This window comes from Stieleria bergensis, assembly GCA_007745635.1.
In the GTDB taxonomy this organism is placed as follows: domain Bacteria; phylum Planctomycetota; class Planctomycetia; order Pirellulales; family Pirellulaceae; genus Stieleria; species Stieleria bergensis.
The window spans coordinates 5,166,512-5,224,182 of record CP036272.1 but is presented as its reverse complement, the minus strand read 5'-3'; the positions used below and the strand labels follow the sequence as shown (position 1 = coordinate 5,224,182).

50 protein-coding genes and 1 pseudogene (2 of these 51 running past the window's edge) are annotated in these 57,671 nt (G+C 56.0%); 22 read left to right on the top strand and 29 right to left on the bottom strand.

Going from position 1 to position 57,671, the window contains the following annotated elements:
* Both SV7mr_RS18270 and SV7mr_RS18265 read left to right on the top strand, forming a co-directional pair.
* On the top strand, positions 1 to 759 hold the 3' portion of the coding sequence (locus SV7mr_RS18270) for a dihydroorotate dehydrogenase-like protein (protein WP_145275436.1). 300 nt of this gene lie to the left of the window's left edge; the window shows 759 of its 1,059 coding nt (coding positions 301-1,059); the start codon falls outside the window, past its left edge; the stop codon is at positions 757 to 759.
* A gap of 15 nt (positions 760 to 774) precedes the next feature.
* Positions 775 to 1,767: a helix-hairpin-helix domain-containing protein gene (locus SV7mr_RS18265; RefSeq protein ID WP_145275434.1), complete on the top strand. Its 993-nt coding sequence runs from the start codon at positions 775 to 777 to the stop codon at positions 1,765 to 1,767.
* Positions 1,768 to 1,782: 15 nt separating this feature from the next.
* On the opposite strand, the gene SV7mr_RS18260 is transcribed toward SV7mr_RS18265, so the two are convergent.
* Positions 1,783 to 2,361 (bottom strand): hypothetical protein, encoded by a 579-nt coding sequence (locus SV7mr_RS18260; RefSeq protein WP_145275432.1) that lies wholly within the window; start codon positions 2,359 to 2,361, stop codon positions 1,783 to 1,785.
* A gap of 214 nt (positions 2,362 to 2,575) precedes the next feature.
* Between SV7mr_RS18260 and SV7mr_RS18255 the strand changes: the two genes are divergently transcribed.
* The 7 genes from SV7mr_RS18255 (at position 2,576) to SV7mr_RS25565 (ending at position 8,358) form a co-directional block, all read left to right on the top strand.
* A complete protein-coding gene (locus SV7mr_RS18255) occupies positions 2,576 to 3,475 on the top strand; it encodes a universal stress protein (protein WP_145275430.1) in 900 nt (299 codons plus the stop codon).
* 14 nt (positions 3,476 to 3,489) lie between these two features.
* A complete protein-coding gene (locus SV7mr_RS18250) occupies positions 3,490 to 4,464 on the top strand; it encodes a universal stress protein (RefSeq protein ID WP_145275428.1) in 975 nt (324 codons plus the stop codon).
* A gap of 8 nt (positions 4,465 to 4,472) precedes the next feature.
* A complete protein-coding gene (locus SV7mr_RS18245; protein WP_145275426.1) occupies positions 4,473 to 4,907 on the top strand; it encodes a hypothetical protein in 435 nt (144 codons plus the stop codon).
* Between the two features lie 104 nt (positions 4,908 to 5,011).
* Positions 5,012 to 6,535: a bifunctional aminoglycoside phosphotransferase/ATP-binding protein gene (locus tag SV7mr_RS18240; protein ID WP_145275424.1), complete on the top strand. Its 1,524-nt coding sequence runs from the start codon at positions 5,012 to 5,014 to the stop codon at positions 6,533 to 6,535.
* A gap of 32 nt (positions 6,536 to 6,567) precedes the next feature.
* The gene (locus SV7mr_RS18235; protein WP_145275422.1) at positions 6,568 to 7,617 is read left to right on the top strand and encodes a dihydroorotate dehydrogenase-like protein; all 1,050 of its coding nucleotides are present in this window, start codon (positions 6,568 to 6,570) and stop codon (positions 7,615 to 7,617) included.
* Between the two features lie 16 nt (positions 7,618 to 7,633).
* The gene (locus tag SV7mr_RS25570) at positions 7,634 to 8,002 is read left to right on the top strand and encodes a DUF7670 domain-containing protein (protein WP_419187579.1); all 369 of its coding nucleotides are present in this window, start codon (positions 7,634 to 7,636) and stop codon (positions 8,000 to 8,002) included.
* Entirely contained in the window at positions 7,999 to 8,358 is a 360-nt protein-coding gene (locus SV7mr_RS25565) for a hypothetical protein (RefSeq protein ID WP_419187578.1), read from the top strand. Before SV7mr_RS25570 ends, SV7mr_RS25565 begins: the two co-directional genes overlap by 4 nt.
* Positions 8,359 to 8,525: 167 nt before the next feature.
* Here SV7mr_RS25565 and SV7mr_RS18225 read toward each other — a convergent pair whose 3' ends face one another.
* The 9 genes from SV7mr_RS18225 to SV7mr_RS18185 form a co-directional block, all read right to left on the bottom strand.
* Positions 8,526 to 9,302 carry a sulfite exporter TauE/SafE family protein gene (locus tag SV7mr_RS18225; protein ID WP_145275420.1) on the bottom strand — a complete coding sequence of 259 codons (777 nt, stop codon included), beginning with the start codon at positions 9,300 to 9,302 and terminating at the stop codon, positions 8,526 to 8,528.
* A gap of 15 nt (positions 9,303 to 9,317) precedes the next feature.
* The gene (locus SV7mr_RS18220; protein ID WP_145275418.1) at positions 9,318 to 10,715 is read right to left on the bottom strand and encodes an MBL fold metallo-hydrolase; all 1,398 of its coding nucleotides are present in this window, start codon (positions 10,713 to 10,715) and stop codon (positions 9,318 to 9,320) included.
* A 22-nt stretch (positions 10,716 to 10,737) separates the two neighbouring features.
* Positions 10,738 to 11,289, bottom strand: coding sequence for a rhodanese-like domain-containing protein (locus SV7mr_RS18215; protein WP_145275416.1), 552 nt, complete (start codon positions 11,287 to 11,289; stop codon positions 10,738 to 10,740).
* Positions 11,290 to 11,337: 48 nt separating this feature from the next.
* On the bottom strand, positions 11,338 to 13,431 hold the full coding sequence (locus tag SV7mr_RS18210; RefSeq protein ID WP_419187577.1) for a glycogen debranching protein: 2,094 nt from the start codon (positions 13,429 to 13,431) through the stop codon (positions 11,338 to 11,340).
* The gene (locus tag SV7mr_RS18205) at positions 13,424 to 13,714 is read right to left on the bottom strand and encodes a hypothetical protein (protein ID WP_419187576.1); all 291 of its coding nucleotides are present in this window, start codon (positions 13,712 to 13,714) and stop codon (positions 13,424 to 13,426) included. The genes SV7mr_RS18210 and SV7mr_RS18205 overlap by 8 nt, the downstream gene beginning before the upstream one ends.
* Positions 13,711 to 14,763 (bottom strand): class I fructose-bisphosphate aldolase, encoded by a 1,053-nt coding sequence (locus tag SV7mr_RS18200; RefSeq protein ID WP_145275414.1) that lies wholly within the window; start codon positions 14,761 to 14,763, stop codon positions 13,711 to 13,713. Before SV7mr_RS18200 ends, SV7mr_RS18205 begins: the two co-directional genes overlap by 4 nt.
* A gap of 124 nt (positions 14,764 to 14,887) precedes the next feature.
* Complete coding sequence (locus SV7mr_RS18195; RefSeq protein ID WP_145275412.1) at positions 14,888 to 17,620, bottom strand: calcium-translocating P-type ATPase, SERCA-type; 2,733 nt, start codon at positions 17,618 to 17,620, stop codon at positions 14,888 to 14,890.
* Complete coding sequence (locus SV7mr_RS18190) at positions 17,617 to 18,720, bottom strand: 4Fe-4S dicluster domain-containing protein (RefSeq protein WP_145275409.1); 1,104 nt, start codon at positions 18,718 to 18,720, stop codon at positions 17,617 to 17,619. Before SV7mr_RS18190 ends, SV7mr_RS18195 begins: the two co-directional genes overlap by 4 nt.
* Positions 18,717 to 19,184, bottom strand: coding sequence for a Crp/Fnr family transcriptional regulator (locus SV7mr_RS18185; RefSeq protein WP_419187575.1), 468 nt, complete (start codon positions 19,182 to 19,184; stop codon positions 18,717 to 18,719). The genes SV7mr_RS18190 and SV7mr_RS18185 overlap by 4 nt, the downstream gene beginning before the upstream one ends.
* 206 nt (positions 19,185 to 19,390) lie before the next feature.
* Here SV7mr_RS18185 and SV7mr_RS18180 point away from each other — a divergent pair, with 206 nt between their 5' ends.
* Positions 19,391 to 19,825, top strand: a complete 435-nt coding sequence (locus SV7mr_RS18180; protein WP_419187574.1) for a hypothetical protein — start codon at positions 19,391 to 19,393, stop codon at positions 19,823 to 19,825.
* 46 nt (positions 19,826 to 19,871) lie between these two features.
* On the opposite strand, the gene SV7mr_RS18175 is transcribed toward SV7mr_RS18180, so the two are convergent.
* Positions 19,872 to 20,630 carry a VIT1/CCC1 transporter family protein gene (locus tag SV7mr_RS18175; RefSeq protein ID WP_145275403.1) on the bottom strand — a complete coding sequence of 253 codons (759 nt, stop codon included), beginning with the start codon at positions 20,628 to 20,630 and terminating at the stop codon, positions 19,872 to 19,874.
* A 368-nt stretch (positions 20,631 to 20,998) separates the two neighbouring features.
* Between SV7mr_RS18175 and ppsA the strand changes: the two genes are divergently transcribed.
* The 3 genes from ppsA to SV7mr_RS18160 are packed head-to-tail and all read left to right on the top strand — an operon-like array spanning position 20,999 to position 25,165.
* Positions 20,999 to 23,413 (top strand): phosphoenolpyruvate synthase, encoded by a 2,415-nt coding sequence (gene ppsA / locus SV7mr_RS18170; RefSeq protein WP_145275400.1) that lies wholly within the window; start codon positions 20,999 to 21,001, stop codon positions 23,411 to 23,413.
* Positions 23,410 to 24,696 (top strand): glycosyltransferase, encoded by a 1,287-nt coding sequence (locus SV7mr_RS18165; RefSeq protein ID WP_145275397.1) that lies wholly within the window; start codon positions 23,410 to 23,412, stop codon positions 24,694 to 24,696. Before ppsA ends, SV7mr_RS18165 begins: the two co-directional genes overlap by 4 nt.
* A gap of 1 nt (position 24,697) precedes the next feature.
* Entirely contained in the window at positions 24,698 to 25,165 is a 468-nt protein-coding gene (locus SV7mr_RS18160; RefSeq protein ID WP_145275394.1) for a flavodoxin family protein, read from the top strand.
* A gap of 3 nt (positions 25,166 to 25,168) precedes the next feature.
* Here SV7mr_RS18160 and SV7mr_RS18155 read toward each other — a convergent pair whose 3' ends face one another.
* From SV7mr_RS18155 to SV7mr_RS18140, 4 genes are all read right to left on the bottom strand, one after another.
* Positions 25,169 to 25,987, bottom strand: coding sequence for a ZIP family metal transporter (locus tag SV7mr_RS18155; RefSeq protein ID WP_145278611.1), 819 nt, complete (start codon positions 25,985 to 25,987; stop codon positions 25,169 to 25,171).
* A 34-nt stretch (positions 25,988 to 26,021) separates the two neighbouring features.
* The gene (locus SV7mr_RS18150) at positions 26,022 to 26,597 is read right to left on the bottom strand and encodes a TerB family tellurite resistance protein (RefSeq protein ID WP_145275391.1); all 576 of its coding nucleotides are present in this window, start codon (positions 26,595 to 26,597) and stop codon (positions 26,022 to 26,024) included.
* A 129-nt stretch (positions 26,598 to 26,726) separates the two neighbouring features.
* Positions 26,727 to 27,701 (bottom strand): universal stress protein, encoded by a 975-nt coding sequence (locus tag SV7mr_RS18145; RefSeq protein ID WP_145275388.1) that lies wholly within the window; start codon positions 27,699 to 27,701, stop codon positions 26,727 to 26,729.
* Positions 27,702 to 27,839: 138 nt separating this feature from the next.
* Complete coding sequence (locus SV7mr_RS18140; protein WP_419187573.1) at positions 27,840 to 29,180, bottom strand: MFS transporter; 1,341 nt, start codon at positions 29,178 to 29,180, stop codon at positions 27,840 to 27,842.
* 223 nt (positions 29,181 to 29,403) lie between these two features.
* Here SV7mr_RS18140 and SV7mr_RS18135 point away from each other — a divergent pair, with 223 nt between their 5' ends.
* Entirely contained in the window at positions 29,404 to 30,372 is a 969-nt protein-coding gene (locus SV7mr_RS18135) for a CNNM domain-containing protein (protein ID WP_145275381.1), read from the top strand.
* Between the two features lie 147 nt (positions 30,373 to 30,519).
* Here SV7mr_RS18135 and SV7mr_RS18130 read toward each other — a convergent pair whose 3' ends face one another.
* From SV7mr_RS18130 to SV7mr_RS25555, 6 genes are all read right to left on the bottom strand, one after another.
* Positions 30,520 to 31,521 carry an Acg family FMN-binding oxidoreductase gene (locus tag SV7mr_RS18130; RefSeq protein ID WP_145275378.1) on the bottom strand — a complete coding sequence of 334 codons (1,002 nt, stop codon included), beginning with the start codon at positions 31,519 to 31,521 and terminating at the stop codon, positions 30,520 to 30,522.
* 197 nt (positions 31,522 to 31,718) lie between these two features.
* Positions 31,719 to 33,251, bottom strand: coding sequence for an SLC13 family permease (locus SV7mr_RS18125; RefSeq protein ID WP_419187572.1), 1,533 nt, complete (start codon positions 33,249 to 33,251; stop codon positions 31,719 to 31,721).
* Positions 33,252 to 33,264: 13 nt separating this feature from the next.
* The gene (locus SV7mr_RS18120) at positions 33,265 to 34,743 is read right to left on the bottom strand and encodes a permease (protein WP_145275372.1); all 1,479 of its coding nucleotides are present in this window, start codon (positions 34,741 to 34,743) and stop codon (positions 33,265 to 33,267) included.
* Between the two features lie 44 nt (positions 34,744 to 34,787).
* Complete coding sequence (locus SV7mr_RS18115) at positions 34,788 to 35,072, bottom strand: thioredoxin family protein (protein ID WP_419187571.1); 285 nt, start codon at positions 35,070 to 35,072, stop codon at positions 34,788 to 34,790.
* Positions 35,073 to 35,376: 304 nt separating this feature from the next.
* The gene (locus SV7mr_RS25560) at positions 35,377 to 36,396 is read right to left on the bottom strand and encodes an NrdH-redoxin (RefSeq protein WP_419187570.1); all 1,020 of its coding nucleotides are present in this window, start codon (positions 36,394 to 36,396) and stop codon (positions 35,377 to 35,379) included.
* 4 nt (positions 36,397 to 36,400) lie between these two features.
* Positions 36,401 to 37,021, bottom strand: a complete 621-nt coding sequence (locus tag SV7mr_RS25555) for a glutaredoxin family protein (protein WP_419187569.1) — start codon at positions 37,019 to 37,021, stop codon at positions 36,401 to 36,403.
* A 203-nt stretch (positions 37,022 to 37,224) separates the two neighbouring features.
* On the opposite strand from SV7mr_RS25555, the gene SV7mr_RS18105 reads away from it, so the two are divergent.
* Positions 37,225 to 38,319 carry a hypothetical protein gene (locus tag SV7mr_RS18105; protein ID WP_419187568.1) on the top strand — a complete coding sequence of 365 codons (1,095 nt, stop codon included), beginning with the start codon at positions 37,225 to 37,227 and terminating at the stop codon, positions 38,317 to 38,319.
* A gap of 483 nt (positions 38,320 to 38,802) precedes the next feature.
* Here the strand turns inward: SV7mr_RS18105 and SV7mr_RS25550 are convergent, their stop codons facing one another.
* The 4 genes and pseudogenes from SV7mr_RS25550 to SV7mr_RS25545 form a co-directional block, all read right to left on the bottom strand.
* A complete protein-coding gene (locus tag SV7mr_RS25550; RefSeq protein WP_419187567.1) occupies positions 38,803 to 38,976 on the bottom strand; it encodes a hypothetical protein in 174 nt (57 codons plus the stop codon).
* A 416-nt stretch (positions 38,977 to 39,392) separates the two neighbouring features.
* Positions 39,393 to 40,304: a virulence RhuM family protein gene (locus SV7mr_RS18100; RefSeq protein ID WP_419187566.1), complete on the bottom strand. Its 912-nt coding sequence runs from the start codon at positions 40,302 to 40,304 to the stop codon at positions 39,393 to 39,395.
* A 1,223-nt stretch (positions 40,305 to 41,527) separates the two neighbouring features.
* A complete protein-coding gene (locus SV7mr_RS18095; RefSeq protein WP_145275369.1) occupies positions 41,528 to 41,797 on the bottom strand; it encodes a hypothetical protein in 270 nt (89 codons plus the stop codon).
* A 701-nt stretch (positions 41,798 to 42,498) separates the two neighbouring features.
* Positions 42,499 to 42,727, bottom strand: a pseudogene (locus SV7mr_RS25545) (IS256 family transposase); the annotation flags it as partial.
* A 405-nt stretch (positions 42,728 to 43,132) separates the two neighbouring features.
* On the opposite strand from SV7mr_RS25545, the gene SV7mr_RS18090 reads away from it, so the two are divergent.
* The 4 genes from SV7mr_RS18090 to SV7mr_RS18075 all read left to right on the top strand — a co-directional run bounded on the left by SV7mr_RS18090 (position 43,133) and on the right by SV7mr_RS18075 (position 51,143).
* On the top strand, positions 43,133 to 46,291 hold the full coding sequence (locus SV7mr_RS18090) for a PSD1 and planctomycete cytochrome C domain-containing protein (RefSeq protein WP_145275366.1): 3,159 nt from the start codon (positions 43,133 to 43,135) through the stop codon (positions 46,289 to 46,291).
* A 7-nt stretch (positions 46,292 to 46,298) separates the two neighbouring features.
* The gene (locus tag SV7mr_RS18085) at positions 46,299 to 47,711 is read left to right on the top strand and encodes a DUF1501 domain-containing protein (protein ID WP_145278604.1); all 1,413 of its coding nucleotides are present in this window, start codon (positions 46,299 to 46,301) and stop codon (positions 47,709 to 47,711) included.
* Between the two features lie 434 nt (positions 47,712 to 48,145).
* On the top strand, positions 48,146 to 49,591 hold the full coding sequence (locus SV7mr_RS18080; RefSeq protein ID WP_145275363.1) for a sulfatase: 1,446 nt from the start codon (positions 48,146 to 48,148) through the stop codon (positions 49,589 to 49,591).
* 46 nt (positions 49,592 to 49,637) lie between these two features.
* The gene (locus SV7mr_RS18075) at positions 49,638 to 51,143 is read left to right on the top strand and encodes a sulfatase family protein (RefSeq protein WP_419187565.1); all 1,506 of its coding nucleotides are present in this window, start codon (positions 49,638 to 49,640) and stop codon (positions 51,141 to 51,143) included.
* Between the two features lie 292 nt (positions 51,144 to 51,435).
* Here the strand turns inward: SV7mr_RS18075 and SV7mr_RS18070 are convergent, their stop codons facing one another.
* On the bottom strand, positions 51,436 to 51,831 hold the full coding sequence (locus SV7mr_RS18070) for a CoA-binding protein (protein ID WP_145275357.1): 396 nt from the start codon (positions 51,829 to 51,831) through the stop codon (positions 51,436 to 51,438).
* Positions 51,832 to 52,228: 397 nt separating this feature from the next.
* Entirely contained in the window at positions 52,229 to 53,842 is a 1,614-nt protein-coding gene (locus SV7mr_RS18065) for an amidophosphoribosyltransferase (RefSeq protein WP_145275354.1), read from the bottom strand.
* A gap of 439 nt (positions 53,843 to 54,281) precedes the next feature.
* Here SV7mr_RS18065 and proB point away from each other — a divergent pair, with 439 nt between their 5' ends.
* The 3 genes from proB to SV7mr_RS18050 all read left to right on the top strand — a co-directional run bounded on the left by proB (position 54,282) and on the right by SV7mr_RS18050 (position 57,222).
* Complete coding sequence (proB, locus tag SV7mr_RS18060) at positions 54,282 to 55,433, top strand: glutamate 5-kinase (RefSeq protein WP_419187564.1); 1,152 nt, start codon at positions 54,282 to 54,284, stop codon at positions 55,431 to 55,433.
* Between the two features lie 119 nt (positions 55,434 to 55,552).
* Positions 55,553 to 56,317: a glucosamine-6-phosphate deaminase gene (locus tag SV7mr_RS18055; protein WP_419187563.1), complete on the top strand. Its 765-nt coding sequence runs from the start codon at positions 55,553 to 55,555 to the stop codon at positions 56,315 to 56,317.
* A complete protein-coding gene (locus tag SV7mr_RS18050; RefSeq protein WP_145275351.1) occupies positions 56,314 to 57,222 on the top strand; it encodes an N-acetylglucosamine-6-phosphate deacetylase in 909 nt (302 codons plus the stop codon). The genes SV7mr_RS18055 and SV7mr_RS18050 overlap by 4 nt, the downstream gene beginning before the upstream one ends.
* Before the next feature lie 65 nt (positions 57,223 to 57,287).
* On the opposite strand, the gene SV7mr_RS18045 is transcribed toward SV7mr_RS18050, so the two are convergent.
* A complete protein-coding gene (locus SV7mr_RS18045; protein WP_145275348.1) occupies positions 57,288 to 57,656 on the bottom strand; it encodes a nucleotide pyrophosphohydrolase in 369 nt (122 codons plus the stop codon).
* Positions 57,653 to 57,671: the end of an FG-GAP repeat domain-containing protein gene (locus tag SV7mr_RS18040; protein ID WP_419188484.1), read on the bottom strand. Its footprint extends 1,127 nt past the window's final position; 19 of the gene's 1,146 nt are visible here — the last part of the coding sequence; its start codon lies off the right edge, out of view; it ends in the stop codon at positions 57,653 to 57,655. Before SV7mr_RS18040 ends, SV7mr_RS18045 begins: the two co-directional genes overlap by 4 nt.

The following is a 57,671-nucleotide window of genomic DNA, read 5'->3' as shown; positions in this document are numbered from 1 at the left end:
GTCATTGCCAGTTTGAACGGATCATCCGGGGGCGCGTGGCTTGGATTTGCGAAGGAGATCGAATCGGCGGGCGCGCACGCGATCGAATTCAATCTGCAACAGGTCGTCTATGACGAACTAGAAACATCCAACGATGCCGAGGCCCGCATGTGCAATATGGTGCGGCAAGTCCGCGACGAGGTGCAGATTCCTCTCGCTGCGAAGATTTCGCAGCGATACACGAATCTCGCGTCGATGGCGCGACAACTAACGCTTGATGATGGCGATGGAGCGGTCTGCGACGGGTTGGTGTTGTTCACGCACACACCGCACTGGGACGTGAGTGTCGACCGGATGCACTGGACGATTCATTGGGAACTGTCGCCGCTTCATTCTTTGGGGGCCATCTTGGAAGGCGTCGTTCGATCGCGATCCACCACGCCGGATGCTTCGATCGCCGCCAGTGGCGGCGTGGCAACCGGCGAAGACGCCATCAAGGCGATGATCGCCGGTGCGGATGTCGTGATGGTGACCTCGGTCGTCTATCGCCACGGCCCCGACGCGATTCGCGAAATCGTCGACGGGATTCGCCGTCATGTCGAGTGGAGCCACCATCAAACGTTGCGAGAGTTCCTGGCTGCCCGTCCGGTCGAACCGGTCAACGAAGAACGATTCATGCGAATGGAATACATCGATCCGCTCACTCGCAGCGAGACCTATTTTGATCCCACGCCCGAGGTGTCGCCGCAATCCGGCGACGCGTACGGACACCAAACTTGATTCCTGGAGAGCGTCATGGTTGTCATTCAATCGTCGGATCCCATTCATGCGGCCGAGCAAATTGAAGGCTTGCACGAGAACGAGGCGATCGCGAACCAGTTGCGGCAAATCGCCGATCTGTTGGCCGAACAAAAAGCAAACGAATTTCGCGTGCGAGCGTATCGGGCCGCTGCCGAAACGACCGCTCAGCTTCCCACGCCGGTACGCGAGATAATTGAGCACGAAGGGTTGGAAGGACTCATTGCTCTTCCGACGATCGGTCATTCAATCGCCAGTCTGATCGAATCGTCGCTCCGCATCGGTTGGATACCGTTGCTGGACCGATTGCAGGGACAACCACAAGCGGAACACTTCTTCGCGACATTACCGGGCATCGGGCCTCAGCTATCGCATCGTATTCATGAGCACCTGCACGTTGAAACGCTCGCGGAATTGAGGTCGGCTGCGAACGATGGTCGGCTGTTGAAGGTCCCTGGTCTCGGCAAGAAACGAGTCGAAGCGATCCGCGCGTGCCTGGCCCATCGCAGTGCCGACGACGCCATGACCGAGCGATCGGTCGATCAATTCGATGCGATTCCCGTCGACGAAATTATGGACATCGACCGCGAGTATCGCGAGCGGGTCGAAGCCGGCAGTCTGGCCAAGATCACACCGTCGCAACACAACCCGGACCGCGAATCATGGTTGCCGATCATGCACACCGAGCGTGACGGCCGGCATTACACCGCGATGTTTTCTAATACCGCCAAGGCTCATCAGCAGAACGCGACTCACGATTGGGTCGTTGTCTTTCGCGACGACGCGAACGCCCATGGTTGCTGGACAGTCATCACTTCCCAATTCGGCAAGTTGAAAGGGTTCCGTATCGTCCGTGGTCGCGAAGAGGACTGCCAAGGCTACTATCGCAAGCATAACGCGTTTCACCACCGTGAAGCCGGCCACCCGCCACATCCCGAACTGCCGACACAATGGGAAGAAGACGAAGGCCGACGTGGCGTTCACGGCTAGAAAGACGCGGTGACTCTATCGTTGCCGTTTCATCGACTCGATGATCTGATGGATGATCGCTTTCTCCTTGGCGGAGACCTTGCCGAATCCGAGATGACCACCGGATGCTTTGGCGACGCTGGTCATTTGCTTCTCGGTCAATTCGATCAAGCGATTCTGCGCGACGTTGGACATCTCTGTGAACATCTCGTGTGTGTATCGCTTCCAGGCATCGACACCGATACCGGGTGGACGTTTTTGCAGCCATTGATCCAACAGAACCCACGCCGTTGAGTCTTCGCGAACGCCCTGTCGTACGGCCTGCGTCATCACGGCGTCACGCTCGCTCGCGTCGGCGTTCTGTTCCGCCCAAGCGACCAGCACCAGCGGGAACAACCTCAACGCCATCAGCCCGTCGGCCGTCACACCCAATTTGCCCAGCTCGTCAATCAATTCGGTATCGTGAATGCCGGTGCTGCGAATCAGCTCCTCGCGACCTTCGGGGCTGCTGGCATCCTCGCGAAGTTGCTTGACGATCTGCTGTTCCAATTCGGCAAAGAAGTGATCGGATTCGATTTGACGTTGCTCGGGAGATTTGTTCTTGAGGCGGGTCATGGGCGAAATCCTTGTTGATGGTAGACGATCGTCTCCATGAACAAGCAAACGGAAGGCCACAAGGTTCGTAACACTTTTCCGTGGCTTGATTGGTCATTCCCGCGAGCCAACCCGCCCACCTGTGCGTCGGAGCACGGTTCATTGGCTCGATTTGTTGAGAAAGCGTTTTGGCATCCCGAGTGCGTTGTCATTCTTGCAACCACGGGAGTTTGCCATGAAAAAGATAATGCTCGCCACCGACGGCTCGGAACCCTCTCTGCAAGCCGCTCGATTCCTGGCCCACCTGCCACATGATGAAACGATTGAACTGACGATCGTCAGCGCGTTGTTCGTTCCCGGCACGCACAAGACCTACTTGGTCGGCGACTGGATCGAAACCTGCTTGGCTCGCGAACGTGAATCGGCCGACCAAGCGTATGCTGAAATCGCTGCCCTGTTTGAAGGAGCCGATGTCAATCTTCGGCACGTCGTCCGCGAAGGCAGTCCGGCCGAGACCATCGTGGCGATCGCCAAGGGAGAACAACCGGAACTGATCGTCCTTGGTGCAACGGGTCACTCATCGGTCGCTCGCATGTTGCTGGGCAGCACCAGTGACTACGTCGCCACGCATGCCCCGTGCAGCGTGTTGGTGGCGCGTCCCACCGATGCGCTGACTCAGCGAAAACAACTTCGCGTCGCGATCGGCTATGAAGAAAGTGGGCCGGCCGAGGCCGCCATGGAAGAGTTTGCGGAGTTTGATTGGACCGGCCAGACCGACGTGCGAGTGGTCTCGGTGACCTACGAACCCGGCTTTTATGACGTGCCCTACGAAGGCCCCTCCAAAGACTTCGTAGAAGAGGCGGCCGGGCGACTTCACCAAGTCGCACCCAACGCGACCGGTCATTTAGTTCACTTCGATCACATCGGTGAAGGCTTGGTGCATTACCTCGAAGGCAACGATGTCGATTTGGTCGTCGTCGGAGAAACGCCTCGCAGCAGGTTGAGCCGCGTGCTAATGGGCAGCATGACGCGTTACGTGCTCCGCCACGCCCCATGCAGCGTCTGGATCACTCGCAACCGAATGATTCAGGGTGTGAAAAAGTCAACGCAGAAAACCGAGACCGCCACCACTTAGCCCGAGAACATCCGATGCAAAACTTTAAGCACATCTTGGTCTATGCCGGCACCGAACAGCCCGAAACGGCGGTTACGCGGGCGACGACGCTGGCACTGGAAAACAAAGCCCGACTGACGTTGATGGACGTTGTCAAACCGCTTCCCAAAGCACTAGGGATGATGACCGACATTGCCAAACCCGACGAGCTTGAAAAGCTGGTCGCCGCCGACCGCCGGCGAAAGCTGCTTGACATCGCCGCCGACTTTTCGGACACAGCAGTACCGCTGGATGTCGTGGTTGCGATCGGTGATCCGGCGACGGAGATCACTCGGCAGGTCGTCAACGATGACCACGATTTGGTGGTCAAGACGGCGGATGGATTCTCGGCGGCGGGTCGATTATTCGGCAGCGTCGCAAAGTCACTGCTGCGTCTTTGCCCGTGCCCTGTTTGGTTGTTGAAGCCGGAGATTCATGGCGAATTCGATCAAGTGCTTGCGGCCATTGATGTTGAATCCGAAGACAAGACTCACACCGATCTGAATCGCCAGATCCTGGAACTCGCGTATTCGATTGCCCAGCGAGACAACGCCCAACTACACGTCGTCGCAGCTTGGCAAATTTGGATGGAGGATTCGATGCGACGTCACGCCGGTGACGACGCCGTCGATTCCATTCGCAAGGATCACGAAGCCAAGGTCCACAAAGCGCTGGATGAACTGTTGCAAGCACCCTTCGCGGATGCACACGACATTCGCGTTCATCTGCGGCATGGTTCCCCCGCGTCGGTGATCCGCAACATCGCTGATGAAGTCGAGGCGGATTTGTTGGTTATGGGCACCGTTTGCCGAACCGGAGTCGCCGGATTCCTGATCGGCAACACCGCCGAAACCGTCATACCCAATGCAACGTGTTCGCTGCTTGCGTTGAAGCCGAACGGTTTTGTTTCGCCGGTCGAAATGAGTGAAGCGCTTTTGACCGAAGAAGACCAACCATTGCCTCTACTGTAAGTCCCCCCATGAAACGCATGTTGATATTGTCCGTTTTGATCACTTCTCTTGCGATGGTTTGTGTCCTTCGGGCCGACCCGCCCGGCCAGGATTCGACGGCCGCACCGCCATCCAACCTGACGCCTTTGATGCGGATGAAGTTGGATCGCTCGAAGGCCATTCTGGAAGGTCTGACGCTGGAGGAGTTTGACAAGATCGCCAGTAACGCGAGGGCTTTGCGTTTACTGAGCACCGAGTCTGGTTGGAACGTGATTCAAACCAAAGAGTACGCTTCGCAAAGCCGTGACTTTCAACGTGCCGCGGATTTAGTCGCCGAAGCCGCCGCGGAAAAAGACATCCACCGCGCGGCGATGGGTTATGTCGCGTTGACGGTCCGCTGCGTCGAGTGCCATTCCTACATGCGGAAACACCGCGTTGAGCTTGTGAAGTTGGAGGTCAAGTAGCGACCTTCCTAACCGTGCCCCAACGTCAGCGGGCCGATCCAACGATTGGTTGTGCCCCACCCATCGCGGTCGTGTCCGCTGGCGTCACTTTTCAGGATGGTTCGATGACCATGTCAACTCAAGCACTGATCTCGGTCGAAGCATTTGTCGACAAATTGCGTCGAGTTGACGCCTATCCGCACGAGGTACCTAAACCAGTAGTTGTTCATCAAACGCACATTTCGGTCGTTTTCCTGGCCGGCGAGTTTGCCTACAAGGTCAAGAAACCGATCAAGACGGATTTCCTGGACTACAGCACACTGGGACTTCGTCAGCACTACTGCCAGGAAGAACTACGACTGGATTCTCGATACGCGGACGACCTTTATCTTGGCGTCGTGCCAATCACGTCTGACGGCGAGCGTCTCGAAGTCGACGGCGAAGGCGAAGCGATCGAATATGCCGTCAAGATGCGGCGTTTCCCCGAAGGAGCGCTGTTGAGCGAACGTATCGAATCGCACCGCATGACGACCTCCGAGGTGTTTCGCTTGGCCGAGACGGTGGCGACCTTTCACCAGTCGGCCAACGTCGGTCACGACCGCATCGCGGCACAGTGGCCGGACTTCCTGGTTCGCAACGTTCACGAGATCATCGAAACACTACAGCGTGATGCGACGCCCGGCGAAGCGGCGATATTGAAGGTGCTGCATGACTGGTCGAACGAGTTCTTTCGCGATCATCTGGACCTTCTGTCCCAGCGGATCGAAGGCGGTTTCATTCGTTCCTGTCATGGTGATTTGCACTTGGCCAATGTGGTGCAGTGGAATGGAGAATTGATTCCCTTCGATGGCATCGAGTTCAACGAACGCTTGCAATGGATCGACGTCCTCAGCGATGCCGCGTTCCTGGCGATGGACTTTGCCGCGCGTGGTCACCTCGATCTTTCTCGTTCGTTCATGAACGCCTACCTGGAACGCACCGGCGACTATGGTTCGCTCGACCTGCTACGTCTGTTTCTGTTTTATCGTGCGTTGGTCCGCGGATTGGCGGCGTCGATGCGTGGCGACGAACAAGACCGCCAAGAACACTTTGAATTGGCGTACCGATTCACGCTGCGAGAGTCTCCACGACTTTGGATCACGCACGGTTTTAGCGGCAGCGGGAAGACCACACTCAGCGAAGCCGTCGTGCAGCGCCACGAGGCTTTTCGACTTCGCAGCGACATCGAACGCAAACGCTTGTTCGGTTTGTCGCCGACGGACCGACCGTCAGCGGACGTTCGATCGAAGATGTACGACCCCCAAACGAACGAGCGAACCTACGCACGACTGACCGAACTTGCAAGCAATATTCTTCACGCTGGCTACAGCGTCATCCTCGACGCGACGTTTTTGAAACGTGCCGATCGTCAGCGATTTCATGACATTGCCCAGCGACAAGGTGTCCCGTTTGCGATCCTTGATTGCCACAGCGATCCACAAACGCTGCGTCAACGCATCGCCGACCGGATCGAACGGGACGACGACGCGTCCGACGCTGACCTCGATGTGCTCGATCACCAAATCACTCATCACGAACCACTATCGGACATCGAGCGGACGTTCGTTGTCGACATGCCGGACGTTGTGCAAATCGCCGATCGGTTGTAACTCCACCTTTTCTACTTTCGAGGTCGTTCGCCATGTCATTTCAATTGCACACCAACTTCGGCGGGCTTCCGTTGACGTCGCCGGTCATCGTGGGCGCGTGTCCGATGTCGATGAACGAGCACACGCGGCGGGCTATGCAGGACGCGGGAGCCGGTGCGATCGTGCTGCCGTCGCTGTTTGAAGAACAGGTGATCGAGTGGAGCATCAAGATCGGTCGTCCAATCACCGATCGCGAGAGGGCGATTCTGGCTCAATCCAAACGCACCGCGTACAACTGGGCATGCCCGGACGCGGAGTCCTACCTCGCGTTGGTCAACCGCTCCAGCACACTGGGGAATCTTCCGATCATCGCCAGCTTGAACGGATTCACCGCCGGCGGCTGGATGGATTTCGCGGGCGAGCTACAGGAAGCCGGTGCCGCCGCGATCGAACTGAACGTGCATCATGGCCGAGCGGCAAACTACGAAAGCTCTGCTGAAATCGAGACCACCATCCTGGACGCGGTTCGCGATCTTAAGGCGGCGGTACAGATTCCCCTCTTCGTCAAACTCGGTCGCAATTTCACTAGCATTCCACACATCGCCCGCCAACTATTGTCGGGTGCGTCTGGAATGGTCCTGCACGGCCGCGCCCCGACCGTCGATCTGTGTCTGGACACATTGAGACTGGCAAGCCGATGGCGATTGACCAAGTCAGACGAAGAACCCGAATCACTCGACGCGTTGATGCAGGTTCACAGCTATTGTCCTGCCATGCCTTTGGCAGCCAGCGGTGGCTTCGGCCACGCCGATCATCTGATCAAGGCGTTGCTATCCGGAGCCGACGTCGCCATGGTCACTTCGGCAATCTACCGCGAAGGTCCCGACGCGATCCGCAGCATGCTCGACGGCCTGACTCGGTTCATGGAATCGCATCACATGAAATCCATGATCGACCTACAAACCAAACGCCCGCTCGAATTCACCAGCGACGAAGACCGAGCCGCCTACATTACCGCCCTGGCCGCCCACTTGGACGCCGCCGAAACGGCGGTTACCAGCCACGCGATTCACGGCGACCAGTGGGGTCATCCAACCGCTTAGGAAACGCTCACGCACCATGACCGTAAACTTGAGCCGTCGAGCCGCGAAATTGCTCGCCCGTTGTGGGAGCGTCGTCAGCATCGCGTTGCTCGCGTTGTTCGTTGCCGGTAGTTTCGGCAACAAGAACCTGCCAAACTTAACTGAGGCCGTGGGACTTCTGCTGTTTCCTGGCGGCATCGTGGCTGGAATGGTGATTGGTTGGCGGAAAGAGTTCGTTGGTGGCTGCATCACACTTGTCAGCCTGCTGGCGTTCTATGTCTGGTGCACTTTCTTCGGCGGTGGGTTTCCAACTGGCCCCTACTTTTTCCTATTCTCTCTTCCAGGGTTGTTTTTTCTCGCTGCGGGTACCTCGTTTGGAGCTTCCACTCTCGACGGAGCGGAATGATTCTGCCTCGCCTCTGCGAAACCCTTCGCAACGAATCCGCTGACGACTTTGGCGTGGGCTTGGATCAGTTTTGCGACGTAGGGATCGTTGGATGTTTCGGTGACGTGAACTCCTTTGTCCGTGCTCTTGACGACCATCTTGATCTTGTCCGTGTGCTGAAAGAGTTCGCGGAACAAGAGGTCACGCATTCGTATTGGTTTGGACTTTTCGACGCGGACTTTCATCCAGCGAACGTGTTCCTGAATTTTCGCCGCGACCTGGGCGTCATCCGACTCCGTGGTGGTCTCCACACCGTTGGGAATTTCTTTGACGGTTCGCTTGATCTTGTCGTGATTGTTCAACAGGAAGTGAACTAGGTTTTGGTCGGCCACACGACGATTGTCATCTTGCGGCGTCGATCGTCCGCCGCGAAAGCCTCGTCCCTGACCATGCACGCTTTGCGAGATTGCAAAGGGAAAGAGCAGGAAAGCAGTGATAAGCACGAAATAGCGGTAACGCATGAGGACAGGCTCCTGATTTTGAGTTAGCTGAGAAACTTGGCACCTTCGCTGAAGATCACAAAACCGCCCAGGACGATCAGGAAGATGCCGAAGGCTTGTTTGAGTGTTTGCTGATTCAGTCGCTGGTTGGCCCAACGTCCGAGGACGCTGCCGACGATTCCGATCACGACAAATAGCACGATGGTTCGCATGTCGACGCTCAGGCTGTGGGCAGCGAGATCGGACTGATACTTGGCAAAGCCCACCGCTGATTTCGCGGCGATGATGACCAAGCTGGTGCCAATCGCCAGACGCATCGGCAGATGGCCAAGCATCACCAACGCCGGAACGATCAGGAAGCCACCACCGACGCCAACAAATCCGGTCAGCACGCCGACGCCCGTGCCCTCTAACGCGATCCATTTCACCGGGGCCGACGGTGTCTCCGTTTTGTTCGCTTCGTCCACCAGGCGTGGTTTGCGAAGCATCGAATAGGCCGCCGCGATCAGAACGAACCCGAACACGATCAGTTGCACGACTTCGCTTGACATGCCTCCCAGCCAAGCCCCCGCGTAGGTTCCCATCATGCCGGGCACTCCGAAGTAGAGGACGCTTCGCCAGTCGATCTGGTGAGCACGACCGTAAGGGATGGCCGCGACGATCGAAATCAATCCGACGATTGCCATCGACTCGGCGATCGACTCTTTCCCGCCATGACCGATCAAGTAAATCAATACTGGGACCGTGATCGCCGAGCCACCCGAACCCAGCAATCCCAAGGTCAAACCGATGATGGTGGCACCGACCAGGACGATCCACATCTCACGGGCTCCGCACTAGCTTTCAACCGGTTCAACAACGGGCAACTTCGATTGCACCCATGCCTTGTAGCCGCCGACCAGATCGCGAACGTCCTCGCGGCCAGCACGCTGAAGCAAACTGCAGGCGATCGACGACCGATATCCGCCCTGGCAATGAACCACCAACCGACCGTCCGGTGGAACTTCGTCCATGCGATCGGCCAACTGATTGAGCGGAACGTTGATGCTGCCCGCGATGTGACCGCCGCTGTATTCCTTTTCGCTGCGGACATCTAAAATGTTCGGTGCGGCATACAAAGAATCAACCGCGGGTGCGGTGATGCGATGGACTGCGGAAACCAGATCCGGACGATCCGACAATGCATCCATGCCTTCGTTCAAATAGCCGGCGACATGATCAAATCCGATCCGTCCCAACCGCATGATGGACTCGGCCACGCGTTCTGCGTCCGCAATCACGACGATTGGCGATTCCTTCGTCAGGACCGTGCCGGCCCATGTCGCGTACTTGCCATCAACTCCGACATTGATGGCTCCTTGCAAATGGGCTCCGGCAAAGTCGATTGCTTCACGGGTGTCGATCACCTGAGCGCCCCCCGACTGCAATTCAATGACCTGTTCCAGTGACAACGCCGTCATGGTTTCCGACATGCTCTTGTCCAGGCTTTCGCGTTCCTGTCGATTCAGTATCGCGTCGTGAACGAAGTAACCGGGCGCCTCGGGCTGATCCGCTTCGACCAGCTTGATGAATTCCGCTTGCGACATTGGTTGCAGTGCGTAGTTGTATTTCTTCTGCTCACCGATGGTCGAAACGGCTTCGTCGCTGAGGGCTTTGCCGCACATGCTCCCCGCACCGTGAGCTGGATAGACCAACGTGTCGTCCGGCAATTGCATCAGCTTGTTGTGCGTCGAGTCGTACAGCATCACAGCAAGCTCATCGGCGGTGACGCCAATGGATGCCAGCAAGTCCGGCCGGCCCACATCGCCGATGAACAGGGTGTCGCCGGTGAACGCTGCTTTGGGATCCGTGTCGCTTTCGTCCAGGTCAAACGCCAACACGGTGATTCCTTCCGGCGTGTGGCCTGGTGTCTCCATGATTTGCAATCGAACTCGTCCCATCTCAAGTCGGTCGCCATCGCTCATCGCACGATGCTCGAATTCCGGTTCGGCCCGGCGTCCCATTACGATCTGTGCACCGACGCGATCGCGGAGTTCGATGTGGCCGGCGATGAAGTCGGCGTGGAAGTGCGTCAGGATGACGTACTTGATCTCAAACCCTTTGTCGTTGGCGTCTTCCACGTAGTGATCAATGTCACGCTGTGGATCAATGATGGCAGCTTGTTTGGTCGATTCGTCCGCCACCATGTAGGAAGCGTGTGACAGGCACTCAAGGTAGTAGCGTTGGATGAACATGGCTTTTTACTCTTTCTGAACGTCAAACTGAACAATTTGCTGATTCTTCGTCACACCTGTTCCATGGCATCTTGGCCAGCATCATTCCCATGCCGCAGGTGTCAGTGATGCCAGCGAACATCAGTCCGGCACCGATGAAAGCGGACAATCCGATGAACCAGGGATGAACAAAGAGGCCCAGCACCGCACCGACCAGAACCAAGAAGCCCGCGAGGATACGAACCTGCCTCTCCAGCGAGACGGCTTTCTTGCCGCGAACGACGGGCAATCCGGCCGCTTCCCAAGCCGCCGTTCCACCTTCGACGTTGACGATGTCGACGTAGCCAGCAGCGGCGAATTTTTCACAGGCCATTTGCGATCGGTTTCCGCTGCGGCACATCACATACAAAGGTGTGCCCGATGAGCCATTTCGCTGTGACATCAACGCACGCGGATCGAGTGAATCGAGCGGCACGGAGCGCGCCCCTTCGGCGTGGACTTCGCGGAACTCCACTGGCATCCGGACGTCGATCAGGTCGATCGATTCGCCGGCCTCTAATTTGGCGGCGATTTCGTTGGGTGTGGTTGTTTTCATCGTGTTCTCATGCAGGACAGATTGGCGGCTTACCGCTTGGACTGTCTTTCAATGCACGTTCAGTGCCGTCGGGTCTCGAACGAGGATAACAACGCTGTGCGGGCTCGCTTCATAGAACGAATCGCGGACGGTGATGGCTTCCGTTTTTGTCGCAATGTCGCCCGTGGACGGTTGGGACGTATCCACGATGCGTTTCCACTGACCCGCGATGCCTTCCTGGATTCCGAAAGTGGCGGGAGCGTCGCCATTGTTAAGTAAGACGTAAAGATCATTGTCGCGGTGTGATCCACCGTGAAGGCAGTACGCCAAGCAAGTCGCGTCGCCGGATAGATCGACCAAGTGATCCGTTCCGTACCACGTGATGTCATCACGCCAAAATCGTGATCGTCCGATCGACGGATGCGATTTGCGAAACGCGATCATCATACATGCGAACCGCAACACTTCGTCGTTAGTTTCTGTTTGTGTCCAATCGAGCCAGCTCGTTTCGTTGTCTTGGTTGTATGGATTGCTGTTGCCACGCTGCGTGTTCATGAACTCGTCGCCCATCCGAAACATGGGCGTGCCCGCGGATAGCATCAAGATTGCGAAAAAGTTTTTGACGCGTTGGCGGCGTCGACCGGCGATATCCTCAGGAACATCTTCGACGCCATCGTGGCCCAGATTGCTGCTGTAGTCGGTCGGCCCGTCGGTGTTGTCGTGCCCGTTGGCCCAATTGTTTTTCGCCGAAAACGACACCAGATCCGCCATCGTCATGCCGTCATGCGAAGCGACGTAATTGACGCTTTGGTGCGGCCGGTACGCATAGAAACGGTCGTCGGGGAACAGGTCACAACTGCCATACATCCTCGTCATCAATTCGCCGATCAGCCCGCGGTCGCCACGAACGAAACGCTGCACGCACTCGCGAAAGCTGGAATTCCACTGCATCCAATTCATGCCGGGAAAGTTGCGACCGAGTTGATAGGCTCCCGATGCGTCCCATGGCTCGGCGATCAACCGGATTCCGGCAAGGTCATCTTCGGCACCAATTTGACCGATGATCGGCGGGTCGTCGGCGTTGATCGAGCCGTCGGTGGTTCGTGTAAAGATCGACGCCAGATCAAATCGGAATCCATCGACGTGCATCTCCTGCACCCAGTACCGCATGCTATCGATGACCAGTCGCCGGACCGTGCGATTGGCCGTGTGCAACGTGTTGCCCGTGCCGCTGAAGTTGGCGTAGGGTCGATCGTCGTCTCGCGAGACGACATAGTACGTGCTGTTGTCGATGCCCTTGAAACTGTAGACCGGGCCGGTGTGATCGCCTTCGCAGGTGTGGTTGTAAACCACATCCAACAGCACTTCGATGTCGGCATCGTGTAGTTGCCGAACCATCTCGCGAAACTCGTCGCGTTGTCGGAATCCGGTCGGGTCGCTGGCGTAGGCATGGTGCGGTGCGAACAACGCCAGCGGCATGTATCCCCAATAGTTGCGGCCGTCTGGATCGAATTGAAAGACCGGCATCAATTCGACGGCCGTGACGCCCAGTTCCTTTAAGTAGGGGATTTTGTCACAAATGCCGAGGAATGACCCTTGCCGGTCGTGCTTGACACCCGAACTGTCATGTCGCGTGAATCCGCGGACGTGCAGTTCGTAGATCACAAGATCTGAATCGTGCCGTGGGGTCACGTCGTCTTTCCAGTCGAAATGACATCCCGTGCGAGGCAGGACACCCAACACCGCTCGGCCGACGTTCGATCCAGGCGTCCGAGCGGCATCGCGTGAAAAGCCGTCGGGGAAATGAACCGCGTGTGCGTAAGGATCGAGCAGCAACTTTTCGTGATCGAAACGATGGAACTTAAAACTTTCGCCGGGAGCGGGACCGTCGATCTGATAGCCGTAGTAGGCTGCGTCCCGAAGTGTCTCGGCGTCGATGCGACAATGCCACACCGAACCGGACTTGTTGGTTAGATAGTCGAATTCAAACTGCGACAGAGGCGTGGTGACGTCGGATTCAGCGAACCAAAGCAACGTCACCCGCTCGGCGTGTTTGGAATAGATCGCGAAATTGAAAGCGTCTTCACGTTCGATGAATGTCACACCGAGAGGAAACGGAGAGCCTTCTTGCGCTGCCCAACCTCTTTTGATTGCGCTAGGCATGCGAGTGGCTGAACGTCGGCGGATCGCTGGCAGGAAAACTCTCTTGTCCCGCTTCGTCGATCAAGTCATCGTCATGACGGTGACTCGTTTGGGTCTCTCGCCATTTGTTCGCTAGCGTTGTTGCTTCTCGCACACGATCAAGCAGATGCGAAAACCGGTCGGGTGGATCTTGAAGACGGAAGGCGTCGGCCTCGCGTAGCGGACCACCCAGATGTTCGGCCACTCGGGACAAATGGTCACAAAGCTCTCGCCATTGCGAATCTATGAATGGATCTTTCATCATGCCACCTTAATGTTGGAGTCCAAGTAAACGTCCTGAATTCGATTTAGCAATTCGACGCCGTCGGCCATGGGTCTTTGAAACGCTTTGCGACCTGAGATCAGCCCCGTACCGCCGGCGCGTTTGTTGATGACCGCCGTCTTGACCGCTTCGGCAAGGTCCGACGCCCCCGACGATGCGCCCCCGGAATTGATCAGGCCGGCTCGGCCCATGTAGCAGTTGGCGACTTGATAACGACACAAATCAATCGGATGGTCGGTCGTCAGGTCTTCGTAGACCAACGGCGAAGTCTTGCCGAACTTGATCGCGTTGTAGCCACCGTTGTTGGTCGGCAACTTCTGCTTGATGATGTCGGCTTGGAGTGTCACACCGAGGTGGTTGGCTTGGCCGGTTAGATCAGCCGAAGTGTGATAGTCCTTGTCTTTCTTGAACTCACTGTTGCGAAGATAGCACCACAGCACCGTCGCCATGCCCAGTTCGTGAGCATGCTCAAACGCCTCAGCGACTTCGATGATCTGGCGACGCGATTCATCGGACCCGAAATAAATGGTTGCACCGACGGCGGTCGCCCCAAGGTCATACGCTCGATCGACGCTGGCGAACATCACCTGGTCGTAGCTGTTCGGATAGCTTAGCAATTCGTTGTGGTTGATCTTCACCAGGAACGGAATTCGATGAGCGTACTTACGTGAGACCGCTCCCAAGACGCCGATCGTCGAAGCAACCGCGTTGCACCCACCTTCCATTGCCAAACGAACGATGTTCTCGGGATCGAAATAATCAGGGTTAGGTGCAAAGGAAGCTCCCGCGGAATGCTCGATTCCCTGATCCACCGGCAGGATCGAGACATAGCCCGTGCCCGACAAGCGTCCGTGTCCGAACAGTCGAGCTAGCTGATTGATAACACGTTGGTTTCGATCGCTGTTGGCGACGACTCGCTCCAAGAAGTCAGGCCCCGGAACATGCAACCGCCCGCGGTCAATGGTTTGGCATTCGTGACCGAGGAGGGATTCGGCGGCGTCACCGAGAAGTTCTGTGATGGATTGGGGCATGATTGGGTTCCGAAAAGGAAGAGCTTGCGTTGGTCCGTTTCAATGCAACTTCCGAACCACCTCGAATCGTTGCGAGAATCGTTGACGAACGTGCGGTGATGCACGATTTGGTGCGAGCTCTGGTTCATCCGGGCTCACCGCCTTTGGGTCGTACTATCCAGCCAATCGCTTTGATGCACTCGACCAAGACAAAAACCGGCAAGGAAACCACAACAATCAAGCCCCAATCGGCAAGCGACAGCGGAACGGTGTGCAAAATGGACTGCATCGCCGGGACGTACACTGCGGCAACCTGCAACGAGATGGTCGATGCGATTGCCACCAGCACCCAAGGATTCGACCAAAACCCGATCGTCCATATCGGCGCACTCAACGATCGGAAGTTCAGCACGTTGATTTTTTCCACCACGATGATTCCCGTGAATGCGACGGTCTGAGCGATTGCGATTGACTTTGGATCCGCATCATCGAGGTAGTGATGAAACAGCCACAGCGATGCGAGGCCGACATAGGTTCCCAGCGCCGCGATCATCGCCATGCCGGACTTGGTCAGCACCGATTCATCGGGCCGCCTCGGAGGTCGGTGCATGGTGTCTTTTTCGGCGGGTTCCAAGCCCAAGGCCACAGCGGTCAGTCCATCGGTGACAAGATTCATCCACAGAATTTGCACCGGCAGAAACAGCAGGGGACCGCCGATCAGAATGTTCAGAAAGATTGCGACGACCTCGCCGGTATTAGACGACAGCAGATAACGCACGAACTTTTGAATGTTGTCGTATTGTCGGCGACCTTCCTCGACCGCGCCGATGATCGAACTGAAGTTGTCGTCGGTCAGCACGATGTCAGCGGCACCCTTGGCCACGTCAGTTCCGCGTTTGCCCATCGCGATGCCGATGTCGGCTTTCTTGAGTGCCGGCGCATCGTTCACGCCATCGCCCGTCATCCCGACGATGTGACCTTGAGCCTGCAACAGCTTGACGATTCGCAATTTGTGTTCGGGCGTGGTTCGAGCGAACACGACGTTGCCGGCTAATGCGGTCGTGAGAGCTTCATCGTCCATCGCTTCAAGCTGGCTCCCGACGATCGCTTCATCTATATCGAGTCCGATCTGCCGGGCAATGGCCGACGCCGTCACGGGCGAGTCCCCCGTGATCATGAACACGCGAATGCCGGCGGCCCCGGCCAGCTTGATCGCTTCGGGGACCTCGACTCGCGGCGGGTCCATCATGCCCACGATACCCAGCAGCGTTAGATCGCTTTCGACCCGCTCCTCGTCGCAATCATCACCCTCGCATACTTCGCGGCGGGCGATCGCCAGTGTTCGCAATCCGCGGCCGGCCATGGATTCGATCGCTGCGGTGGCGTTTTGGTGGTCCTGCGGAGTCATTGGCCGAACCGCATCCCCGTCGAAGATTTCCGTGCACCTGGGCAGCAGCACTTCGGGAGCACCTTTGGTGTGAGCCACCGATTTTCCGGCTTCGCGAGTGACGACCGTCATGCGTTTTCGATCCGACGAAAACGAAAACTCGTTCACAGGTTCGGCTTGCTCGTTCGGGTCGATCCATGCCTTGTGAGCAGCGACCACGATCGCGGATTCCGTCGGTTCGCCGATCGGTTGCCAACCGTCGGACTGCTTCTTCAAGCGAGCGTGGTTGCATTGCAATCCCGACCGCAACAGCGTCATCAAATCATTGCGTTGTCGGTAATCAAACTTTCTGCCCGAGGCTTCAAAGTGACCTGCGGGGTCGTAGCCCACGCCCGTCACGTCGACCTCGCCCGCGACCAACCAAATCCTCTGGACCGTCATTTGGTTTTGTGTCAGCGTACCCGTCTTGTCCGTACAAATGACCGTCGCCGCGCCCAATCCCTCGGCCGCTCGCAAACGTCGCAGCAACGCTTTGCGGCGAACCATTTCTCGCACGCCCAAGGCAAGCGTCAACGTCACCACGGCGGGCAAACCTTCGGGGACCACCGCGACCGCCAACGAAACCGCCGTGAAGAACATTTCCATCAGCGGCTTGCCCATCCACCATCCGGTGATCGCCACGATGATGGAAATCACGATCGCGGCGACGCCAAGTTGCTTACCCAGAACGGACAGCTTTTGCTGCAGCGGCGTCGTGTCGCGGTCGATCGTTTCGGTCAGCTCGGCGATGCGGCCGAACTCGGTATTTTGTCCGGTGGCGACGACGATTCCCAACCCACGTCCGCCCGCTGCGGCGGTCCCCGTCCAAACCATGTTGGTCCGTTCGGCCAAGTCGGTCGAGGCGTCAAGCGTTTCGATTGCTTTCCCGGATGCTTCCGATTCGCCGGTCAAGGCGGACTCATCCATTTTCAAATTCATGCACCGAATCAATCGCAAGTCCGCCGGGACACGATCGCCGGTTTCGATTTGAACGATGTCGCCTGGGACCAGCAGCTCCGCATCAAGTTCCTTTTCGTCGCCGTCTCGTATCACGCGGCAACGCGGAGCCAGCATTTGCCGTAGCGCCGCCAGTGATCGTTCTGCTTTCCATTCCTGGGCGAACCCCAGCAAACCGTTGAGCACCACGATCGCAAAGATCGCGATCGCATCGGTGGTTTCGCCCACAGCCAGGGAAACCAAACCGGCTACGACGAGGATCACGATCAATACATCGGTGAATTGACGCATCAGGACTTGATGCCAGCGAACGGACTCCGCCGTTTGCAGCGTGTTGCGGCCAAATTGTTTCAATCGCTCGCACGCTTCTGCATTTGCGAGCCCAGTCTCGGCCGATGTGCCTAGACGAGCGATGACCGAATCGGCGGACTCGGCATGCGGCGGTCTTTGCTCCAACTGTTTCAAGTTGTCTTCTTCCGAAACATCGGTGCTCATGAAGTCATCTCCCGCAACGCCGCGACTTCCTTCGTCAGATCAATCCCGACCGGGCAGCAGGTGATGCAGCGACCACAGCCGACGCATCCAGACGTGTCGAATTGGTCCTCCCATGTCGCCAGTTTGTGCGTCAGCCATTGCCGGTACCGACTTCGCGTGTCGTCACGCACAATACCGCCAGCGGTTCGGCTGAAGTCGATATTGAAACAACTATCCCACTGGCGAACTCGAGTGACCTCGGTGTTGGACAAGTTGGAAACCTCGTCAACCGTCGAACAGAAACACGTCGGGCAAACCATGGTGCAGTTCGCACACGACAGGCAACGATCCGCGACATCGTCCCAGTTGGCGTGCTCGAGGTTGGCGAGCAACAAGTCATGCACGTCGCGGGTATCGAATTGCTTGGTGATGGCTTCGCGAGCGTTCTGGATTTCTGACTTGGCCGCGTCGTGTTGTTCGGACCTCGCTGATTCGGTGGGAAGTTGTGTGAGGATCTCGTCGCCACGCGGCGAACCGGATTCAATAATGAAGCCACGGTCGATCTCGGTCATCACCAAGTCGAACCCACTTTCACATTGCGGTCCGTCGCCCATCGAAGTGCAGAAACAAGTGCTGGCCGCGGTGCCACAATTGACCGCAACGATCAACGCGGACTCTCGCCGCCGCGTGTAAGCTGCGTCAACGTATTCGTTGTCACGAAACACACGGTCCTGCACGGCGATGGCGGCAAGGTCACAAGCTCGCACACCCAACAGTGCCAATCTTGGGGCCTGTGTTGGAGGCGTTTCAAATTGCCAGCCCTGATCGGTCAGCGTCGCCGTGCCGATCTCCGATGAGGCTGGAAAGAAGAATCGCTTCCAGGAGTCGGGGCTGGAATTGAATCGAAAGACCTGGTCGCTTTTCGATTCTTCGAGTTGATAGACCGCGGGGCCCTGTTGGTCCGTCCAACCCACCGGCAGTTCGTCAACATTGCGAACACTGCGATACATAATCGCTTGTTGACGAATGGTCGGACCGATCACGTCGTACTCGTTCTCATGCAAACAATCGAGCAACGTTTGCAGCTCGTCGCGGGGCAGAAATCGGGCTTGCTGAGTCATGATTTTGACTCGCTTGAAAGCTCTGCCGGATGTTGAAACAGGTCCAACATCTGCAACCGGGTTGCCAACAACCGCTGAGCCAACTGGCCGGCGATGTGCTGCATCACCCGATAGCCGATCTCGTGATTGGCTTCGCAAAGATCGAGCAGTGACTCCGTCCCAAATCGCATCAGCCGCGTCGGGGAGATCGTTTTGGCGGTCGCGGTCATACGTCGGTCGGTCAGCAGCGAGGACCAAGCGAGGAGATCACCATCAGCCAACGTTACCAAAGGTTGCATCGTTTTTTCGCCTGATGCCATTTCCAATGAGACCTGACCTTCGACAATCCAGTAAACGAACGGATGTCGTTCTCCTTCGCGGAAGATGATTTGCCCTGTTTCGACGGTGACGCAATCCGCCAACTCGACCAGAGATGCTCGGTCGTTCTCTGACAGTTGTCTTTCAAATGGAATGCGAAGAAACATGACGGACGACAATCGCAATTGCTGGACCATCGGGTAAACATCGCATTCCGAGCATTCGGTTGCCCACGACTCCGTGCAGATGTGCACGGTGTGCCTTCGGGCACGTCTGCGCGATCTTGGTTGGTGCGACAACATCGTGGCATGGCTTTTGCCTTCCTGTATCGGTCATTGTTTCAATCCGAATCTCGATGATCAGGAGTCTTGTGATGCGAAGACTATCTATGTTGACCGCGATGCTCGCCATCTGCTGCACGGCAGCGGGTCAGGAAACGACCAAAGAGTCCAGGACGCGAGCCGTTACCGCGGATGAAGTGATTCCGAAAGAGACGATCGAAAAACCTTTGGATTTCTGGATGCAGAAGAAGCTCGACTACTCCACGGACATCTTGCGTGGGCTTTCGATGGGCGACTTCGATCTGATCGAATCCAACGCTCGTCAGATGCGATTGCTGAATAAGATCGAAGGTTTCGTTCGAGGCCGAAATGCCGAATATCGAACCCAGGTACACACGTTCGAGAGGGTGACTGGTGAAGTCGTTCGGCAAGCGAAAAAGAAGAACATCGACGGTGTGACGTTGGCGTATCATCAATTGACGGTCAGTTGCGTCCGGTGTCATCAATCGTTGCGAGAATCGAAGTAGGTTAGCACCGGTTCGACGAGCCATCGTCAGAAAAACTGTCGTCTTTCTACCCGGCGATGTTTCCCAACGCCATGCCGACCACATAGGCCAGCACGGCGGCGGCACCTCCGACGGACAAGGTTTCCAAACCAGACCAATACCACCGTTGGTCGACGAAGCGAGACTTCGCCGCACCGACCGCGAAGAATGCAATCGCCGTCATGAGGCTGCTTTGCGTGTACGGCGATATTTCCATGGTCGGCGAAAAGTACTCGGCCACAAACGGCATCAGCGGGATCAGCCCAACCGCCAGAAACGCCGTCATCGTTGCCGAGGCTGCGCGCAGCGGCGAACGACGCGTCAGACTCAGACCCATTTCTTCGGTCAACATCGTCTCGATCCAAACCTTCCGATTCGCCGTGATGGTGTCGACCACTTGTTCAAGTTGTTGCCCCTCAAACCCTTTGGCTGCAAAGATCTGCCGGATCTCTTCACGCTCGCCCTCTGGATAAGCGTCGATCTCCGCGGCCTCCCGAGCCTTTGCCTTCTCGTGCAATTGCATGTCCGTCCGCGTGCCCAGGAAATTGCTGGCCGCCATGCTGAATCCGTCGCCGATCAGATTGGCGAACCCAAGGATGATCACGATGCTGGAGGACAGATCGGCACCAGCGACGCCGGAGACCACCGCGAAAGTGGTGACAGTTCCGTCAATCGCCCCGTAGACAAAATCGGCCAGGTAGTCCGGTTTGTTCTCGACGTTCAGCCGATCCCGAATCTGGTCGATCGAATGTTCATCGGCGAGTTTCTGTCGATCTAAGTTTATCATCTTGGCTTCCTGTCAGAACAAGTTTGCTTGCGGATCGAAATGCATTCGCCATACCGTGGGCCTATCGAATCAACCGGTTGTCTCAGGCGTGCCAGTTTGCACGCTTGGATGGCTCATGATGTCACGCCACGAAGCGTTTCTTCGCCAACATCATCGCGGCACATGAACTGCGTTTCCTGGTTCGCAAACCCATCACCAAATCAGAGAGCCCAATCATGAGCGATCAACGAATCCCCCGCTCTCATTCCGAAAAGGCATTTTGGATTGTCGCCACCATCATCGCGATCGTGTTCGTTCTGTTCCTGATGCAAAGCGCCGTCGGCATCTGGTAGCCCAACCATTTCATTCAATACTCGGAGAACAAGACCATGAGCGTTGCCACACAACAAGACCTCGACCTGGTGCGTTGGTTTGACCAGATCAGCATGGACGATGTCGCTGTCGTCGGTGGCAAGAACGCTTCGCTGGGCGAGATGTACCGCGAGTTGACGCCCCGTGGTATTCGCGTGCCCAACGGTTTCGCGACGACGGCGGAGGCCTATCGCACGTTCTTGCGCGAGTCGGCGTTGGACGAAAAGATTCCCGAAGTGCTTTCAGGGTTGAATACCAGCGACGTCGGCAATCTACAGCATCATGCCATGATCATCCGTCATATGATCCTAGAATCGCCGCTGCCGGATGCGCTTTCCAAAGCCATCGTCGAAGCGTACCACCACATGTGTGATGCCGACCAACATCAATTGGCCGATGTGGCGGTGCGTAGCAGTGCGACGGCGGAGGATCTACCGGACGCCAGCTTCGCCGGGCAGCAGGAAACCTACTTGAATGTTCGAGGACAAGCCTCGCTGCTCGATGCGTGCCGCCTTTGTTACGCTTCGCTGTTTACCGATCGAGCGATTTCTTACCGAGCCGCACGCGGCTACGACCACATGCAAGTCGCGTTGTCGATCGGAATTCAACGCATGGTCCGATCGGATCTTGCCACCGCGGGCGTGATGTTTTCGATCGACACGGAAACCGGGTTTCGCAACGCGGTCATTATCAACGCCGCCTATGGTCTTGGCGAAAACGTGGTTCAGGGCAGTGTGAATCCTGATGAATACTGCGTCTTCAAACCCACGTTGCTCGACGGCCATCGTCCAATCCTGAAGAAGTCGCTGGGTTCCAAGTCGATGAAGTTGATCTACGACGATGGCGGCAGCAAGATGACCCGGAATGTGACCGTATCGACTGAGCAGGCAAACCAATACGCGCTCGATGATGACGACATTCTTCAACTCGCACGGTGGGCGTGCGAAATTGAGCAACACTACAGCGATCGCAAAGGCTCCGATTGTCCGATGGACATGGAATGGGCCAAAGACGGGAACACGGGTGAACTGTTCATCGTTCAAGCGCGCCCCGAAACAGTTCAGTCGCAGCGATCGGTCAACGCCCTGCGGCGCTACCACCTTCGACAACGCGGCACGGAGCTACTGTCGGGACGTGCCATTGGGGACAAGATCGCCAACGGTCCGGTCAGGCTGATTCGCAATGTTCAAGAACTATCGCAATTCCAAGAAGGCGAGGTGCTGGTCACAGATAAAACCGATCCCGACTGGGAACCGGTCATGAAACGGGCCGCCGGCATCATCACCAACCGCGGCGGTCGCACGTGCCACGCCGCCATCGTCAGTAGAGAACTCGGTCTGCCGGCGATCGTCGGCACGGGCAACGCAACGGAGGTTTTGAAACCGAAGCAGCCCGTCACGATTAGTTGCGCTGAAGGTGATACTGGGCACGTTTACGAAGGCGAGTGCGATTTCGAGGTTGAAACGGTCGACCTTGGATCCATCGCGCGGCCAAAAACGAAGATCATGATGAACGTCGCGTCGCCCGATGAAGCGTTTGCGTTCTCAATGATCCCCAATGACGGCGTCGGGCTGGCACGCGAGGAATTCATCATCAGCAATTACGTCAAAGTCCACCCGCAAGCGCTTTTGGACTACGCGAACCTCGACGAGACCACACGACGCGAAGTCGACGCGGCGACGAAGAACTACGACGACAAGCCGCAATTCTTCGTCGATAAACTGGCCGAGGGCATCGCCATGATTTGCGCGGCTTTTCATCCCAAAGATGTCATCGTCCGGCTGAGTGACTTCAAAACGAACGAGTACGCTAACCTGATCGGTGGCGAGTCATACGAGCCGGTGGAATCCAACCCGATGATTGGATTTCGAGGTGCCTCGCGATACTATCACCCCAGCTTTCAAGTGGCGTTCGGACTCGAGTGCCAAGCGGTGCAGAAAGTTCGCTGTGAGATGGGACTTCGGAATCTGAAGCTGATGATTCCGTTCTGCCGAACGGTCGAAGAGGGCAAACGCGTTCAAGAGGAAATGGCGAAATACGGCCTCGTTCGGGGTGAAGACGGCCTGGAGATCTACGTCATGTGCGAGATCCCCAGCAACGTCCTGGTCGCCGATCAATTCGCGGAGATCTTTGACGGATTCTCGATCGGCTCGAACGATTTGACTCAGTTGATCTTGGGCGTCGACCGCGATTCGGAGATCGTGGCCCACGTGTTTGACGAACGCAACGACGCCGTCAAACGAGCCATCGCCAGCGTGATCGCGACCGCCAAGCAGTCCGGTACGAAGATCGGTATCTGCGGCCAGGCACCGAGCGACTATCCGGACTTTGCCGAGTTCCTTGTACGCGAAGGCATCGACAGCATTTCGTTGACGCCCGATGCGGTGTTACCAACGACGCTGCATGTTTTGGAAGTGGAGAAACAGTCATGAACATTTTGATGCTGACCAACACCTTCACGCCGCACGTCGGCGGGGTTGCTCGCAGTGTCGCCGAAACAACGCGGCAAATGGAAAGACTCGGACACAAGGTGATGATCGTCTGCCCATCGTTCGAGGGAACTGAATCGACTCGAAAGGTTCTGCGAGTGCCGGCGATCGAGCAGTTTCGCGACACGAGTTTTTCGTTCCCGCTGCCGATTCCCAGTGGCGTTCATCGGGCAATCGACGAGTTTCGGCCAGACGTGGTGCACTCGCATCACCCGTTCCTGTTGGGCGACACGGCGCTGCGGGTCGGTGCGGAGCGAGACATTCCGGTCGTCTTCACGCATCACACACAGTACGACAAATACGCCCACTACCTGGGTGGCGAGAACAGCACGATGGGAAAGCGGTTTATCAACGAGTTGGACATTGGATACTGCAATCTTTGCGATGCCGTCATCGCTCCCAGCCAAAGCGTGGTCGATGACCTGGTCGCTCGGGGCGTGACACGGCACATGGAAGTCATCCCAACGGGGATCGACCCGTCTTGGTGGTCGGTCGGCTCACGAGAGTTTTTCCGACGTGAACACGGTCTATCTGAATCCGCTTTCGTCATCGGTCACGTCGGTCGCTTGGCGATTGAGAAGAACCTGCCGTTCCTCGCCGAGTCGGTCGCACGCTTCCTCGCCACTCGGCCCGACGCTTGGTTCGTGGTTGCGGGCCAGGGCCCATGCGAGGCCGACATCTTGATGGCTTGCGAACGTCACGGCGTCACGGATCGCCTTCTAACCTTTGGTGTGCTTGATCCCGTGCAGCTTCGTGATCTCTACCGATCGTTGGATGTGTTTGTCTTTGCGTCCAAGAGTGAAACACAGGGAATCGTTTTGGCCGAGGCAATGGCCGCGGGGATTCCGGTGGTTGCCTTGGATGCCTGTGGGGTACGGGAGATCGTCGAGGACAAAATCAACGGTCGAATGTTGGCGGCGGAGGACGTCAACCAATTTTCTGATGCGATCGCGTGGGTCGCGAACCTTAACGCCAACGAACAGACAATGATGCATCGCGAAGTGATGGCGACCGCTGAGCGTTATTCGCTTGAGCGAACGACGCGTTCGCTCCTGAAGCTCTATCAGTGGGTTGCCAAAGTGAACAAAGTCAATCATTCCAACGAGCATCAATCCTGGAATGCGGCAGTCAATCGAATTGAAGAGGAAACGAAAATTTGGAGCAACTTCGCTCACGCCATTGGCGAGGCCGTTGCTGGAAGTCTTCGTGGCCGAGTGATTGGATGACATGGACAAGAAAGCGATCATTCTGTGCAAGTCGGTTCACCATCAAAACACAAAGCAGATTGCCGATGCGATGGCGGCTGAGCTGCATGCGGAAGTGATTGATCCCGACGAAACACTTTGCCCGACAGCGGGTGATTACTCGCTGCTCGGCATCGGATCGGGGATCTACTACGCTCGCTTTCATCGTGCCGTGCGAGATTGGGTCCGAAGACTTCCTGCGAATGCTGGAAACGGCCACCGGATCTTCCTGTTTTCAACATCAGGTCTTCCATTCTTAACGGCTCTGTATCACGCACCTCTGCGCCGCAAACTACAGGCTAAAGGCTTTCAGGTCACAGCCGATTTCTCATGTCGTGGCCGTGACTCATTCGCATTCTTGCGATGGATGGGTGGGCTTAACCGTAAGCACCCAAATGCCAAAGATCTGGACCGAGCCAGGGCCTTTGCTCACGCTCAATTGTCGCCTTGAACATCAGCCCAGGCCAACATCGAGCCCCATCATCACGGCGAACCCGATCAACAGACTGAAGGTGGCCAAGTCGACGTTCCCTTCTCGGTGCGATTCTGGGATCAATTCTTCAACGACCACGTACACCATCGCGCCTGCTGCGAAACTAAGTGCGTAAGGCAGTATAGGTGCGACGTAGATCACCGCAGCGGCACCTAACACCGCGGCTGGGGGTTCAACAATCGCCGATAGCTGACCGTACCAAAAACTCTTCCGCCGGCTCATGCCTTCCGCCCTGAGCGGCAGTGCGACGGCAACGCCCTCGGGGAAATTTTGGATTCCGATCCCAAGTGCCAGCACCATCGCGGCGTTTACGCTGGCCGATGGAACACCCGCAATCACTCCACCGAAGGCAACGCCCACCGCCAAACCTTCCGGGATGTTGTGAAGCGTGATCGCGCTGACCAACAGGACGGTACGACTCCACGATGTCTTTGGGCCTTCGGCTTGTTCGATCGGCATCCCCAGATGCAAATGGGGCAAGGTTTTATCCATGATCCAAAGCGAACCTCCACCGATCAAGAAACCGATGGTGTGTGGAAGCCAAGCCGGCAGAGTCCCTTGCTGGGAGATCTCAATCGCCGGTCCCAACAGTGACCAACAGCTGGCTGCCAGCATCACGCCACCCGAAAATCCAAGCATCGAATCGAGCAGACGGCGATTGATGTCGCGCAAAAGAAAAACGCCGGCCGCACCGAGACAAGTCACGCTCCAGGTGAAGAGACCGGCAAGTAGAGCCTGCCCAACGGGAGTCAAATCAACAAACCAATCGCGAAGACACATCACTAGACGACCGCTCAGTGGGCATGTTCCCCGTTCACCCAGTCACCGCGAATAGATCGGCTAGCTGGTCAAGAACGACCCGTTCATTCTCGGAAACCTTCCCACGACCGAAATGCCCGCCCGATGCGTTGGCCACTTTCGTTGCAAGACGCATGATTTCTTGATGAAGCATCGTGGCGAGCGTCGGTGTGAGTGATTGGCCGACGGCGTTTGCGTACTCTTCCCAAACGTGCCAAAGCGAATCAGCCGGTCGATGATGCAACCAATCCTCAAGCATCGAGAACGCAGCGGGCTCGCTGTTGACCCCACGATGCAACGCAGCACTTAAAACCGACTGGCGTTCCGCCGCGGTGACGTTGCCGTCGGCCCATGCGACAAACACCATTGGTACCAAGGCTAAGGCCACGATCGACGATGGCGTGAACCCCGCGTCGACAAGATGCTCGACAACGGCTTGGTCATCGAAGCCAGTCGTTGATTTCAAACGTTCAATCGCGTCGTCTCGATCCATTCGAGCACGCAGCGCTGCTCCAAGTTTCTCATCAACGCGGTGGAAAAACTCATCTTCAAGTGCTTTGCCTCGTTGGTGAAGCGAGTCTTGCTCAAACATCGTACTATCCCCATTGAGTGTTTGTGTACTGTTCCGTCACGGGTTGCGGCGGTGAAGTCGACGAGACGAAAGAAACGCAACACCCGTGCCAATCGTGGATTTTCAGGTTGCATCACCTCCGCCTCTGCGTCAACTTGACATGGCACCTTCTTCTACCATGTGCGCGCCGGTGGCAATCTCCTGTTTCGCCTTGGCCCGTTCTTCCTTGTCACGAACGATCAACACACTGCAAGTAGCATGACGAAGGACATAGCGGGAGGTGCTGCCCATGAACACTCGCGTCAACAATCCACTGTCGCTGTCACCAGTCATGATCAAATCGCAATCGTGCGCCTCGGCGTAGTCGATCAACGCCTCGCCCACATGATCCGCTTCGACCAAATGGGTTTCCGTGTTCAAGTTCAGTTTTTGAAGCCGAGTTTCAAGATCCAGGATTTGTTGTTGTGATTGCTTGACGAATCTCCCCCAAGACTCAGACGCTTTCTGTCGGATGTCTTGTCGATAGAGCGTTTGCAACTGCAGAATGCGAACCAAGTGGACTTCCACGCTGGATTGCAGGTGCAAGTTCCCAAGCCAGTCGATCATCCGTTGATCTTCCGCGCTTCCTGACAATGCAATGACAATCTTCCGAAGCGAGGGTGGCGTTTCGGATTCTCGGCTGGGCCGAACCACCAACGTCGACACGTCACCATGGGTGGCCACATAGTCAGAAACACTGCCCAATAGCACACGGTCCAGCGCTGAGTGACCGACGGCACCGATAACAACAAGTTCGCTATCTGTCTGTTCGGCCAAGTTCAGCAATTCGCTCGCAGGAGGCCCAACCGGTACATGCGTTGAGACGGAATGCAGCGATTTCCCACGAGCACCGTCGCGAAGCTGGCTGGCCGTCGCTTCAACGCGAGCCAACGCCGCTTGACGTTCCTCGTCGATGAACCCACTAAGATCCATCGGCATTCCGCCCATGCCAACGTCGACCATGATCGGAGGCGCGATGATGGACGCAACGTCCAATTCAATTGGTTTGCGGAATGGAAGTGAGAGAAGATAGTCGGTTGCCGCACGGCTGTGTTGTGACTCGTCGTTGGCTAATAGAACTCGCATGGTGTACTCCGACGTGGGTTTGCAGCGTTGGTGAATGGGCAGCAACGATTGGATGCAAAGCGAGTACCGAGATGGTTTATGCGTCAAACGAGCCGCTTGGAAAACCGAATGTGCATCCGGGCACGGCGACTGGGCGGATCAGCACACGCGTTTGGGATTCTGCACTGTTTCCAGAGCTTTTCGCTCCAGCTTGACGCGAAGCAGCAGCCATCCGCCAATCAAGAACAGCGGAAGCAGACCGAAGATCGCCAGTCGTGAGCTTCCGGTGAACGCGACGATTGCCCCAAACAGAAACGGGCCGAGAAAGCTGGTAGCTTTCCCCGAAAGATGAAAGAGGCCGAAATACTTCGCATTTTCGCCTTCGGGAATCATTCGCGACATGATGGCTCGGCTGACCGCCTGCGTACCGCCAAGCACGATCGCGATCACCGCCGCTAATATCCAAAATTCCGCTTGAGTCTGAATTCGTAGTGCCACGACCAGAACGAGTGACCAAACGGCGATGCATCCCATCAACGTGGTCTTCTCGCCGAACTTTGTGGCAATCCAAGCAATCGCGAGCGCACCGGGAAAGGCAAGGAATTGAATCATCAGGATCACCGCCATCAATCCTGCTTCATCGAACGACAATTCTTGAAGTGCAAACGTGGACGCTTGACTGATGACGGTTTGCACGCCGTCATTGAAGAAGAGAAAGCTCAGAAGAAAAAAGGCCAGCGGGACGTTTGTTTTCAAATCGCGGATCGTCGAACCGACATCGCGGGCACTCTTGGTAATCAAATCAAGACTGGATGCCTCCGGCACGTCATCGGCAGGTTGCGAGAGCGACCCAGGTGACGAGTCTCGCAAAACAATGATGGCTGGTAGCGTAAATATCCCCCACCATGCCCCCATCAGCACGAGACTCGCTTGCAATCGGCTGGCAACCGTCGACAAACCGATCCTTTCACCAAACGCTAGAAATAGCATTGCGATCAGTAACGCGATCCCTCCACCAACGTATCCCAGCCCGTAACCCCAGGCGGACGCCTTGGCCACGTCATCTTCGCCAACAATCTCCGGCAGGAAGCCGTCGTAGATTCCAAGCGAGAGTTCCAACATCAGGTTGGCAGCCAGAAACAGGGCGACCACAAGCACATAATTGGTCGCGGGCACCAATCCAATCGCGATCCCGCACGCGGAACCGGTCAGTGCGGTCACGCCCAGCCATTCCCGCTTGTTTCCGCGTGCGTCCGCCATCGCACCCACCACCGGTGCCAACAGAGCTCCCACCAACATCGAAAGGGAGATGCCCCACGCCCAAATCACCGCGCCGGTCGTCCCCCACTGATCGGTTGGAAAAACCACACGCTGAATGTACGCCACCAAGACCGTGATCATCAGCGTCGTGTAAGCACTGTTTGCCCAATCGTACATTGCCCACGCCAGCACCTTCGGCTGGGCCAGAAGATGCGATGCATGCCGCGGTGAATCATTCATGCATCCATCCGAGTTCGGGTGCCGTGAAGCGATGTGTCTTGCCGACTCCATCGAGAAGGCAGCGAGCATTGAATTGCAAGGCATGTGCCACGATGAAGCACTGGACTGGGCTGGAATAGCGTTTGCATTCTCTCCTCAGGCTCTTTCTAGAGGATCGAGGTGGCACAAGCGGCTCATACCGATCCGATAGTCCCGGACCTCGGTTTCCGCTTTGGACAAACGAATGGCAACGCTGGCCTTCATGATCGTGATGTTTCTAGGTCTTTCCGGCGTCGCTGCCGCCATTGATGCGGCGGTGCTCAGCGTGACGAAGCCGGAGATCGACGAACTTGTCCAAAAGAGCCGCTGGGGGGCCAAGCGGCTTCGCGAGGTGAAAGCGAAGTTCGCTTCGTCCGTCGTTGTCATTGTGATCGTGACCAACGCGATCAACGTGCTCGGGCCGATCCTTGTCAGCCATCAAGCGTTTCGGATCTTGGATCGTACCGGAGTGGTGATGGTGACCATCACGCTAACGTTGGGGACGATCGTCTTTTCAGAGATTCTTCCCAAGGCGATGGGGGCTCATCACGCACCGCGACTGGCACGCATCTGCGCACCGGCATTGATGCTGGGCCGACGATTGCTATATCCGCTGGTCCTGCCGCTCAGTTGGCTATCGGAGCGCCTGACGCGCGGAGAGCGGACGTTGGGTACCGAGCCTCAAATTCGATCGCTGGTGCGGATGGGTCACAAAGCAGGTTTGATTGAAAGCGACGAAGAAAGCATGATCCATCGCGTATTTGTGCTCAACGACCGAACCGCCGCCGATGTGATGACGTCGATCGGCGACGTCAAAGCCCTCTCGGCTGGCTGCACGATTCACCAAGCCGCTGCCGAAAGCAGTCGCAGCGAGTATTCGCGGTATCCGATCTTTGGCGATTCAATCGACGATGTTCGTGGCGTGGCGTTGAGCCGAGACCTGCTCAGAGCAGTCATTCGGGAGCAGGGCGATTGCGGGGTGATGTCCGTTGCAAAGGCACCGCTTGTCGTGGATACCCATGCCCGTGTCGACGATTTGTTGGTCACCTTTCGTGAACAACACATGCACATGGCGATCGTTCAAGACACGGGAACGACCGTTGGAATTATCACTCTCGAAGACGTTCTTGAACAACTCGTCGGCCAGATCGACGATGAGAAAGATGTCGCGTGAGTTCTGTCATTGAAATGTCCGAAATCCATTCTGCGATTTGCGAGGAGAAGTCGACGCAGAGACGCGTGAGGCGGTGAGACGCAGACGAGTCGGGAGCTTCTATTCGGGGTTCTTTTCTCTGCGTCCTTGCGACTCCCCGACTCTGCGTCAAATCAATATTTCTTTCACAGGGCGTCTGGGCGTCGGTCGGACAGGCTTCCCCTTGCCCCACCGAAGGAGGATCTGTGGAAAGCCATCGTCGTCCATCAAATCAGCAAGCTGAAAACGAAGCGCATCGACTTCGATCGGCTGATTCATGAACGAAGCGTCCAAGCCGTGTGCGGTTCCGCGAAGTAGCATCCTTGAAAGTGCCTGACCGCAAGCGATCCACGCTTGGGGCGTGTCTTCATTGGTTCCCATCACCGCCAACATCGGGGAACCCTCGGCCAGTTGCCGGTCCTTGGCCGCTTGTCCGTCGCCCCAGTCGAAGGTGCGGATCATGATCCGACCGAACCGGGACGCAAGATCACCAAATCCGTGCGAGTATCCTGGCATGCCGTCCGTACGCGGGCTGTTGTTGGAGTGAACCCACTGGGCCAACTCATGCCGAAAGGCTTTATTGCTGGCTTGTTTGCGATCTCCGTAGTCGATCAAGTCAGCAATTGCATGCTGTTCCTCTTTGTCTTCGGTCATGTCCAGCCAACAGCGATGTTCCGCAGCATCGTGCAGCCAGTCCGTCTTGACCTGCGGATCAATCGGCTCTTCCTTGAACGGCGCACGGTTGGTTCGACGTTTCGGTATCGCGTCATACATCATTCGTTCTTCATCGCTCGGAATATGTGGACCGCTGACGATGACTCGTGCCAGCAAGTCTGGATTTTCAGACTCCGGCAGCACACGGACCATCGTCGACAAGCCGTCGCAGTGCATTGCCAAGCACAAATGATCCAGCGTTGCTCCGCAACTGATCGTCAAGGCTCGATCCATGGGATCAACGATCGGCAAGCGACGGCTGCGATCGGCATGAAGCTCGATTCGATCTTGTAGAATCTCAAATTTCCACGGCTGTGTGTTGTGGCTTGATGGAGCTGACGTGGCTGACTCGACGGCCTTTAACAGGCGGTCATGTAGCCGGTTCGCATTGGGACTGGTGCTGGAATACACGTTCATCGCCGGTGACCTCGTAGAAGGATGTGGGGGATGAAATCTTCAGCGATGCAATCAGGATGCCGCTCAGGATTGGCGGTGAATTCTTCGGCTCAGGCGAGCTTGTGTGCGTACCGTCACGCCAAGTGGGCACATGCAACCACAACCGCGCGACTATCCGCAGCGTCCGGTGGTCAGCCGTTTTGTTCAACTTGTGGTAGCTACCGGACCAAAAGCGGCTCGATCAAGAGCATGGTCAGCAAGGTGACCAGCACGATGGAAATCAGGTTGAGCCAGATTCCAGCCCTGGCCATTTGCCCGATGCTGACCTCACCCGTCGCGAAAACAATCGCGTTCGGAGGCGTCGCGACGGGCAGCATGAACGCACAACTTGCAGCAATCGCTGCCGGGAAAACCAGCAAGTAGGGGTGGATGTCCAATCCAGACGCAACGGCACCCAAGATGGGAATCACTGTCGCTGACGTCGCGGTATTGGACGTCAGTTCCGTCAGAAAAATCATTCCTGCCGAGACACATAAAACGACCAGGACTGGTGGTAGCCCGCGTACAAAATGGGTGTGGCTTCCCATGAATTCAGCCACTCCGTTTGCTTGCACCGCGGCAGCCAAGCTAAGCCCACCGCCGAACAGAATCAGAATCCCCCACGGTAGCTTCAATGCCGTTTCCCAGTCGAGCACAAAGATTCTGCGTCTGACATCGACGGGAATGACAAACAGAACCAGTGCCGCCATCATGGCAATTCCCGCATCAGTCAAATCGGCAAGTGGCATCCAATTTCTTCCATCAAGATCAAGCGAGACACCGGCCAGAGCTGGCCTACTCATCCAAAGCGTGGCTGTCGCGACAAAGACAACGAAGGACGCCAATTCACCGCGGTTCGCGGGCCCCAACGAATCCAATTCACCTCGAATCAAACGGTCGCTGCCTTCGATCGTTTGATCTTTGACTGGGTACAAGACTCGAGTGAGCAATAGAAATACGATCGGCAAAAAGACGACCGCCAGCGGAACACCGAACTGTAACCAGCGAGCGAAGCTGAGTTCGACTCGGTACGGTTCCGCGATGGAATCGGTCAGGTAGCTCACCAGGAACACGTTCGGAGGCGACCCGATGATGGTGGCCGTTCCGCCGATCGAGGCCGAGTAGGCAATTCCGAGCATCAGACAGATCGAGAAGTTGTTGGACAGCCCACCCTGGGCCTTCACCAGCAGAATGATGCTCGCCGCAATCGGCAGCATCATGGCTGTTGTGGCCGTGTTGGATACAAACGCGCTCAAAACCGCCGTCGTGACCATGAACCCTGCGATGATGTTGACGGGCCGAGTCCCCACGACCTGCAACACTGTCAGGGCGATACGCTTTCCGAGTCCCCATTTCTCCATCGACAAAGCCAATAGAAAGCCGCCCATGAACAGAAAGATCAGCGGGTTGGCATAAGGGGCCGAAGCGGCCTTCATGGTGGCGATACCGAGAACAGGAAACAAAGCCACCGGCAACATTCCCGTTGCGTAAATGGGAACGGCCTCGGTCAGCCACCAAATTCCCATCCAAGCCATGGCCGCGAGTGTCGCTCGGCCGGCCGGATCAAACTCGACGAGCGTACCAGCCGCATCGAGATATTGATTTGGCAGAAACACACAACAAGCCGCCGCCGCAAGCGGTCCCGCGAACAGACCAATCCACGCAACCGCTGGACTGAACTTGGTAGTCTCTACGGCATGGTCGCTGCTCAAGTGTATTTACCAATCAGGACGATGTTGTATTTGGTTTAGAGTGACGGACCTGCCTGCGACCAACTACCCAGAGTATCGCGACTATCCCACCAAGAACGGCAAGTAGATAAGATGTGACCGACCAGAGACTGGAGCCGTCAATCCAAGTCCCATACAACATGCCGGCAAGAGTGCTGAAGACGGCGACGAGACCAACGTACACCCACGCTTTCTTTTTGCCGATGACCGAAGCCGTGATCAAAATGCTTTGGAAACTCAGTTCGGGGTCGGCCAGCAGGTAAGCCAACAACGGACCGCGATGCATTCCCAGATCAAGAAACATTTGGGCGATCGGAACTTCAACCAGAGTGGGGAAATACATAAACACGCCGAAGACGACACCGACAAAGTTTCCGCCAACCGTGTTCTCGCCTGCTAGCGATTGAACCCACTGGGGTTGGACCAGTTCGCGAATGACTCCGACGATAAAAACGCCAATGATCAGTAGTGGGAAAATTTGCTTGACGAATCGCCATGATTCCCACAAGAAGTCGCGAAGCTCGTCTGAAGCAAGCCTTGTCTTCAAGACCCAACCGAGTGCAGCGGTGATGATGGACACACCAATGAACTTGCCCGTGAAATGCAACGTCACGCCTTTAGAAGTGGGAACGATCTGCAATGAAGCAAACATCAACGTGACTCCCACCAAGCTGACGAAGACCCACGTCCAAGCACTGAAACGCTCAAAAATGCACTCGATTCCTCGCCAAGCTGCCAGCCCGATCAACACCAGCAGGCCGATCAGAATTGCCCCCTGGGCGGTCACGCCTTCCTCGCCTTTGCTTGTGTCATGCGGAACCAACTCGGCGAGAAAGTCTTGAAAGTGGTGAATGCTTGTAGTGGGAATTTGCACTTGAGCGTAGGCATGCATGAGCATGTCGAGTTGAAGCGTGCCAACGATCAACAAAGCGACCAGTAACGACAGCAAACTTACCGTCGAGCCACGCATCGAGCCTTGACCAGAAAACATCCGAGTCGTCGCTTGGTCATGCTCGACGTCGTCGCCCCGAAAGATCAATGCCATCAGCAGGCCGATGCCGACGCCAAAGACAACCGAAAGCACTCCACGCGCGATCGCCAGATCCACGCCGAGCATTTTGCCGGTATAAACGAGCGCCAAAATATTGACGGCGGGTGCGACAAACAAAAACGCGATTGCGGGACCTAACCCGGCACCCTTCTTGTAGATGCCTGCGAACAGCGGAATGACCGTGCAGGAGCAAACGGCAAGCAGGAATCCGCCTGCTGCAGCCGCGGGATAGGAGATCGCCTTGGGACAGTCACGTCCCAGAAATCGAGTGATGATTTCCTTTGGAATTAAAGCGGTCATGGCTCCGGCGACCAAGAATGCCGGAAGCAAACACAGAAGAACATGAGCGGCTAAATACGCGGCTAGGTTGCCCGCCCCACTTCTCAGCAGACTGAAAACGGATTCGAGAGCGGCGTCGGTCATGCGAATGGCTCGATTTGGAATAATCGTTTGCGGCTCGAAAGGCTTTATCGAGCCACAAACGCCGCATTGATGAGATCTTTCAACTCGGACAGAGACGGAACCCGACCGCTACAAACCGTCTTGTCGTCGATGACAAGTCCAGGAGTTGCCATCACTTCATGCTCCACGCACTGCAACGGGTCGGTGAGTTTGCTGACTTCGGCTTCAACGCCCAACTCGTCAACCGCTTTCAAGGTGAGTTGCTCGAGCTGTCTGCAATTGGGGCAACCAGGGCCAAGTATCTTGATCGTTAGCATCACAATGTTCTCATTTTCTTTGAATGACTTCACCGAACCGGCTTGGTTAGAGAAGCAATCGTGATGCCGATTCGCAAATCAGGCCGATTCATTTGACCCGTATCATTTGTGTGCGATACGTCGCGCAAGCTAATCTTGTGGAAGCACACTTGCGCGAATGTGCGCGATGTCTATCCCGCTCTGGTCGTCGGCCTCTTCAGGCATGCGACTCGCGAAGGCAGTCACCGGCACTCAAACAATCGACGAAGATACCTGTCGTAAAACTGCCTAGGCTTCGGAATTCAACATCGCAATCTCAGGCGTTGAAGCTAGATCGGGATGAAGGTCTGCTCGTTAGTCAATGCCCCAGTTGCAGCAAATCGGGACGGAAGATCATCACCGTTCCCAACGCAAGAATCACGATGCCACTGAGAAGTTTCAACCATCGGCCTTCACGTTCTTGCAGCTTTCGATGTGAGAGCGTGGCGACGACGATGGTGACAAGCACCGCGTCATCGAGCATGTAGGCGAGGATGTAGATCCCGAGATAAAGATAGTTCTGCCAAGCCGGCAGCTGCTGCAACGTCAGGATCTGTGTGTACAACGCGGGCAGCCCAGCGGTGCAAAGCAATTCAACCATGTTGACGACGATCGCCAACGCAATCGCACCACCGATCGCCACGGTCAAGTACTTCGCCTCCACGATGTTTCGCACCCGGCGATACAGTCCCGGTTTTTGACTTTCGGGAATGGATAGTGAGACGCCCCTCTTGAACGCAAAAAAGTCCTTCACGTTCACGATGCCAATCACCAATGCCAGCACGCCCAATCCAACTTGAACCGGGCGAGCGATCCCAATCAGCAGGAACAAATTCAACCACGCGGCCATGAACGCGTAGTAAGCCATCCCGCTGACGATCACGAACGTTCCGGCAATCAGAATGATCTTTTTGCGATCTTTGATATTTACCAGGACAGACAGCAGGAACACCAAAATCCACATCGCACAGGGATTGAACCCATCGACTAACCCGACCAGAAACGAGAACAATGGCATCCCAAGATCACTGACCCGCAGACGGCCAAAGATCGGCACGTCGATGGTTTCATCACTTGCTGCCGACGTCGTTGGTTCAACTTCCAAATCAGCTTGCCCCGTCTCCGCGACCGTCGCTTCATCGGGAAGCTCCCAGTCTTTGGCTGGATCGGAACCGTCGTCCGTTGCTTCGTTTGAATCCAACTGCAAAGCACCGAACAGGGCTTGCGACGGCAGGAGCATAATCGCGGCTCCATCGTCGGTTGCAGGTTTCGGTTGAATCTCATGCGGTTTGACTCGGGACTTTCGCTCAATCAGCGTTTCCAATTCCTTGCCCGTCACCTCGTCACCTCGTCACCTCGTCGCCTTGGTAGCCGATGATGACGTGTCCACCGAAGTCAATCACGGGCAAGCCGGGCGTGCTTCCGGATCCTCGACAAAGATTCTCCCACCGCTGCCGAGCCACGGCATCGCTGGAGATTTCAAGCACGCGAAAACGGATCGCCGGCCATCTTTTTTTCAAGGTTGCGATGAACACTTTGGCGTTGGCGCAACGCGGACAAGTGTCCCGTGTGTAAACGTCCGCCGTGAACAATTCCTCGATCGCCGGACCACTCTTCGCCGCTCCCTCGAAACCGAAATACATTCGGTCACAGCAGTGGAAGGCCGGCACGACCGGTTTGGAACGTCCCGCCTTCTTAGTCAACTCATAGAGCCTTTTCAGGTGACCACGATCCTGAATCACATCGCGAGTGATGACATCCAAGCCCGGATTGCGACGCTTCAACTCAGTCACGTAATCGGCCACATCATTCGCCGACGGTTTGTCTCCACGAACAAACACTTCCAGCTGCACAACGCTAGCGACATCATCGCCAGCCAGATCATCGTCCGCGAAACTCGACCAGGGCGAGCAGCACGCAGCCAGGAAAAACATTAGTGCCCAAAAAACTTTTCTCGGATTCATCGTTGAATTGCCTCCGCCCGAACGAGAATCAATCGCTATACCCGAGCGAATCGAACGTTCTTTTTGTGCAAAGATCAACAATGCGTTCCACTGAAGCACACTCGCGCGTGCCTACTCGCACGCTGGATGCCGATGACCGGCTATGCTGGTTCTTTCAAAACGCGGCACCTTCCATGATTTCGTCATCTACCCTGGACCATCCGATGGACCAACAGACCCCGGGCAACAGAATTCCTCGCCGAGCTTTCGCGCGACTCACCGCCGTCACGGGCGGGTTGGCAGTGGCCGGAGGTCTGACTCGTTCGACCCACGCCGACGACGCAGTAACAAACACGGCACGGGATCTTGACCACTCGTATCTTAAAGCCGGGCTCAACGCGCTCGCGCGTGCCCATCACATGAGTTCGATGGCGGGGCATTTGGGCGCGTCCATGATTGCCGGCTATTACGTTGCGCGGCAGCGCCCCGACCTGGATCCCGCCATTGAAGCTGGGATTCAAGACGACCTTCGACGTGTCAGAGGCGGCGAGTCGGTTTTCGGACAGCGAATGTCCAGAGCGTCAAAGCTGGCCGATGCGGAGTTGTTTGAACCGTTTGCGAAACAGAAAGCCGACGCGACATTGATCGACGGTATCGCCGAGGGTCTGCAAAAAAGCATCGACAGGCCGCGCCAATCCGGACACAACGTGATCTTCGCATCGCTGGCCATCCGCGCGTTGCAAGACCACCCCGAATGCGCCACGCCAGCGGTGGTCGACGGGATTCTGAAGTTGATGAATCTTTTCCAGAACCAAACGCCCGGCAGCGGCTATTACGGCAAAGCCAAAGGTCGCCTACACGGCAACAAGATCACGCTGCCCGAAGACGACGCCACACCGGTCTACGACAACATCGAAGGCATGGCGGGTGCAGTGCTTGATGAAGTCACCGCACAGGATCCAAGCATCCATCGCAGTGGATACGGCGGCTTGGTTCACCTCATCAACCACGGCGCAGCAATCACCGATCTGACGGACGCCGGCTACGTCGAACTGGCTGGACTCGCCATCGGATCGCATCGCCAACACCTGCGTTTATGGCGAAACCTTCCCAACGTAGCCGACGAGAAAGGTCCGCTGAAGGTTTCCAAATTCACACCGCACGATGCTGCCTACTGGACGTCCGGCGGCGTCCCCTACGACCGAGCCTTGCTGACTCATCGAGTCAAAACGATGTACGGCTTCGACGAACTCGCCGCCGCCATTGACGCGGACGAGAAAGAGAAGGCGGCCTACGACAAACTTCGTTACGTCATGTGAACACCTCTAGGAGCCCCACTTCCAAACGCAACCCTCGAAGTTCCACCTATCCCTCCCAAACAAGTATTTGTGAGTCGAGACAACTAACGAATACCGTTGCTTCCGGTGTACTCTCTTTTACCAGCGAACCGGGCCAAAGCGAATGGGCCACCCCGCAAGTTCGCTCTCTGCCAATTTCTGGCCGGTCTTGAAAAGACCCACAACACCCCGTGTTTGAACGCCATTTCCGCGCGCACTCGTCAAACACCGCTCTCACCCGCACCAGTAATTCTTTCCCTCAGCCACCCAACTCCGGCTCCACCGCCCCAAAGCGATCCAACTCTCGCGCCACCCAACGCCCACAAGTTACCATGCCGGTTGCTCCCGCCCCTCCAAACGCAACCCATCAGCGAACTGCGTTTGGTGATGCGGCAGACGCAATATCCGGTGCACACACGAAGACTTGAAGACACAACGGGCTAGTTGTTTGAGCAGCGCGTTGGCCTATGTGACGTCGAGTGAACGATTCACCCCGAGCAGGTTCTTCTTTGTGCCAGGCTTTTCTTTGAGAATATCGTTTTCGGTGCGCAGGTAATCAATCGCTTCTTGCTGTTGCCGATTCACCCAGCCAGCAAGGAAAATCGCAATCAGCTGCCACGGTTGCAGAACAAACTTCATCCTCGCCTCAGGGACTCGTCAAAAAGCAACTCAATCATTGATGCGTTGCAGCCTGAAAAGCATGATCACTGAATCTGCCAATCGATGCCTTGGTCATCGTTCTGGTAAGGTAAATGATGAGGAGACTGCCGAGGTTTACCTAGACGCCGCATAGGCCGAAAGCCCCCTCCGGACAATCCTGCTGAGACAGCATTTCGCAGGAGAAAGAGGTCGGCGGAGTTTTTTAACCACGTTGGCTACGTGTTTGGCTTCTTCTTGGAAGCTGGCTTCTTTACCGGTGTCTTTTCCTGAGCTTGCTGGGCTTCGCCTTCGATCTTCTTGAGTGCGTCCAGTGATTCGGTGAAGTGCTGATCGACCGGTTGTGGCAGTTTGCGCTGCTGCTCTTTGAATTGGATAAATTCTGTTTCCGCTTTCTCTTACGCAGAGTCGTGCGAAATCTTTCCGGCGTGGGTCAGAATCTCGCGATCTGACAGGCGCAAGAAATCATCAAGTTTGCTAATCCAATCAGCCATGTGCATCGGCTTGCGATTCATAGCCTGCAGCTCGGCAAATTCGAGATAGGCGGTGACGATTCGGTTGAGGGCCTTGATCTCCTCTTCCTTGAGATAGTTCTTGGCAATGGACACGTCTGCCTTTCGAGGGCGATCCCCGTTGAACGTCGTCAGCCCCATATTGGGCAGCGAGGCATTGGCTCGAGAGTGCACCACTTCAGCAGCGGTCTGGCCGTGAGCGGCCCAGTGCATCTTGTTCTGTACGGTCTTGAAGAACAGCAGGGACTGCTCCTCGCTGGGGTCGTAGTCGATGCTTGTCGAATAGATGTCGAGCACTTTCCGCCAAAACGCCCGTTCGCTGGAGCGGATGTCGCGGATGCGGGCGAGCAGCTCTTCAAAGTAGCTGCCTCCACTGCCTCGTTTCAGCCGTTGATCGTCCATCGCGAACCCCTTGATGAGGTATTCGCGAAGTTGCTGCGTGGCCCAGATGCGAAACTGCGTCCCACGATGAGAGCGAACGCGGTAGCCGACAGAGATAATGGCATCGAGGTTGTAGTGCTCAACCTGCCGTGAAACCTGGCGTTTTCCTTCAGTTTGAACTGTCAAGTATTTCTTGACAGTTGCCTCCGGATGAAGTTCGCCTTCTTCGTAAACATTCTGCAAATGGGCGCTTATGTTCTGTTTTGTGGTCTGAAACAGTTCGGCCATGTCTTTCTGCGTCAGCCAGACGGTCTCATCCACCATCCGGACCTCGATGCGCGTTGATCCGTCATCGGCCTGGTAGAGCAGGAATTCTCCTCCGTCATCGGCAGCCGGTGCTGGAAGGTTGTTTGTCATGAACTGCTTGGTAAAGAAAGTGCTGGCCCAAGTTTCGATCACCGTTCCGGTCAAAGTCGACGCGGTCCATCCACGTCGCTGTCGCGGCAGAACTCCGCATGGATAGGGTGTGCGATGAAACCGCCGGAGGCGGTAAGAGTTTACGACAAAAGGTGTCGACACTCCAGTAAGTGTCACACCGGGGAACGATTGTTCTTTGACAATTTGGTGAAACGCAAAATGCAGCTAAGCGGCTGCTCGATATGAATTCAGCAGGCCGCCAAGTTCCTTGTGGCACTCAATCATGGTTCTGTTCAGAGCTGAGAGTTGTTAGGAAAACCATTGCTTCCGCTGTACTCTCTTTTACCAGCGAATGGGCCAAAGCGAATGGGCCACCCCGCAAGTTCGCTCTCTGCCAATTTCTGGCCGGTCTTGAAAAGACCCACAACACCCCGTGTTTGAACGCCATTTCCGCGCGAACCCACCAAGCACCGCTCTCACCCCTACCAGTATTTCTTTCCCTCAGCCACCCAACTCCGGCTCTACCGCCCCAAAACGATCCAACTCTCGCGCCGATCAAGGCTCACAAGTTACCATGCCGGTTGCTCCCGCCCCTCCAAACGCAGCCCATCTGCGAACTGCACGTAGCAGCGAGTGCGCGGCAGGCTTTTTGACCAGAAGCGCCTAGCCCCACGCCGGCAACATGCTGGCCTCCAGCCGTTGCACAAGTACACCTACGGGGGATCCGATTCAGGGTGTTGATCCGACGGGGTTGGTTCTTGTCGGAGCAATTGCCGGAATTGGAATCTCTACCAAACTTCGTAGCACGAATACGAAAGCAACGCTTGCCGCCTATGCAGTAGCAGGTGCCGCCATCGATGGAGTTCTCTTTGAAGTAACGCGGAGCATATTGTGGGCAATCTCTTTGTCGGCGTCCCCAACGCGGTCCTTGACTTAACAAGCCATCAATCGAGTTCTGAAGTGGGGACGGAGTTTGATCCTTGATGGGCTGCCTGGTTTCACTTGGGTGTCCAAGGCGTTTTTGAACGGGCGGCTGTGCTAGAAGGGCCGTGCGTTTGACGACTTGGCAGTGTGTTGACGCAGTAAGAGTGCGTTTGATTGGCCCAGTGGATTGAATTGGCTTGGTTTTGAGGGCTTTAGATTTGGTAATGGCATGCCACTAGCCGGATCGAGTTTCAATAGCTCGATTTTCTGCTCATCAGTCGTGGCCCCGTTGTTGTCGATCATGGGGGTGGTCGCTCCTGGTTGGCAGGCCGCAGCTCGTCGAGCAACTCCATCGTTTGTAGAAAACGGCTCAGCCACTCGTCATCCAGTGGAATCACCCCGCTTTGAAAACTCGCTATCAGTGTGCTCGAGCTTTCCGCTTGTACAATCGCCACTTCGACCGCTTGCCGGCAGTGCTCCCAGTCTTCTAAGTCCTGCCAGCGTTCAAGCTGATCCAGCGCCCGCTGGCCAAGCTCCAGCAGCGGCTTCATGTAACTGCACACGCCCATCACAGGTTTTGCAGCGGAGGATGGCTGTGATTCCCTCCTTCGTGCTCTTCGCGTCCTTCGTGGTTTATTGCCGGCTTTGCGACGTTTGCAAGTTTCAGAGGACTGTCCCCGGCAGATTATTAGCGTTTGCATTGCCAGCGGCGCTGGTGTCATTTTTCTAGTGCAAGGGTTTGGGCAAGATGCCTTGGTGTTCATTGCATTCCAAGGTACTATTCCGAACCCTTTGTAGAACACCTTCGGCGTTCGGAGACGATGTGTGTGGGGCCTGTCCCCAGGGTGCGCTGCGCGACCCTGGGCTTTGGGGTAGAACACCTTCGGCGTTCGGAACTCTGGATGCAATGATGAAAGCCACCGCCTTGGCTTTGGCAGGTTACCGAAGTGCGATTCTCTGATCCTGTGCTTCGCAGGAACGTCAGCCTGGCCTGCCGAACGCCGTAGGTGTTCCATTTTCACAGCCCAAGGTCGCGAAGCGCACCTTGGGTCACTGGAACCATCCAACCTGCCGAACGCCGTAGGTGTTCCACATGCGGTTTGAGGCACACCGAGCGGAGAGCTTTCCCCGGAGGTTTTCTCTGCCATGCATGGTCAGCGGCGCGGGCTCATTCAGCAATCCCTCTTAACACGCAGAGCAGTTGTTTGCTCATGTGATCAGTGAGAGGCAAGCGGATCTTCTGGCTGTGCAACCAGTCTTTCATCCTGACGATCTCGGTGACCTCCGCGGGCATGACTTCGCAGATCATCTCCCGCACTTGGCCTCGCAAGAAATCACGAAAGGTTTTGCCGGTTTGGGAAGCAGAAACTTGCCAAGAGATTGTAAAAGACTAACTTCGTTCATGGATGGTCTTCCCGTCGGTTGCACCCGACGTAAATTGAGAAATTGCGAACGGCAGAATTCTGCCTTCCGGGAGACCATCCTTCAACTTTTAACAATCAGCGGGTCACTTCCTCGCTGTTGCCAGACGTCCAGCGTGGAAATCTTGGCCGATCACCACTGCCACACCGGTTACACCCTGGCGACCTCAGTCATCACCAGAGAGATCATCAAGAGTTTTTACAACAGTTGGGACCTTTCCGGATCTCAGGGTACGCCGAATACGTCTGATGGTTCGTTCATGAATCGAACCAAGTGATTCGGCAGCCTCTGGATGAAGTTCCGCGAGGGGCGCAACAGGTGTAACCGGAGGAATCAAGTCAGCAATCAGCAATCTCCTTTCTGTCGAACGAAATTGACAGGTCGCGTTGGACGGCGAACGATCATCCTTCACGAGTTGGTCTCAAGCAAACTATTTTCGGCTATAGTAAGAGCTCAGCATCCCACCTCATTGAATTCCTACCATGTTCGACAGTCCCCCATCGGGAAAACGCTTCTCTTCGATTTTCCCTGTTGCATTCGTCCTGCTCCTCTGTCCGGCATTGGCATGGGCTGATGAAACCTCGTTCTCGCGAGAGGTGCTTCCTGTTTTGTCCGATCGCTGTTTCCATTGCCACGGTCCAGACGAAGAGAATCGGGAAGCCGATCTGCGGCTGGATCTAGAATCAGACGCAAAGGCGGATCTAGGCGGCTATGCGGCTGTGGTCCCAGCGAAGTTAGAAGAGAGCGAATTGTGGCGGCGCATCATTACCGACGACGAAGACGCGCGAATGCCGCCAACCGACTCGCATCGCAAGCCACTGAGCGATCAGGAACGAAAGGCGATTCGTCAATGGATCTTGGACGGTGCCCAGTGGGGGAAGCATTGGTCGTTTGAAGCACTGAGACGCCCCGATGTGCCTTCCGGCAAGGAACATCCCATCGACGCCTTTGTATTGGAGCGATTGAGTCGCGATGGTTTGAGTTTGTCTCGACCCGCTGCCCCGACAACATTGTTGCGCCGATTGTCCCTCGATCTCACAGGCATGACTCCTTCGCCACAAGAGCTTCGGGACAACGCTGAGTGGACCGACGAACGTTGGTTGACAGAAATCGATCGATTGTTGCAATCGCCGCACCATGCCGAGCGGATGGCAATGTGGTGGCTCGATGCCGCTCGGTACTCTGACTCCGATGGTTACCAGCAGGATGCAACGCGGCAAAACTGGCCATGGCGTGATTGGGTGATTCAGCAGTTTCGCGACAACAAGCCATTCGATGAGTTTACGATCGAACAGTTCGCCGGCGATCTGCTTCCCGACGCAACTGCCGAGCAAAAACTGGCCACCTGTTTTCATCGGAACCACATGACCAATGGTGAAGGTGGCCGTGATCCAGAGCAATCACGCATCGATTATGTGATCGATCGTGTGAATACCACCGGGACGGTCTGGCTTGGATTGACGTTGGGGTGCGTGCAATGTCACTCCCATAAATTCGACCCGATCACGCAGCACGACTATTACTCGCTGTTCGCTTTCTTCAACAGCATCGACGAGGACGGGAGGGCCGGTAGCGGCGCTAAACCGTATTTGAAATACACTTCGCCTCAGGTCGAAGGTCGAATTGAAGAGATGCAGGCCTACCGAGAGCAAATTCAAGTGAAGGTCGATGCCGAGCGCAAGCTGGCCGAAGCACGCTTTGAACGCTGGCTAGAGGCTTTCCGTTTGGAGCTTCCGGAAGACTACCAGCCGTGGATCACGCTGCCACCGAAAGTGTCTAGCGTTGAGGGAACGACGTTTGTGGTCGATTCGGAGCATGTGATTCAGACTGTTGGCCCCGATCCATTCCAGGACGACTACAAGATCGTGCTGCAGGTCCCCCAAGACATGAAGCAGGTCAGCGGTTTCCGGATTGAGGTCATGCCACATGATTCCCACAAAGGCGGACGGTATGCACGCAGTGGCAACGGCGAATTCGCGCTGACCAGCGTGCTTGCGATGGGGCAGAGGCAAGGCAGCCCAGCCGAGCAGCAGGTGCCCGTCTCACGTGCGGTTGCGAGCGTCCAGGCGGACCCGGCACGGAAGACACAGTGGGAGGCGAAAATGTATTCGGGCATTGGCAACACGCTCAACGACGACGCTCGCAACGGATGGACCACCGAAGGCATCGAAGACAAAGAGACGCGTGTTGGGTTGTATCAGCTTGGCCAACCCTGGTCGATTGAACCGGGTGATCGATTCATTATTTTGCTGCGACACCGTTCGACGCATGGCAGCGCCAACATCGGCCGCTTCCGCATTTCAGTCACCGGTGAGCTTGGCCAGACGGTTACTAATATCGATGCAACATCGCCCGTCGCCGACCTGATCAAGTCCCTAAAGAGCGAACCCCAAAAGACATTAGATGGTGGCCTGCGTAAGCGTCTACTGGATCAGTTTCTTCTCGGTGATGTCGTTTACCAGCAGAAGCGGGACCGTGCCGTTCTGGCGCACAATCAACTGGGAGCCGTGAAGAAAGAGGCGCATCCGCGGAGCGTGATGGTTCTTGCCGAGCGTGAAAAACCACGCGACACGCACGTCCTTGAGCGAGGCGTTTGGGATGCAAAAGGTGACAAAGTCGGTCGCGGTTTTATCCCCAGCGTGTTAGACCAACCAGCGGACCAAGCGTCGTCGCGTCTGGACTTGGCCAAATGGTTGATGGACGCGGACAACCCTCTGACTGCCCGAGTGACGGTGAATCACCTCTGGCAGCTCATGTTTGGTCGGGGACTTGTTCGCACGCCTGAAGACTTCGGGCTGCAAAGCGAGCTGCCGACGCATCCCGATCTGTTGGATTGGTTGGCGGTTGAACTGATCGACAGCGACTGGGACCTCAGGCACATTCTTAGGCTCATCGCGACCAGCAAAACGTATCAGCAACGCAGCAGTGTGACGAAACAGCTTCTCGAAATGGATCCTGAAAACAGGTTGCTGGCAAGAGCCCCGAGGCACCGTTTGCCTGCCTGGATGATCCGTGACAACGCATTGCATGTGTCCGGCCTTTTAAACGATGCTGTTGGCGGTCCGCCCGTTCGGCCTTATCAACCAGAAGGCGTCTGGGCAGAGATCACGATGGGAAGATTCAGTTACAAACCGAGTGTCGGGCCAGAGCGTTTTCGGCGAACGATTTACGGGTTTTGGCGTCGCTCAGCCGCACCGACCTTCCTGTTTGACAGTGCCCAGCGACGCGTGTGTGAAGTCGGCGTGCGTCGCACCAATACGCCACTGCATGCGCTAACGTTGATGAACGACACCACGATGCTGGAAGCGTCGCGAGCGTTGGCTGATCTGGTTGTCACTCGCGACGAAGAATTCGACGACACGAAGGCACAGCACTGGCAGTACGCTCCGCTACAGCAGGGCCTCCAAACACTGGCTCTGCGGGTTCTGTCACGAAAGTTAGCGGATGCGGAACTCAAACAGGTTCACGCGTATTGGTTTCGGTCGCTGCAATACTACAGCGATCATGTGGACGAAGCGGTCCGTTACACAACCATTGGACAGCAGGAATCGCCGTCGCGCGAAGTCGCTGCGGCCACGGCCGCTTGGATGACGACTGCCAGTTTGTTACTGAATCTTGATGAGGCGATGACCCGTGAGTGATTCTCAAATGCAACTTGCCCGCCGCGGCTTCCTGCAGCAGGCAGGTTTGAATTTCGGCGCCCTTGCCGCAGGTGCGATCATGGGTGACGAATTGGCGGCGGCCGAGCTGCAGCATTCGTTGCCGCACTTTGCTCCGCGCGCCAAGCGTGTCATTTTCCTGACTCAGTCTGGCGGTCCATCGCAGATCGAACTCTTTGATCACAAGCCGGGTTTAGAGAAGCTAGCCGGCACAGAGTTGCCCGCTAGCGTTCGCCAAGGTCAGAAACTGACGGGAATGACCGCCGGAAAGAAGCAGCTGGTGATGCCATCGGTCGCGAAGTTTCATCGGCGAGGCAAATGCGGTGCGATGATTGGCGAGTGGCTGCCGCATCTTGGAACGATCGCCGACGAAATCTGCTTGGTCAAATCAATGGTGACCAACGAGATCAATCACGCTCCGGCCATGACCAAGTTTCTTACCGGTCATCAGATTCCTGGGCGCCCAAGTTTTGGATGTTGGGCCAGTTATGGCTTGGGCAGTATCAATCGCAACCTGCCCGACTACGTGGTCCTGATTTCGCGGATGAAACGTGGCAGCGATCAACCGTTGTACGATCATTACTGGGGAAGCGGATTCTTGCCATCGAAGCATCAGGGCGTAAAGCTTCGCAATGCAAAAGATCCCGTGCTCTATCTGAACGATCCCGATGGATTTCCACGCGAATTGCGGCGTGAAATGTTGGACGGTCTAGCTGTGCTGAATCGTCAGAAACACCAGCAGACTCTCGATCCGGAAATTGAAACGCGGATTGAGCAGTACGAAATGGCCTTCCGCATGCAAACCAGCATTCCAGACCTGACGGATCTCAGTGACGAAGCGGATTCGACATTCCAGCTTTATGGCCCTGATTCCCGACGCCCCGGCAGTTATGCCGCCAACTGCATTCTGGCTAGGCGTTTGGCAGAGCGTGGTGTGCGCTTCATTCAATTGTTTCATCCCGACTGGGATCACCATTCGCGTCTTCGCTCGTGGTGCGTTTCACGATGTGTGGATACCGACCAACCCAGCGCTGCGCTCGTCAAGGACCTGAAACAACGTGGCCTGTTGGACGAGACGTTGGTGATTTGGGGTGGTGAATTTGGTCGTGGAGTCTATGGGCAAGGCGACTGGAAATCGCCACAAGCCGGTCGCGACCATCATCCCCGGTGCTTCACCATCTGGATGGCTGGAGCGGGAATCAAGCCGGGATACAGTTATGGGGGGACGGATGATTTCAGCTACAACGCCGTCGAAAATCCCGTGCATGTCCGTGATCTACACGCTACTGCGCTCCACACGCTGGGGGTCGACCACGAAAAGTTCACCTACCGCTTCCAAGGGTTGGATTTCAAACTGACCGGCGTTGAGTCAGCTCGCGTTGTTGATGAGATCCTGACGTAGACTTCGGTGACGCTTCTATGTCGCTAAGAAAGGGATCATTGAAAGGGGACAAGTTGAGTTCGGAACCACCCTCAAAACGAACTCTGTGGGGCGCTGCGCGACCCTGGGCTTTGAAAATCGAACCCCTTCGGCGTTCAGCAGGCCAGCGATTCGTTTTACGACGTGATCATGCAACCACGCCGGGATTTGGATCCGATTGAGACGAGAACGCCTAATTCTGTCCCCCCTTTCCGTTGGAGGGATTAGAATTGTCTGGCTCGATGAGAATCCCTGATGGACTCCGAATCAAACGCTACCAAACGTTGTGTCAAACTGCATTCCGACCAGCCGTTGTGAGACGTTCTTGGCGGTGTCGTTTGCAGTCATTGTCATCCACATGGTTATCGTCCGATCGTTTAGGACGTTGCGTTCCCCTCTTGTTTAGACTGACACTGATGATCTCTTGCTATCCGTTCCAGCGTTTGCTGGCTCTGTTTGCGATGTTGTTTTTGACGACATCCTTTGTGCTGGCTGCTGAGAAGCAGCCCAATGTGTTGTTGATTTCCATCGACGATCTGAATGACTGGACGGGAGTCCAAGGCGGACATCCTCAAGCGCAGACTCCGAACATCGATCGTTTGGCTGCTCGGGGAACCTTGTTTAACAACGCACATTGTCAATCTCCGGTTTGCAATCCTTCGCGGTCAAGCTTGATGACTGGCCGGCACCCACACAGCTCGGGTGTGTACTTCCTGTCGCCCGATCTGCAGCAGGCTCCCGCGCTGCAGGATCTGGACACGCTACCGGAGCGGTTTGCAAAGCACGGCTATCAAACGCTAGCAGTGGGAAAGCTGTTCCACACTCGGGATCAGCGTTTCTTCCAAACGTATGGCGGGAACATGGGTGGATTCGGCCCGCGGCCTAAGAAGAAAATCTCGCAGCCGCACGGGCATCCACTTTGGGACTGGGGCGCCTTTCCCGACCTCGATGAAGACATGCCTGATGATAAGATCGCCTCATGGGCTGTTGAGCAACTCAACGCGATGCCAAAAGACTTGGAGAAGCCGTTCTTTATGGGCGTCGGATTTTACCGGCCTCACGTCCCGATGTTCGCGCCCAAAAAATGGTTTGACAAGTTTCCTCAAGACCAGATTCAGTTGCCACTGGTCAAAGAGAACGATCGGGATGACCTGAGTCCCTATGCGATCGCACTGACCAACGAGAAGCATGTTTCGCCGACTCATCAATGGATGACCTCTGCCGGGCAGTGGCAGCACGCCGTTCAGTCTTACTTGGCTTCGGTCGCCTTCGCGGATCACTGTCTGGGCAGGGTGCTAGATGCTCTTGATGCCTCTGAACATAAAGACAACACCATTGTGGTACTGTTTTCAGACCATGGATTTCATCTCGGCGAAAAGCAGCGCTGGGCAAAGCGAACGATCTGGGAAAACGGTACACGCGTCCCCGTGATTGTCGCTGCCCCCGGATTCAGGGCCGGACAAATCTCTCCGAAGCCAGCACAGCTTCTGGACCTTTTTCCGACCTTGTTGGACTTGGCGAATCTGCCTCGCGATCATTCTCAAGAAGGCCACTCGCTCGTCCCGCTATTGAACAATCCCGCAGCCGACTGGCCGCACATCGCGTTAAGCTCCTTTGGCAAAGGGAACTTCGCAGTGCGTTCTCAGCGCTACCGCTACATCCAGTACTTGGACGGTTCTGAAGAGCTGTACGATCACCAAGTTGATCCACACGAATGGAACAACCTGGCAAAGGACGCGAACGCATTGGCGATTCTGGAAGCTTACCGCAAGCACATTCCTGAAAAACAAGCCGACGTTCTGCCGGGAAAATCCACCGGACACAATGCCTACTCGGCGGCACAGCGTTTTGTCAAACAATAGACACGCAAATCAAGCCTCAACAATGCACTCTGCCAACGGATTTCCCATGAATGTTTGGAATGAACGATTGTCAACGTGGCATGCTGAACGCAAGCGTACAGCGTCTCGGTTGATCAAAATGGTTGCCCTGTTTTGCGTTTGGCTTGCACTGGTGATGCTTGCCAGGCCAGTTGTCGCGCAGGAGAGGACGGCCAAGCCGAACTTCGTGATCGTCTTCGCTGATGACCTTGGCTATAGCGATATCGGATGCTTTGGCGCCAAACAAATCCGGACGCCAAATTTGGATCAAATGGCCCAGGAAGGGATGCGACTGACCCATTTTTATGCTCAAACCGTGTGCGGCCCATCGCGTGCCGCTTTGATGACTGGCTGCTATCCGCTTCGGACAGCAAAACGTGCAAATGACCAGAAATCGGTCCACCCTTTCCTGCACAGCAAGGAAATCACCATCGCGGAGGTCCTGAAGGATCAGGGCTATGCAACGGGATGCTTCGGGAAATGGGACTTGGCAGGCCATAAGCAGGCCGGATACGACGTCTCGTTGATGCCAAACCGCCAAGGGTTTGACGAGTACTTCGGCACACCCAGCAGTAATGACTCGATTGTTAATTTGGTCCAAAATGACAAAGTGGTTGAACCCAAAGCTGACATGGCGACGCTGACGCAGCGTTTTACAAACCACGCTTTGTCCTTTATCCGAGAGCACAAAGACGAACCGTTCTTCGTTTATCTGCCGCACACCATGCCGCATATCCGCTTGGCGGCTTCGAAAGACTTTGCCGGCAAGTCATCTCGTGGTCTCTACGGGGACGTCGTCGAAGAACTTGACGACAACGTCGGTCGGATCTTGAAGCTTCTGACTGAACTTGATCTACAAGACGAAACATACGTGATCTTCACCAGCGACAACGGGCCGTGGTACTTGGATGGCCATGCAAGATTGAGCAAACAGCGTGACAAAGGCGGTTCGCACGGTGGTGATGCCGATCCACTGCGAGGCCACAAAACATCCTCCTGGGAGGGAGGCGTTCGAGTGCCGACCGTGGTCTGGGCTCCCGGTCGCGTCGAAGCAGGAACCACATCGTCGAAGATGGCAGCCACGATTGACCTGCTGCCAACCCTGGCCAGGCTTGCCGGCGGAGAGCAACCGTCGGACCGAATCATCGACGGCAATGACATCTCTGATTTGATCCACGGAAAGCAATCCGCCGTCACCCGAGACACGTTCTACTATTACGTGCACACTCAACTGATGGCCGTTCGCAAAGGCCGCTGGAAACTGCACCTGCAGCGCAGCCAAAACACGATGAAAAACTGGGACGTGTTCCAGAAGCAAGCCGACGTTGTTGACCTGTCTTCGGCGAAGCTATTTGACTTGGAATCCGATCCCGGAGAACAGTCCGATTTGGCAGCCAAGCACCCGGCGGTTGTGAAGGAGCTTTCCGAACTGGCTGAATCTGCTCGCCGCGACATCGGTGATTTTGACCGCATCGGCGAAGGAGCCAGATTCTTTGACCCGCAGCCGCGCCGAACAGACATCCGCAAGCCCTGATTCGATTCCCAAGCATGGGCAAAGTGACAAGCGCTAACCGCCGAACGTTTCAGTTGGCGCGGAAGTCACAAGGCGGGTTTGCGCCGATGCTGCTGGCCGCGACGTGTTTGATGGGGAACGGCTTCTGTCGTGATTTGGGCAGTGCAGGGTCACTGCAGCCACGTCATCTGACGTGGCTTGGGGGCAAAAGGACAGGGTGCCGCGGGATAAGCTCACGCAGGTCTCATCCATGCAGGGCGAGTTCTCTCGTTGCCAGGAATTCGCAGGGAGACGTTTTGTATGACGCGCTTGGTTAGGTGTTCAGCACGACCAACAGGCAGGCTCCGCCAGCGATGACGTTGATGCCATGAGCGTGGGCTTTCTCTAGGGCCGCCACTGATTCCGCTCCCGGTTGGAACCAGATGTGTTTGATGCCAATCTCGATGGCCTGATCGACGATCGATTCAGCGACCACAGGCGGCGTGATCACAGAGATTCCGTGGACAGGTTCAGGCAGCGATGCCAAATCAGCGTAGGCTTGTTGACCTTCAATCTCTGTTGCGGTCGGATTGATCGGGTAGGCCGCTCGTTGGTTTTGGCGGTAGCACATCAAGACGCGATTACCGATCTTCGATCGATCTCGCGACGCCCCAACCACCGCATGCGGCGACCCATCCAGGAAACGAGCGATGGCATCTTGATCATTCATGTCAGGCAGTGGGTTTGGCGTGGCTGGGTGCATGCACGTTTGTAAAGCGCCGACCGTCGCCTCGTGCTCTGTTCAGCCGCGTTCCCAGAGAGGCTATCGGAATGTTCCCCACGATTGCGAATAGCGATTTGGCGATGGTGGCGAGACCTTTTCCATGGAAAGGGGACGGAGAATCTCGGTTTAATGGCCTGGCAGGCGGTCTGCGTGAAGGCAGCCGTGTCGCGGATCGATGTTCGGAGGTTGTGTCTTGGCGGAACAAGAAGCCGAGTTGCCAGGATCGCCCACAGTCGATGAGAAACGCAAGAGAGCGTCGCCGGCGGCAGTGATTGTGTTGGGGCTGCCGGGCAGGCTATCAGCGGCCAGTTGCCGCTGGAAGCCAGTTGACGCTGTTATGGTGTTATTGGTCGTTCATGCTGGAGGCAAGTTGCTCGTAGGTGCGGTTGGCTTCTTCTTTGCTGCCGCGGTTGTCCAACGCAATTTGATACAGTTGTTGACCACATTCGGTGGGGTATTTGCCCGTGATGCACGCTTGGCACAAATCGTCGGGCGATTTATTGATTGCGCGAGAGATCGCTTCAACGGGGAGATATCGCAGCGAGTCGGCACCCAGGTCATCAGCAAGTTTTTGCTGAGCTGATTCGGAGAGTTCACCGTTGACCCCAAAGTATTTGGGCGCGATCAGCTGGTCAATCGTGCTCATGTCGATCCCGTAGAAGCAGGGTGCGACAATCGGTGGGCAGGCAACACGGACGTGAATCTCTTTGGCTCCGCCAACTTCGCGAATCCGATCCAGCAGCACGTTCATGGTGGTGCTGCGGACGATGGAGTCTTCGACCAAGATGACGCGTTTGCCTTCCAGGACTTCCCGCAGAGGCGTGTATTTGGTGGCCGCTTTTGCTTTGCGAGCCCGTCCGCCTTCGATGAAGGTTCGGCCCGCATAGCGATTGCGGATCAGGCCTTCGCGACAAGGGATCGACAGTTCGTAGGCCATCGCATCGGCCGCCGCTTTACTGGTGTCGGGAACGGGGACAATGATCGTATCTGGATCATCCAGTGGAATGCGGTTGTCGGCGCGTTCGGCTCGAGCAAGTTCTTCACCCAGTCGTGTGCGACTGAGGTAAACACTGCGTTCATCCAGCGTGCTGGCAACGTTGGCAAAGTAGATCCACTCAAAGAAGCAGTGTGCTTTGCGATTGGATTCAGCAAAGGATTCGACTCGAACGCCGTGTTCGGGATGCACGATGATGGCATGTCCTGGTGGCAACGACTTGACTTGGTCATTGTCAAAGCCCAGGTTCAGCAGCGCGACGCTTTCGCTGGCGGCGGCAAACAAGGGGCCTTCTTGGACGTAGCACATCGGTTTGATGCCTAAGGGATCGCGGGCGACAATCATCTCGCCTTCCGCGGTCATCAGGGCCAAGGAGTAGGCGCCGTCAAAGTTGGCCGCTGCGCGACGCAGGACGTCGATCCATTCGATCCGTTCGGTGGAATGGCTAAGGATCCGTCCGATCTCATGAAGAATGATTTCGGTGTCAGTGTCCAGGACGAGGTGATGATCACCGTCGGCCAACAGGCGTTCTTTTAGAATTCCGTAGTTGGCCAGTTGTCCGTTGAAGCAGAAGCTAAACCATTTCCGTTTATGGATATGATTGCGTTCAAATGGCTGGGCGTAGTTGCGATCGTCTTGACCACAGGTTGCATAGCGAACGTGACCGATGGCAGCTCGTCCGGCAAGCGAATGCATTAAGGCTTCGCATTTGGCGCGGTGGTTCAAACGAAACACTTCCGTCACGGTGCCGACGTCTTTCCGCGTCCGCAGGAGTTGCGGATCATCGGGATCGTAAGAGGTCATCCCAGCGGCTAGCTGTCCACGGTTTTGAATGTCTAGCAACATTCGTGGCAACAAGCGAGAGATCTGGCGCGGTCCCTCTTCGGTGCACATTGGACTTCGGCCACGCCCTGAAAGGTGGTAGATGGCCGCCACACCGCATTCGTGGTGCAATTCGCTCATGTCGGCAAAGCTCGTGATGACATGTAAGTTCGGGATCAGCCGCCAGAGCCTTCTTTGAAGCCGTTTGCAAGGCCGCTCGAATGATTTTCAGCGGTTGAAACCGGATGAAAACCTGAACAACGAGGCGCAATGGTTCGAGTTGCTCTGGAGATCTGATGGGCGTGAGCTACCACAGTGTATTCGAGCTCACATGATTTGCGTCTGTATTGTTGCCATGTGAGTGCGTTTGTCGAACCGGTTCGGTGGCGACGAAGGCAGTTTTTCTCGAAATCAGTGCGCCCTGTGTCCGGCATAAATTGAGGAACCCGATTTTTTGGGGGTGTCCGTGGCAAGGGATGCTGACGTATTGCCTCCTAGCAGTTATTTTCTTTTTCTGTCGGACCACTCCATTTTACGACCTCCCTGCCACCCCTCTGTCTACTTTGCGGTTGAGATCACTGTGCCAGAACCATCTAGCCGCCGCCATCGAATCGATTGCATTGATCAGGCACAAAGCGTGGTCGTCAAAGTCGGCACGCGCGTGTTGACGAATGAATCGGGGCAGTTAGATCTGCAACGCGTGCGACACTTGGCTGACGGTTTGTGTCAGATTGCGGACACGGGGCGGCAAGTCATCATGGTCAGTAGCGGTGCCGTCGGTGCGGGCATGGGCAAGCTTGGCATGACGCAGCGGCCCATTGAAATCGGTCGCCTGCAAGCCGTGGCGGCGATTGGTCAAACGGCATTGATTCAAGCCTATGAGCAGTGCATCGCCAGGCATGGTCGGCAAGTCGCCCAAGTGTTGCTGACTCGCAACGACTTGCGCCGACGTGGCGGTTACCTGCACGTTCGCAATGCGCTTTCCAGCATTCATGAATTGGGCGCGATTGCCGTGGTCAATGAAAACGATTCGGTGGCGGTTGCCGAATTGATGACGACCTTTGGCGATAACGATCGGCTCGCCGCGCAGGTGTCAGGCTTGTTCACGCAAGCCTTGATGGTCATCTTGTCCGACATTGATGGATTGTACGATGGAGCTCCCGAGGATCCCTCGAGTTCCAAGATCGACTTGGTGGAAAGCCTGAACGACGATGTTACCGCCTGGGCGCAGGACCATCGCGGAACACTTAGCAAGGGCGGCATGACCAGTAAGTTGCAGGCGGCGCAGCTCGCTGTTTCTTGCGGCCATCATGTTGTCATCGGCCCGGGGAAAGACGACCAAGTGTTGCAAAAGATCCTCGCTGGCCAATCAGTGGGAACATTGTTTCTGCCCGCCGAGCGATCACTCAAAGGACGCAAACGCTGGATCGGTGGATCCGCTGAAGTGGAAGGAAGGCTGATGGTTGATCCGGGAGCTGTCAAAGCGTTAAAACAAGGCGGTAGCAGTTTGCTGGCAATCGGCATTCGTTCTGTCAAAGGCGACTTTAAAGCCGGTGCCGTCGTGGCAGTGTGTGACGAAAGCGGCAACGAGATTGCACGCGGGCTGTCAAATTATCCTGCCTCGGAAATTCAACAGATTAAAGGCAAAATCAGTGACATGATCGGTGGAATCCTGGGGCATTGTCCCTATGAATCTGTTGTGCATCGCAACAACCTGACCTTGAATCTGTAATCGCAGCAATTTCTCAGAAATGCCTCGCGCAGAGCGATGTGATTTCCTCTGGCCAAAGGTGAACCGTTATCATCTTTGCTGTGTTGAATCAGTCTTGGTGATTAGCGAGTGTTAGCGTTATGAAAACGGTCGTCACGCCCGACGCAGGGCAAATGGGAGTTTATTCTGCAACCGGTGCTGCAGAGGTGATCCGTGAAGCAATCAGGCAGCGTGGGCGTGCCAGTATCGTGGTTGCAACCGGTGCGTCGCAGTTTGAGGTGTTGGCCAATCTGATCAAACAGCCCGACATTGATTGGTCTCGTGTCCACGGATTTCACTTGGACGAATACGTGGGGATTGACAGCTCACATCCGGCTTCGTTTTGCGGTTACCTCAAACAACGTTTCGTTGATCACGTGCCGCTGGCTTCGTTTCAATACCTGCCCGGCGACCAGGATCCGCAGCAAGTGATTCAGCAGGCGGGTGACGCGATCAGCAAGGTTGAAATCGATGTGGCCTTGATCGGTATCGGTGAAAATGCTCACCTCGCGTTCAACGATCCGCCGGCTGATTTTGAAACAGAGGCACCTTATCTTGTGGTCGACTTGGATCATGCCTGCCGGATGCAACAGGTCGGTGAAGGATGGTTTGACGGCTTGGAGAGCGTGCCGACTCAGGCGATCAGCATGTCCATCAAGCAGATTCTAAAGTCGAAAGCCATCTTCTGTAGCGTGCCGGATCAGCGGAAAGCCGATGCCGTAGCCAAGACACTTGCTGGTCCGATTGATCCCGCTGTTCCATCGACCATTTTGACCACTCATCCCAATGCTTACTTGGTGATTGATCAGGCCGCAGCCAGTCGCATTGATCAGGCAAGTCTGGCCGAAGCAGAGCATGTGTCGTGAGCGGTTGGATCGATTTACAAGTCAACGGGTACGCGGGCATTGACTTTAATGGCCCGCCGTTGACCGATCGGCAGTTGATTGATGTTTGTCAGCGTTTATCAGACGATGGCGTGCAGCAGTGTTTGCCAACCATTATCACCGATGACTTGCAGTTGATGTGTCAGCGGATTGGCCGGATCGCGCAAGCCATTGAGACGCTTCCCGAAGCCAAGCAGGTCTTCGCGGGGATTCATGTTGAAGGTCCGTTTATCAACCCCACCGACGGTTACGTCGGCGCTCATCCCAGGCAACACGTTTGCGCCCCGACGCCCGAACGCATTGAGCAGATTTTGGATTCCGGAGCGGGGCACGTCAAAATGGTGACGCTGGCTCCAGAGTCCCCGCACGCAGTGCCGGCGGTCGGTCAACTTGTCGATCAGGGCATTCTGGTTGCGGCAGGTCATTGTGATCCCAGTCTCGCCGTTTTAGATCAAGCGATCGATGCTGGGCTAAGTCTCTTCACGCACCTGGGGAACGGTTGTCCCGGCCAATTGCATCGCCACGACAACATCGTTCAACGGGTGTTGTCGCGATCCCAGCAGTTGACGATCTCATTCATTGCTGATGGGCATCATGTTCCGCTGTTTGCATTGAAGAACTACCTGCAAGTGGTACCAGAAGATCGAGTCGTGATTGTCAGCGATGCGATCAGCGCCGCTGGACTGGGACCCGGCAAGTACCAGTTGGGCGATCAGTGTGTGCATGTCGATCAAGATTTAGCGGCCTGGTCTGCCGACCGCAAGCACTTTGCAGGCTGCGCGACGACGATGCCGCAAATGCATCGATTGTTGACAGAGAAACTTGGTATCGGTGCCGAACAATTGACTCGCTGGATGATAGAGAATCCAGCGAGGCTGCTGAGGTAACGCTTTGGCAACGGTGGCATAGGCAAGCATGACCCCAACGGTAGTGTCGAGGGTCATTCAGTGTTTTAAGACTGCAGCTTGGGGTTGTTGCGATGACGGTCCCGATCGCGTTTGGTTTTCTTGTCGAGGTTGGCTTGCAAGGCTTCGGTCAGATCGATCCCCGACTGATTGGCCAAGCATAGTGTGACAAACAAAACGTCAGCGAGTTCATCAGCCAGCTGGCCGGGCTGGTCATCAGGTTTATAGCTTTGCTCGCCATGGGTGCGCGAGAGGATTCTCGCCACCTCCCCGACTTCTTCGATCAACTGAGCAAGATTGGTCATGGGGTCGAAGTAGCGGACCCCAATCGATTGAATCCACTGATCAACGTCCTGCTGAGCTTGTTGCAGGGTTAACGAATCCTGCGACAAGCTTGGCTCGTTTGATGCATTCATTCGGCCAACAGCAAA

What these genes read in the sequence shown, in the direction of transcription:
- SV7mr_RS18265 (WP_145275434.1), top strand. Translation starts at nt 775, where the DNA reads ATGGTTGTCATTCAATCGTCGGATCCCATTCATGCGGCCGAGCAAATT.
- SV7mr_RS18065 (WP_145275354.1), bottom strand. Translation starts at nt 53,842, where the DNA reads ATGAGCGAATTGCACCACGAATGCGGTGTGGCGGCCATCTACCACCTT.
- SV7mr_RS18145 (WP_145275388.1), bottom strand. Translation starts at nt 27,701, where the DNA reads ATGCGAGTTCTATTAGCCAACGACGAGTCACAACACAGCCGTGCGGCA.
- SV7mr_RS18190 (WP_145275409.1), bottom strand. Translation starts at nt 18,720, where the DNA reads ATGACTCAGCAAGCCCGATTTCTGCCCCGCGACGAGCTGCAAACGTTG.
- ppsA (WP_145275400.1), top strand. Translation starts at nt 20,999, where the DNA reads ATGAGCGTTGCCACACAACAAGACCTCGACCTGGTGCGTTGGTTTGAC.
- SV7mr_RS18140 (WP_419187573.1), bottom strand. Translation starts at nt 29,180, where the DNA reads ATGAATGATTCACCGCGGCATGCATCGCATCTTCTGGCCCAGCCGAAG.
- SV7mr_RS18195 (WP_145275412.1), bottom strand. Translation starts at nt 17,620, where the DNA reads ATGAGCACCGATGTTTCGGAAGAAGACAACTTGAAACAGTTGGAGCAA.
- SV7mr_RS18245 (WP_145275426.1), top strand. Translation starts at nt 4,473, where the DNA reads ATGAAACGCATGTTGATATTGTCCGTTTTGATCACTTCTCTTGCGATG.
- SV7mr_RS18135 (WP_145275381.1), top strand. Translation starts at nt 29,404, where the DNA reads ATGGCAACGCTGGCCTTCATGATCGTGATGTTTCTAGGTCTTTCCGGC.
- SV7mr_RS18150 (WP_145275391.1), bottom strand. Translation starts at nt 26,597, where the DNA reads ATGTTTGAGCAAGACTCGCTTCACCAACGAGGCAAAGCACTTGAAGAT.
- SV7mr_RS18205 (WP_419187576.1), bottom strand. Translation starts at nt 13,714, where the DNA reads ATGATGAAAGATCCATTCATAGATTCGCAATGGCGAGAGCTTTGTGAC.
- SV7mr_RS18075 (WP_419187565.1), top strand. Translation starts at nt 49,638, where the DNA reads ATGAATGTTTGGAATGAACGATTGTCAACGTGGCATGCTGAACGCAAG.
- SV7mr_RS18095 (WP_145275369.1), bottom strand. Translation starts at nt 41,797, where the DNA reads ATGGGCGTGTGCAGTTACATGAAGCCGCTGCTGGAGCTTGGCCAGCGG.
- SV7mr_RS18085 (WP_145278604.1), top strand. Translation starts at nt 46,299, where the DNA reads ATGCAACTTGCCCGCCGCGGCTTCCTGCAGCAGGCAGGTTTGAATTTC.
- SV7mr_RS18105 (WP_419187568.1), top strand. Translation starts at nt 37,225, where the DNA reads ATGGACCAACAGACCCCGGGCAACAGAATTCCTCGCCGAGCTTTCGCG.
- SV7mr_RS18080 (WP_145275363.1), top strand. Translation starts at nt 48,146, where the DNA reads ATGATCTCTTGCTATCCGTTCCAGCGTTTGCTGGCTCTGTTTGCGATG.
- SV7mr_RS18260 (WP_145275432.1), bottom strand. Translation starts at nt 2,361, where the DNA reads ATGACCCGCCTCAAGAACAAATCTCCCGAGCAACGTCAAATCGAATCC.
- SV7mr_RS18220 (WP_145275418.1), bottom strand. Translation starts at nt 10,715, where the DNA reads ATGTTCATCCAACGCTACTACCTTGAGTGCCTGTCACACGCTTCCTAC.
- SV7mr_RS18255 (WP_145275430.1), top strand. Translation starts at nt 2,576, where the DNA reads ATGAAAAAGATAATGCTCGCCACCGACGGCTCGGAACCCTCTCTGCAA.
- SV7mr_RS18200 (WP_145275414.1), bottom strand. Translation starts at nt 14,763, where the DNA reads ATGCCCCAATCCATCACAGAACTTCTCGGTGACGCCGCCGAATCCCTC.
- SV7mr_RS18120 (WP_145275372.1), bottom strand. Translation starts at nt 34,743, where the DNA reads ATGACCGACGCCGCTCTCGAATCCGTTTTCAGTCTGCTGAGAAGTGGG.
- SV7mr_RS18225 (WP_145275420.1), bottom strand. Translation starts at nt 9,302, where the DNA reads ATGTGGATCGTCCTGGTCGGTGCCACCATCATCGGTTTGACCTTGGGA.
- SV7mr_RS18235 (WP_145275422.1), top strand. Translation starts at nt 6,568, where the DNA reads ATGTCATTTCAATTGCACACCAACTTCGGCGGGCTTCCGTTGACGTCG.
- SV7mr_RS18090 (WP_145275366.1), top strand. Translation starts at nt 43,133, where the DNA reads ATGTTCGACAGTCCCCCATCGGGAAAACGCTTCTCTTCGATTTTCCCT.
- SV7mr_RS18175 (WP_145275403.1), bottom strand. Translation starts at nt 20,630, where the DNA reads ATGATAAACTTAGATCGACAGAAACTCGCCGATGAACATTCGATCGAC.
- SV7mr_RS18100 (WP_419187566.1), bottom strand. Translation starts at nt 40,304, where the DNA reads ATGACAAACAACCTTCCAGCACCGGCTGCCGATGACGGAGGAGAATTC.
- SV7mr_RS18180 (WP_419187574.1), top strand. Translation starts at nt 19,391, where the DNA reads ATGCGAAGACTATCTATGTTGACCGCGATGCTCGCCATCTGCTGCACG.
- SV7mr_RS18185 (WP_419187575.1), bottom strand. Translation starts at nt 19,184, where the DNA reads ATGTTTCTTCGCATTCCATTTGAAAGACAACTGTCAGAGAACGACCGA.
- SV7mr_RS25570 (WP_419187579.1), top strand. Translation starts at nt 7,634, where the DNA reads ATGACCGTAAACTTGAGCCGTCGAGCCGCGAAATTGCTCGCCCGTTGT.
- SV7mr_RS25555 (WP_419187569.1), bottom strand. Translation starts at nt 37,021, where the DNA reads ATGAATCCGAGAAAAGTTTTTTGGGCACTAATGTTTTTCCTGGCTGCG.
- SV7mr_RS18215 (WP_145275416.1), bottom strand. Translation starts at nt 11,289, where the DNA reads ATGAAAACAACCACACCCAACGAAATCGCCGCCAAATTAGAGGCCGGC.
- SV7mr_RS25550 (WP_419187567.1), bottom strand. Translation starts at nt 38,976, where the DNA reads ATGAAGTTTGTTCTGCAACCGTGGCAGCTGATTGCGATTTTCCTTGCT.
- SV7mr_RS18165 (WP_145275397.1), top strand. Translation starts at nt 23,410, where the DNA reads ATGAACATTTTGATGCTGACCAACACCTTCACGCCGCACGTCGGCGGG.
- SV7mr_RS18130 (WP_145275378.1), bottom strand. Translation starts at nt 31,521, where the DNA reads ATGAACGTGTATTCCAGCACCAGTCCCAATGCGAACCGGCTACATGAC.
- SV7mr_RS18070 (WP_145275357.1), bottom strand. Translation starts at nt 51,831, where the DNA reads ATGAATGATCAAGATGCCATCGCTCGTTTCCTGGATGGGTCGCCGCAT.
- SV7mr_RS18210 (WP_419187577.1), bottom strand. Translation starts at nt 13,431, where the DNA reads ATGCCTAGCGCAATCAAAAGAGGTTGGGCAGCGCAAGAAGGCTCTCCG.
- SV7mr_RS25565 (WP_419187578.1), top strand. Translation starts at nt 7,999, where the DNA reads ATGATTCTGCCTCGCCTCTGCGAAACCCTTCGCAACGAATCCGCTGAC.
- SV7mr_RS18250 (WP_145275428.1), top strand. Translation starts at nt 3,490, where the DNA reads ATGCAAAACTTTAAGCACATCTTGGTCTATGCCGGCACCGAACAGCCC.
- SV7mr_RS18240 (WP_145275424.1), top strand. Translation starts at nt 5,012, where the DNA reads ATGACCATGTCAACTCAAGCACTGATCTCGGTCGAAGCATTTGTCGAC.
- SV7mr_RS18055 (WP_419187563.1), top strand. Translation starts at nt 55,553, where the DNA reads ATGAAAACGGTCGTCACGCCCGACGCAGGGCAAATGGGAGTTTATTCT.
- SV7mr_RS18155 (WP_145278611.1), bottom strand. Translation starts at nt 25,987, where the DNA reads ATGTGTCTTCGCGATTGGTTTGTTGATTTGACTCCCGTTGGGCAGGCT.
- SV7mr_RS18045 (WP_145275348.1), bottom strand. Translation starts at nt 57,656, where the DNA reads ATGAATGCATCAAACGAGCCAAGCTTGTCGCAGGATTCGTTAACCCTG.
- SV7mr_RS18160 (WP_145275394.1), top strand. Translation starts at nt 24,698, where the DNA reads ATGGACAAGAAAGCGATCATTCTGTGCAAGTCGGTTCACCATCAAAAC.